Annotated in this window: 55 protein-coding genes and 1 pseudogene (1 of these 56 cut by a window edge); 20 read left to right on the top strand and 36 right to left on the bottom strand. The window is 53.5% G+C overall.

Annotated elements, in window-relative coordinates:
- The 4 genes from ACYVHB_RS25565 to ACYVHB_RS25580 all read left to right on the top strand — a co-directional run.
- Positions 1-707: sensor histidine kinase (locus ACYVHB_RS25565; RefSeq protein ID WP_461054662.1), on the top strand; the 707-nt coding region annotated here is incomplete at its 5' end.
- Positions 704-1867 carry a response regulator gene (locus tag ACYVHB_RS25570; protein ID WP_461054663.1) on the top strand — a complete coding sequence of 388 codons (1164 nt, stop codon included), beginning with the start codon at positions 704-706 and terminating at the stop codon, positions 1865-1867. The genes ACYVHB_RS25565 and ACYVHB_RS25570, both read left to right, overlap by 4 nt.
- 135 nt (positions 1868-2002) lie before the next feature.
- Complete coding sequence (locus ACYVHB_RS25575; protein ID WP_461054664.1) at positions 2003-2278, top strand: hypothetical protein; 276 nt, start codon at positions 2003-2005, stop codon at positions 2276-2278.
- 12 nt (positions 2279-2290) lie between these two features.
- A complete protein-coding gene (locus ACYVHB_RS25580) occupies positions 2291-2467 on the top strand; it encodes a hypothetical protein (RefSeq protein ID WP_461054665.1) in 177 nt (58 codons plus the stop codon).
- A gap of 233 nt (positions 2468-2700) precedes the next feature.
- Here the strand turns inward: ACYVHB_RS25580 and ACYVHB_RS25585 are convergent, their stop codons facing one another.
- The 5 genes from ACYVHB_RS25585 to ACYVHB_RS25605 form a co-directional block, all read right to left on the bottom strand.
- On the bottom strand, positions 2701-2919 hold the full coding sequence (locus ACYVHB_RS25585) for a hypothetical protein (RefSeq protein ID WP_461054666.1): 219 nt from the start codon (positions 2917-2919) through the stop codon (positions 2701-2703).
- A 293-nt stretch (positions 2920-3212) separates the two neighbouring features.
- Positions 3213-3605, bottom strand: a complete 393-nt coding sequence (locus tag ACYVHB_RS25590) for a pyridoxamine 5'-phosphate oxidase family protein (protein WP_461054667.1) — start codon at positions 3603-3605, stop codon at positions 3213-3215.
- 236 nt (positions 3606-3841) lie between these two features.
- On the bottom strand, positions 3842-5068 hold the full coding sequence (locus ACYVHB_RS25595; protein ID WP_461054668.1) for an FAD-dependent monooxygenase: 1227 nt from the start codon (positions 5066-5068) through the stop codon (positions 3842-3844).
- A 107-nt stretch (positions 5069-5175) separates the two neighbouring features.
- Positions 5176-5775 carry a TetR/AcrR family transcriptional regulator gene (locus ACYVHB_RS25600; RefSeq protein WP_461054669.1) on the bottom strand — a complete coding sequence of 200 codons (600 nt, stop codon included), beginning with the start codon at positions 5773-5775 and terminating at the stop codon, positions 5176-5178.
- A gap of 394 nt (positions 5776-6169) precedes the next feature.
- Entirely contained in the window at positions 6170-6793 is a 624-nt protein-coding gene (locus ACYVHB_RS25605; protein WP_461054670.1) for a TetR/AcrR family transcriptional regulator, read from the bottom strand.
- 136 nt (positions 6794-6929) lie between these two features.
- Between ACYVHB_RS25605 and ACYVHB_RS25610 the strand changes: the two genes are divergently transcribed.
- Positions 6930-7937, top strand: coding sequence for a hypothetical protein (locus ACYVHB_RS25610; RefSeq protein ID WP_461054671.1), 1008 nt, complete (start codon positions 6930-6932; stop codon positions 7935-7937).
- Between the two features lie 212 nt (positions 7938-8149).
- Here ACYVHB_RS25610 and ACYVHB_RS25615 read toward each other — a convergent pair whose 3' ends face one another.
- The 4 genes and pseudogenes from ACYVHB_RS25615 to ACYVHB_RS25630 all read right to left on the bottom strand — a co-directional run bounded on the left by ACYVHB_RS25615 (position 8150) and on the right by ACYVHB_RS25630 (position 10217).
- Entirely contained in the window at positions 8150-8452 is a 303-nt protein-coding gene (locus ACYVHB_RS25615) for a Fic family protein (RefSeq protein WP_461054672.1), read from the bottom strand.
- The gene (locus ACYVHB_RS25620) at positions 8449-8622 is read right to left on the bottom strand and encodes a hypothetical protein (protein WP_461054673.1); all 174 of its coding nucleotides are present in this window, start codon (positions 8620-8622) and stop codon (positions 8449-8451) included. The genes ACYVHB_RS25615 and ACYVHB_RS25620 overlap by 4 nt, the downstream gene beginning before the upstream one ends.
- A 63-nt stretch (positions 8623-8685) precedes the next feature.
- Positions 8686-9800, bottom strand: a pseudogene (locus tag ACYVHB_RS25625) (IS3 family transposase).
- Between the two features lie 114 nt (positions 9801-9914).
- Positions 9915-10217 carry a hypothetical protein gene (locus tag ACYVHB_RS25630; protein WP_461054674.1) on the bottom strand — a complete coding sequence of 101 codons (303 nt, stop codon included), beginning with the start codon at positions 10215-10217 and terminating at the stop codon, positions 9915-9917.
- A 283-nt stretch (positions 10218-10500) separates the two neighbouring features.
- On the opposite strand from ACYVHB_RS25630, the gene ACYVHB_RS25635 reads away from it, so the two are divergent.
- A complete protein-coding gene (locus tag ACYVHB_RS25635; RefSeq protein WP_461054675.1) occupies positions 10501-11082 on the top strand; it encodes a DUF305 domain-containing protein in 582 nt (193 codons plus the stop codon).
- 82 nt (positions 11083-11164) lie between these two features.
- On the opposite strand, the gene ACYVHB_RS25640 is transcribed toward ACYVHB_RS25635, so the two are convergent.
- Positions 11165-13459: a heavy metal translocating P-type ATPase gene (locus ACYVHB_RS25640; RefSeq protein ID WP_461054676.1), complete on the bottom strand. Its 2295-nt coding sequence runs from the start codon at positions 13457-13459 to the stop codon at positions 11165-11167.
- Positions 13460-13663: 204 nt separating this feature from the next.
- On the opposite strand from ACYVHB_RS25640, the gene ACYVHB_RS25645 reads away from it, so the two are divergent.
- The 7 genes from ACYVHB_RS25645 (at position 13664) to ACYVHB_RS25675 (ending at position 17602) form a co-directional block, all read left to right on the top strand.
- A complete protein-coding gene (locus tag ACYVHB_RS25645) occupies positions 13664-14227 on the top strand; it encodes a TetR/AcrR family transcriptional regulator (RefSeq protein WP_461054677.1) in 564 nt (187 codons plus the stop codon).
- A gap of 101 nt (positions 14228-14328) precedes the next feature.
- On the top strand, positions 14329-14691 hold the full coding sequence (locus ACYVHB_RS25650) for a DsrE family protein (RefSeq protein ID WP_461054678.1): 363 nt from the start codon (positions 14329-14331) through the stop codon (positions 14689-14691).
- A 74-nt stretch (positions 14692-14765) separates the two neighbouring features.
- Positions 14766-15683, top strand: coding sequence for a pyridoxamine 5'-phosphate oxidase family protein (locus tag ACYVHB_RS25655; RefSeq protein WP_461054679.1), 918 nt, complete (start codon positions 14766-14768; stop codon positions 15681-15683).
- A 4-nt stretch (positions 15684-15687) separates the two neighbouring features.
- Positions 15688-16734, top strand: a complete 1047-nt coding sequence (locus ACYVHB_RS25660; protein WP_461054680.1) for a 2Fe-2S iron-sulfur cluster-binding protein — start codon at positions 15688-15690, stop codon at positions 16732-16734.
- 5 nt (positions 16735-16739) lie between these two features.
- Positions 16740-17144 carry a nucleoside deaminase gene (locus ACYVHB_RS25665; RefSeq protein WP_461054681.1) on the top strand — a complete coding sequence of 135 codons (405 nt, stop codon included), beginning with the start codon at positions 16740-16742 and terminating at the stop codon, positions 17142-17144.
- Positions 17145-17175: 31 nt separating this feature from the next.
- Positions 17176-17505, top strand: a complete 330-nt coding sequence (locus tag ACYVHB_RS25670) for a DUF1348 family protein (RefSeq protein ID WP_461054682.1) — start codon at positions 17176-17178, stop codon at positions 17503-17505.
- 4 nt (positions 17506-17509) lie between these two features.
- Positions 17510-17602, top strand: coding sequence for a DUF1348 family protein (locus ACYVHB_RS25675; RefSeq protein WP_461054683.1), 93 nt, complete (start codon positions 17510-17512; stop codon positions 17600-17602).
- On the opposite strand, the gene ACYVHB_RS25680 is transcribed toward ACYVHB_RS25675, so the two are convergent.
- The gene (locus tag ACYVHB_RS25680; RefSeq protein ID WP_461054684.1) at positions 17594-18211 is read right to left on the bottom strand and encodes a helix-turn-helix domain-containing protein; all 618 of its coding nucleotides are present in this window, start codon (positions 18209-18211) and stop codon (positions 17594-17596) included. The two genes, ACYVHB_RS25675 and ACYVHB_RS25680, sit on opposite strands and share 9 nt — an antisense overlap.
- Before the next feature lie 238 nt (positions 18212-18449).
- On the opposite strand from ACYVHB_RS25680, the gene ACYVHB_RS25685 reads away from it, so the two are divergent.
- The 3 genes from ACYVHB_RS25685 (at position 18450) to ACYVHB_RS25695 (ending at position 23211) form a co-directional block, all read left to right on the top strand.
- Positions 18450-20624, top strand: a complete 2175-nt coding sequence (locus tag ACYVHB_RS25685; protein WP_461054685.1) for a heavy metal translocating P-type ATPase — start codon at positions 18450-18452, stop codon at positions 20622-20624.
- Between the two features lie 259 nt (positions 20625-20883).
- The gene (locus ACYVHB_RS25690) at positions 20884-21081 is read left to right on the top strand and encodes a hypothetical protein (RefSeq protein WP_461054686.1); all 198 of its coding nucleotides are present in this window, start codon (positions 20884-20886) and stop codon (positions 21079-21081) included.
- Positions 21082-21879: 798 nt separating this feature from the next.
- On the top strand, positions 21880-23211 hold the full coding sequence (locus ACYVHB_RS25695) for a glycoside hydrolase family 2 TIM barrel-domain containing protein (protein ID WP_461054687.1): 1332 nt from the start codon (positions 21880-21882) through the stop codon (positions 23209-23211).
- A 13-nt stretch (positions 23212-23224) separates the two neighbouring features.
- Here ACYVHB_RS25695 and ACYVHB_RS25700 read toward each other — a convergent pair whose 3' ends face one another.
- The 12 genes from ACYVHB_RS25700 to ACYVHB_RS25755 form a co-directional block, all read right to left on the bottom strand.
- On the bottom strand, positions 23225-25780 hold the full coding sequence (locus ACYVHB_RS25700; protein ID WP_461054688.1) for a glycosyltransferase family 2 protein: 2556 nt from the start codon (positions 25778-25780) through the stop codon (positions 23225-23227).
- A gap of 186 nt (positions 25781-25966) precedes the next feature.
- The gene (locus ACYVHB_RS25705) at positions 25967-29227 is read right to left on the bottom strand and encodes an efflux RND transporter permease subunit (RefSeq protein WP_461054689.1); all 3261 of its coding nucleotides are present in this window, start codon (positions 29225-29227) and stop codon (positions 25967-25969) included.
- Between the two features lie 57 nt (positions 29228-29284).
- The gene (locus ACYVHB_RS25710; protein ID WP_461054690.1) at positions 29285-30289 is read right to left on the bottom strand and encodes a heavy metal-binding domain-containing protein; all 1005 of its coding nucleotides are present in this window, start codon (positions 30287-30289) and stop codon (positions 29285-29287) included.
- A gap of 26 nt (positions 30290-30315) precedes the next feature.
- Positions 30316-32013 (bottom strand): efflux RND transporter periplasmic adaptor subunit, encoded by a 1698-nt coding sequence (locus tag ACYVHB_RS25715; RefSeq protein ID WP_461054691.1) that lies wholly within the window; start codon positions 32011-32013, stop codon positions 30316-30318.
- Complete coding sequence (locus ACYVHB_RS25720; protein WP_461054692.1) at positions 32010-33194, bottom strand: TolC family protein; 1185 nt, start codon at positions 33192-33194, stop codon at positions 32010-32012. The genes ACYVHB_RS25715 and ACYVHB_RS25720 overlap by 4 nt, the downstream gene beginning before the upstream one ends.
- 77 nt (positions 33195-33271) lie before the next feature.
- On the bottom strand, positions 33272-33499 hold the full coding sequence (locus ACYVHB_RS25725) for a heavy-metal-associated domain-containing protein (RefSeq protein ID WP_461054693.1): 228 nt from the start codon (positions 33497-33499) through the stop codon (positions 33272-33274).
- Between the two features lie 92 nt (positions 33500-33591).
- Positions 33592-34125, bottom strand: coding sequence for a Spy/CpxP family protein refolding chaperone (locus ACYVHB_RS25730; RefSeq protein ID WP_461054694.1), 534 nt, complete (start codon positions 34123-34125; stop codon positions 33592-33594).
- 48 nt (positions 34126-34173) lie between these two features.
- Positions 34174-34740 (bottom strand): helix-turn-helix domain-containing protein, encoded by a 567-nt coding sequence (locus ACYVHB_RS25735; protein WP_461054695.1) that lies wholly within the window; start codon positions 34738-34740, stop codon positions 34174-34176.
- Positions 34741-34809: 69 nt separating this feature from the next.
- Complete coding sequence (locus tag ACYVHB_RS25740) at positions 34810-35346, bottom strand: DUF3347 domain-containing protein (protein WP_461054696.1); 537 nt, start codon at positions 35344-35346, stop codon at positions 34810-34812.
- Positions 35347-35379: 33 nt separating this feature from the next.
- Positions 35380-36174 carry a hypothetical protein gene (locus ACYVHB_RS25745; RefSeq protein ID WP_461054697.1) on the bottom strand — a complete coding sequence of 265 codons (795 nt, stop codon included), beginning with the start codon at positions 36172-36174 and terminating at the stop codon, positions 35380-35382.
- A gap of 19 nt (positions 36175-36193) precedes the next feature.
- Positions 36194-36634, bottom strand: coding sequence for a 5-fold beta-flower protein (locus ACYVHB_RS25750; protein WP_461054698.1), 441 nt, complete (start codon positions 36632-36634; stop codon positions 36194-36196).
- Between the two features lie 279 nt (positions 36635-36913).
- Positions 36914-37360 carry a hypothetical protein gene (locus ACYVHB_RS25755; RefSeq protein WP_461054699.1) on the bottom strand — a complete coding sequence of 149 codons (447 nt, stop codon included), beginning with the start codon at positions 37358-37360 and terminating at the stop codon, positions 36914-36916.
- Positions 37361-37538: 178 nt separating this feature from the next.
- Here ACYVHB_RS25755 and ACYVHB_RS25760 point away from each other — a divergent pair, with 178 nt between their 5' ends.
- The 3 genes from ACYVHB_RS25760 (at position 37539) to ACYVHB_RS25770 (ending at position 39571) form a co-directional block, all read left to right on the top strand.
- Positions 37539-37883 (top strand): four-helix bundle copper-binding protein, encoded by a 345-nt coding sequence (locus ACYVHB_RS25760; protein WP_461054700.1) that lies wholly within the window; start codon positions 37539-37541, stop codon positions 37881-37883.
- 641 nt (positions 37884-38524) lie between these two features.
- Complete coding sequence (locus tag ACYVHB_RS25765; RefSeq protein WP_461054701.1) at positions 38525-39115, top strand: Crp/Fnr family transcriptional regulator; 591 nt, start codon at positions 38525-38527, stop codon at positions 39113-39115.
- A gap of 66 nt (positions 39116-39181) precedes the next feature.
- Entirely contained in the window at positions 39182-39571 is a 390-nt protein-coding gene (locus ACYVHB_RS25770; protein ID WP_461054702.1) for a RidA family protein, read from the top strand.
- 424 nt (positions 39572-39995) lie between these two features.
- On the opposite strand, the gene ACYVHB_RS25775 is transcribed toward ACYVHB_RS25770, so the two are convergent.
- Both ACYVHB_RS25775 and ACYVHB_RS25780 read right to left on the bottom strand, forming a co-directional pair.
- The gene (locus tag ACYVHB_RS25775; RefSeq protein ID WP_461054703.1) at positions 39996-41237 is read right to left on the bottom strand and encodes a PepSY-associated TM helix domain-containing protein; all 1242 of its coding nucleotides are present in this window, start codon (positions 41235-41237) and stop codon (positions 39996-39998) included.
- A 23-nt stretch (positions 41238-41260) separates the two neighbouring features.
- A complete protein-coding gene (locus ACYVHB_RS25780) occupies positions 41261-43600 on the bottom strand; it encodes a TonB-dependent siderophore receptor (RefSeq protein WP_461054704.1) in 2340 nt (779 codons plus the stop codon).
- An 861-nt stretch (positions 43601-44461) separates the two neighbouring features.
- On the opposite strand from ACYVHB_RS25780, the gene ACYVHB_RS25785 reads away from it, so the two are divergent.
- The gene (locus tag ACYVHB_RS25785; protein WP_461054705.1) at positions 44462-45484 is read left to right on the top strand and encodes an alkaline phosphatase D family protein; all 1023 of its coding nucleotides are present in this window, start codon (positions 44462-44464) and stop codon (positions 45482-45484) included.
- A gap of 453 nt (positions 45485-45937) precedes the next feature.
- On the opposite strand, the gene ACYVHB_RS25790 is transcribed toward ACYVHB_RS25785, so the two are convergent.
- The 11 genes from ACYVHB_RS25790 to ACYVHB_RS25840 form a co-directional block, all read right to left on the bottom strand.
- Positions 45938-47092, bottom strand: coding sequence for a chromate transporter (locus ACYVHB_RS25790; RefSeq protein WP_461054706.1), 1155 nt, complete (start codon positions 47090-47092; stop codon positions 45938-45940).
- 87 nt (positions 47093-47179) lie between these two features.
- Positions 47180-47989 (bottom strand): hypothetical protein, encoded by an 810-nt coding sequence (locus ACYVHB_RS25795; protein WP_461054707.1) that lies wholly within the window; start codon positions 47987-47989, stop codon positions 47180-47182.
- 51 nt (positions 47990-48040) lie between these two features.
- Positions 48041-49054 (bottom strand): DUF1259 domain-containing protein, encoded by a 1014-nt coding sequence (locus ACYVHB_RS25800; protein ID WP_461054708.1) that lies wholly within the window; start codon positions 49052-49054, stop codon positions 48041-48043.
- A 106-nt stretch (positions 49055-49160) separates the two neighbouring features.
- Complete coding sequence (locus ACYVHB_RS25805) at positions 49161-50018, bottom strand: chromate resistance protein ChrB domain-containing protein (protein ID WP_461054709.1); 858 nt, start codon at positions 50016-50018, stop codon at positions 49161-49163.
- 1176 nt (positions 50019-51194) lie between these two features.
- Entirely contained in the window at positions 51195-51524 is a 330-nt protein-coding gene (locus ACYVHB_RS25810) for an NAD(P)H-binding protein (RefSeq protein ID WP_461054710.1), read from the bottom strand.
- 148 nt (positions 51525-51672) lie between these two features.
- On the bottom strand, positions 51673-52587 hold the full coding sequence (locus ACYVHB_RS25815; protein ID WP_461054711.1) for a helix-turn-helix domain-containing protein: 915 nt from the start codon (positions 52585-52587) through the stop codon (positions 51673-51675).
- A 24-nt stretch (positions 52588-52611) separates the two neighbouring features.
- A complete protein-coding gene (locus tag ACYVHB_RS25820) occupies positions 52612-52884 on the bottom strand; it encodes an MSMEG_0570 family nitrogen starvation response protein (protein WP_461054712.1) in 273 nt (90 codons plus the stop codon).
- A complete protein-coding gene (locus tag ACYVHB_RS25825; protein ID WP_461054713.1) occupies positions 52877-53842 on the bottom strand; it encodes a sll0787 family AIR synthase-like protein in 966 nt (321 codons plus the stop codon). The genes ACYVHB_RS25820 and ACYVHB_RS25825 overlap by 8 nt, the downstream gene beginning before the upstream one ends.
- Before the next feature lie 3 nt (positions 53843-53845).
- Positions 53846-55111: an MSMEG_0569 family flavin-dependent oxidoreductase gene (locus ACYVHB_RS25830; protein ID WP_461054714.1), complete on the bottom strand. Its 1266-nt coding sequence runs from the start codon at positions 55109-55111 to the stop codon at positions 53846-53848.
- Between the two features lie 41 nt (positions 55112-55152).
- Positions 55153-55737 carry an MSMEG_0567/Sll0786 family nitrogen starvation N-acetyltransferase gene (locus ACYVHB_RS25835; protein WP_461054715.1) on the bottom strand — a complete coding sequence of 195 codons (585 nt, stop codon included), beginning with the start codon at positions 55735-55737 and terminating at the stop codon, positions 55153-55155.
- Between the two features lie 33 nt (positions 55738-55770).
- Positions 55771-56737, bottom strand: the 3' portion of a protein-coding gene (locus ACYVHB_RS25840; RefSeq protein ID WP_461054716.1) for an MSMEG_0568 family radical SAM protein. Its footprint extends 143 nt past the window's final position; the window shows 967 of its 1110 coding nt (coding positions 144-1110); the start codon falls outside the window, past its right edge; its stop codon occupies positions 55771-55773.

Genomic DNA, 56737 nt, shown 5'->3' on the forward strand with positions numbered 1-56737 from the left:
TTCGGGAGCGCGAACTCAACGAACTAAAGTCCAATTTCGTCACGCTGGCCTCCCACGAGTTTCGCACCCCGATGGGCACGATCCTCTCGTCGGCGTCCCTGATCGGGCGGTACGACGGTCCCGACGACGGCGAAAAGCGGGAACGGCACGTGCAGCGCATTAAATCGGCGGTGCAGGGCCTGACGGGGCTGCTGAACGACTTTCTCTCGCTCAGTCAGATGGAAGAGTCCACCCTGCACGGCCGTCCGCAGCCGCTCCATATCATCACCTTCTGCCAGGAAGTCATCGACGACATGCAGGCCGTAATCAAGCCCCATCAGCGGGTGGTCTATACCCATCGGTCGGGGGAACCGGCTATTTCGCTCGACGGACAGATGCTTAAAAACATCCTGATCAATCTGCTGGTCAACGCCAGTAAATACTCGGCCGATGGCAAAGAAATCGAACTCACGACGCGTGTTGACGGCGATCAACTCTGGCTGACCGTCCGGGACGAGGGGATCGGCATCCCTGACGCGGACAAAGACAAGCTGTTTATCAATTTTTTCCGTGCCCGAAACGTCAATCACGTTTCGGGCACGGGCCTGGGCCTGTATGTGGTCAAGCGCTACGTGGATCTGCTGGGCGGAATGGTTACCTTTACCAGTCAGCTTGATTCGGGCACGGTCTTCACCGTTCAGCTCCCGGTATCCCCACCTATACCATGAAAACCATTCTGGTCATCGAAGACACCCCGGCCATGCGGGAGAACATCGCCGAAATCCTCGAGCTGGCCCCTTACGAAGTTGTGCAGGTGGCCAACGGCAAAGAGGGAATCGAACGGGCCCGCCACCACCGCCCGGATCTGATTCTGTGCGACATCACGATGCCTGAACTCGATGGCTTCGGCGTCTTACATATCCTTCGGAAAGACCCCGCCTTATCGGATGTGCCGTTTATTTTTCTGACGGCGAAAGCGGACCCGACTGATTTCCGGGCTGGGATGAACTTAGGCGCGGACGACTACCTGACCAAGCCCTTCGACGACCTCACCCTGCTGGGTGCGGTAGAGCTACGGCTCAAAAAAGGCGCGGACCGACCGACCGACCCAACCGCGACCACCACCAGCTTAGACAAACTGACGCTGGCCATGCTGGATGAGACCGACGCCCGCCAGTCGCTGTGCGATTTTTATCCAACGACGCAGTATAACCGAAAACACCGGCTATTTACGGCGGGAAGCTGGCCGACAGCCTTGTATTTTATCAACAGTGGCAAAGCCAAACTTTCCAAAATAGACGCTGCGGGCAACGAGTATATCACGGGCCTGATTGGACCCGGCGACTTTGTGGGGTACCTGGCATTGCTGGAAGAAGAGCGCTACGGTGAAACCGCCGAACTGCTGGACGATGCGCTGGTCTGCACCATTCCTAAAGCCGACTTTATGGCCCTGATCTATCACCATCAGGAAGCGGCTAACCAATTTATCCGGATGCTGGCCGGCGACGTCGCCGAACTCCAGGAACGGCTGCTGAAGCTGGCTTATCAGTCGGTACGCAAACGGGTTGCCGAAGCGTTGCTGATGTATCAGCGAAAATTCTATCCGTTACTGCCGGATTCTAAATACTCCGCCGTTACCGTACCGGGGGAAGCCGACGCTTCGAGGTCGGAAGGCCGTACCTCGGATAGCCGCACCTCCGGCGATCCGGCACTTAACACCTCACTAGCGATGACCCTGTCGCGCGAAAACTGGTCGCACTTAGTGGGGGCCTCCACCGAAACGGTCATTCGTATTCTGGGCGATTTACGGGCCGAAGAGCTGATTGAAATCAATGCCAGCCAGATTACCCTGCTCGATATCGACAAACTTACCCGCCTGAAGCGCTGACAGGCTGATGTTGAGCAGGTTCGAACCTGATAAAGATCAGGCCAGCAACTGACGTTTGTCATTCTCTGTTGTAGAAACTGTCATTGTTGAAACGAGCGGGTTGGGTGACCTTTACGGTAACTTCTCAACGTACCAATGATCGCTGACTCCACCAAACCGACCATCAACGATCTTCAGGGCTTTACGTCATTTTATGATCAGTATGCGCCTAAACTGTGGGGTCTTATTCTATCGGCTGATTTAGGGGCATCGGCGTCTAAAACCATTCTGGTCAGGACCTTTATGAACGCCTGGCATCACCCCCACCGGCAAGTTATTGGTGAGCATCAGCTACTCACCTTCCTGTTGAGTTTGGCTTATACGGAAGGTCTGCCCCCCGGAACGCTGAAATCTGTTTTTGGCCGATCATGAAATCCGCTATTTATGGCTTTCTTCTTTGTCAACATCCCTTTTCGGAGTTGGTTAGCCGATAGCGGCTTTGGGAAGATCGGCAAAGGCCTCGGCTTTTTCGCTCAGGGTAAGCAGGATGGCGTATGCTTCGAACAAACGGTCAACGGATTTCAGGACTGGTCACCACCGATTTTGTCCAATGAAAGGTAAACTATTGACGTTTATTGAACTTGTAACTCACTGTCAATGAGTGATTTGTACCAAGATCAACCGTCGATAAAAATCGTCCAGGAAACCCTCCCATTTAGGCCGGAGCTGGCTATGATTGTATCGTCCTAAAATAAGTTGACCGTTGTCTTATCCTGATTTAGGTTGTCAATTTTCACCCAAAGTTGACAACCTAAATCAGGATAAGACAGAGCGTCTATTTATTTATGGATTTGTTAGTCCAAAGGGTCACAGTTCAGGCCAGCCTGCCTCACTAAGCGGACAACTTCTGCTTCGGTGACCCTATCCGTTTCGATCCGTAACACGCAGTCACAATCTTCCATATCGACGTTCCAGCCAGAAACACTGTGCCGTAAATGACCCATTAGACAGGCCGTCCGGTAGAGCCGGTCAAGAGAGTTGATGTTGGTTCGGAAAACAAGAACTTTAGTCATGAGATGTACAGCTGTGTTGTTGGTCAAACATTTTTAATTGAAGAGCACCGCCATTAGTACGTCCTTTTATTGTACAGTCCCGTTTGACCCTGATACTAAGTTGGCTGACGGTATACGACACAATGAGTACCGGTAGGCGGCTCAACTCGGCAAGGACTGATCGGGTGAGCCGTAAAACGAGCGAGTGCCTGCTTATCGGGTAGTTTTGCCTAACCGTAGGGCACCGGTTGGCCGAACATAATGATTGGTTTTCTGTTGTAAGCATTGCTAAAAGCCCTACCCTTTACGCCAAGTTACCGGGGTTCATCGCCTATTTTCTCGCTGCGGCCCGATGTGTCCGGCTGACCGGTAATTACACCTCTCGCTACTATAAACAGCAGCAGCAGTTTGCCACCGGGACGATCCCAGTATTCGTCGGCGTGGGCCTTTACGTTGATAAGGCAGATGCGCGGGTCATCTTTGCCGTTGGGGAACCAGGTTTTCAGCGTGTCGTCCCACAGTTCGTTAATCTTAGCTTTGTCCTTGGTAACTTCGCCACGGCCCGACAGCGAGACGTACGTTTGAGAACTGGGGTTCGAGAAGCCGTGAGCTACGCGGTTATCCTGCCCAATTTCACGCACTTTATTTGAATCATCGTAAGCCGGGAACCACCTGGTACCGTCGGGGGCTATCTCGAGTGTACCCATGAGCCGGATATGCTAATTATCATCCGGCTCATGCGTGGTCATCATGGTGACTTTGATATCCTTGATTTTGTCTTAGAGTTTGTCAATTTCCAACGCGTTCAGCGAGTTGTGTTGATTTTGCATGGAGCAATTGTTTTAGTTGATAAGATTTCACTGCACCATTAACGCGGCACCGAATCGATGTTCATAAAAGCATCTACAATAAGATCATGTACAGCCATGACAAGTCGGGTAGTTCACAAACCAGCTGGTGGGGTACTAAACTCATACTGGGGAAGCTCAATGTCCTCAGGATCACGCATCCCAATCTTCAGGAACAAATCGCGGATGCCAGGCTTTGACAGCACGCTCAGGGCTGCGTGCTGAAGCGCAATACCGAATTTGCTGTGCGGGTACGTCCATAGCTGGTTGAACTTACCCACGCTTTGCCCCTCCTCGACAAACGGTCGCATGATGCGCTCGTAGTTTTGAAACGCTTGCCCGTAATCATCGGTCTTCGCCAGCTCACCGGCTAATACGTAGGCACCAACCACCGCCAGCGTGGTGCCGATGCCGCTGACCGGGGTTGCACACCAGGCTGCATCGCCCGTCAACGCGACGCGACCGTCGGACCAGCGATCCATTTTCACCTGGCGCAACACCTGGAAATAAAGGTCATCGGCTTGCTCAAGACCGGCCAGCACGCGGGGCGCTTCCCAGCCCGCGTCGGCAAACGTCTCCTTGAGCCATGCCTTGGCCTCTTCGTCCGACTTGTTTTCCGACCTGCGGGCTTCGCTTTGGAGGGTCAGGACGGCCCGTGTTGTACCGTGCGAGTCGGGGCGCAGGAAGATGCAGCGACCACCCACCGCGTTGTACCAGCGTGCGTCCGTACCATCACTTTTTCCCCTGGGAATTGTGAAGAACCCCAGCGTCATGTCCATCCAGCGCGGATGGTTCTCCCCCTCGAACACCAGTTCGCGCGTCGACGACCCAACGCCTTCGGCGACCAGCACAAGGTCATAATCTTCTTCTTTGCCGCTTTCTAAGCAAACATGGACCCCATCCGCTTTATTATCCAGTTCTGCGATAGCGTCACCGAAGCGGTAGTCCACGCGGTCGCGCACATGCTCGTACATGATACGCGCCAGATCGCCCCGTAGAATTTCGAATTTGGCAGTTGGGCCTTCCCCCCCAACATCCTCCAGTCTGAACGCAGCGACTAGTTCGCCGTTCTGGTCAACGTAGGTCCAGCCGGTTTCGCCCGTACCGTTCTGATCAACCTCTTTGGCGATACCCATCCGGTCGATGACGGTGCGGGCAATGCCGCGGACGTCGATGCTCTGCCCACCTTCGCGGAACTCCGAGGCCTTTTCAATGACGGTGACGGTAAAGCCTGCTTCGACAAGCCACCACGCGAGCGTATTAGCAGCGATGCTGCCACCGGTAACCAGAACGCGTTTAAGTGGGTTGTGTTGAGTTTTCATAGTACGTTTGCTTTGGGTTTTTAGTAGAAACTTATTTTCTGACATAATGTTAGTCAAATGATTAAGTCGTTTGACTAATTAATCAATAAAAAAATATAAACCGCTGGTTAACTGATAAATAAGTAGCTTATAATCATATCGCTTATTATTTTTTCGTGCTCCAACACGAAGGCATCAAACTCCGCGTCTGTTTGTTTCCACACTTTCACATGCACACTCTTGTTTAGGAAAACGAACTGTGTATTCGCCGATATGATGTTCATTAGGTGAGCCGCGGTGACGGGTCGGGTTAGTCCGGCTTGGTGGGCTTCCTCAAGCTGCTCTTGAAACTGCACCATCGACCGCGCTATACTGGGCACGAATCCGTTGGGGTTACGATGCATCTCGCCCAGTACAAAAAAGCCCAGATCCGGGCTTTGCCGTAACATGCTGAAATCGTAGTCGATCAGGGCCGTGATTTTGTCCTTGAGTGGAATAGATTGGCTGAGAATAGTTGTAATACCCTCGAAGAATAGCTGAAACATGTCTTTAAAAACCAAATCGAACAGCTTTTGCTTGTTGCGAAAGTAGTAGTTGAGTAAGGCTAAGTTGATGCCGGCTTCGGCGGCAATGTCGCGCGTTGTTGTCCCATCAAAACCCTTCTCCAGAAAAACCTTGGTGGCTGCCTGCCTGATTCTCTCCTCCGTTGTCAGTGTGCTCTCCATCATGCTTCATAAAACAATTTCAAAGATAACGGTATAGCATAATTAGTCAAATGATTAAATTATTCGACTAATTGATGCTGTTCAGCAGGGCGTATCTACGAAAGGGGTACGCAGCCGCGTACGGGAAGTAGCTGCACATCGTTATCCTATGCAACCTACGGGTCACACCGAACGGAAGTGTCAAAATCAAGTGGTTGTCGGCCTACAGCATTGCTCCTTTTCCTTCGGGCATAAAATAGAGGCAGTTCGTAAAAGCAGGCGTATGGGTCAATATAAGGTTGGAGCGCTAGCCTGTACGGCCAAATAGGCAGGTAAGCGAACCCATGGGGAATACAACATGCCTACTGGATTTTATCCCCTTGCGTATTCGTTAAGGCATGTTTTCTACCGTATCGTGTTACAGCAGTGGTAACGGCTCGCCAAGTCCGCCTCGGATCAGCGCGGAAAAGGATTCCGCCGCCTCCTGCTCGCTGCACTGACCACCGATCATCAGGATCGAGAGCGCTTCGCCCGCCCCGACCAGCCCCACGCAGCGCCGGTGTAGTACCTCGGCCGGCAGCGTGCTGTGCTGCGCGAGCGCCGATGCGAATAACTGCACATACCCCTCCAGCAGTTCTCGGTGCACCGCGCCCATTTCCTCGCTGCCCGATAGCGCCGCCCCCACGGCATGCCATTCCCCACTCGTATCGGCGGAACAGTGGACATAAGCGCTGGCGAGCACGTGGGCCGTATCCGTCAAGTTGTGGTGGCCACGGCTCAAGGCTTCTCGCAGCGCAGTTGCCTGTTGCTGGTCGAGCGACTTGTAGAGTTCGGACAACAGCCCCGGGCGGGTGCCGAAGTGTTCGTAGGTGATGGGCTTGGAAACGCCAGCACGCGCAGCCAGGTGTCCCAAGGTCAGCCGATCAGCCCCTTCCTCACGGACAATGACCAGGGCTATGTCGAGCAACTGGCGCCGTCGCTCCGCCTTTGAGAGCCGGCCAGAAGCCGTTTTTTGTGATTGTGGTACTGAAGAGTACTTCATAATTCAGCAATCCTTCTTGTAATGCAGGCCATCGATAAACGTTACTCTACGAACTTACCATTCGTAACTTACTTTTGGTAAGTTACGAATGGTAAGTTAATTTTGCCAAAAGTAACCCAAAACAAAAGGTTTCGAAATGTCATTCGCTCCCATTCTTTTGATTGGCGGTTCCGGTATGATCGGTCGCTCGACGGCACGATTTCTGCACGCCACCCATCCCAACGTGCCGCTACTAATCGGCGGCCGCGATCTGGCCAAGGCCGAAGATGTCGCAGCCGAATTCAGCGGTGCGCAGAGCGTGGTGCTGGACCTGTCCGCTGCTGACCTTGGCCTTGGCTCGCGCCCGGTCAGCGCCGTCGCCGTCTTTCCCAAAGACGATAGGATTGCCGGACTCCGTTTCGCCCAGGTACGCGGGGTGCCGCACATCAGCATCTCTGGAGGCATCACCGAGATCGGCCCCGAAGTGGCAGCCTACATCCACAAGCCGACCGCTGCGCCGGTCGTCCTCGGCGCCGAATGGCTTGTGGGCGCCACAACGATCCCCACGCTTGAGTTCGCCAAGGCGTTTCGCCGGGTTGAGAAAATCACCATCGGCGCTTTGCTCGATGAGCAAGATACCGGCGGCCCGGCGACAACCGCCGACCTTGAGCGCTTGACAAAGACCATGTCTGCGGCGCTGACCCTGCGCGATGGTGCTTATATCTGGCGCGAGGGCGACGATGCCAAGGCCACCTTCCGCGCTGTTGACGGCACCGAGATGGAAGCCTCGGCCTTCGCCGCCTATGATATTGTCGGCTTGGCGAGCGCGACTAACGCGCCGAACGTTGAGTTCAATCTCGCCGTTGGCGTCACCTCCACCCGCCGTCGGGGCGAACCGATGTCAACCGAAATCATCATCGAACTGGCGGGCCAGGATCATGGGGGCCGACCGTTCCGCACTCGTCATGCTGTTGTTCATCCGCAGGGGCAAACGCTGCTGACGAGCCTGGGTGTCGCCATGATTCTCGAACAGCTTATCGGACTTGATGGCAATCGGGCGACTCCCGCCGGGCTCTACTTTCCCTATCAACTGCTCGAACCTACCGCCTATTTTGCTCGCCTGAAGCAGATTGGCGGAATCGTCTTAGAGTTGGCAGTGCTGTAATGGGGGAGTAACACCTTCAACTTATCAGCCGACCGTATGCCCTAGAATGGTGTTGACAGCTATTAAACCGATCACGATCAGCTATACCCCTCCCCTACTCAAAACCGTTCAGTTAAACCTCCGATTCCGACCGAGACTGGCCAGGATGTGAATGGGGAGTGAAATTGGCTTTTTATTCCCTGGCTTCGGCCATCCGATTCCAAATTGATTGCTCAATCTGATATATGCTCATAAGGTGGCTGGTCAACGCCTTCGGTTAACAACCGCAGCAACTGACAATGCATAAAACCCACGATGGGAATCGTCGTTTTCTGCTGCCAACTGCTTTCCAGTCTGCCGAGGTAGGCCGGTCGGTTATCGACATAGACTAAACTAAGCGGCAACTGGTGGTAGTGCTGAATGTAGCTCATCAGCAGCCGGGCCAACCGACCATTACCCACCCCGAAAGGATGCAAGGTTAAGAGTTGAAAGTGAGCTGTGAAAGACAGGTCATAAAGTTGCCGAGGTGTTTTCAATTGGGTGATGCGGGTGTTGCCTCTTTGAGCAACTCCGTTAAGGCAGCGGGTAGTTTGTGAGCCGCCACTAACATCCGCCTGCCAGCCCCGGCACTATCAATGCGTAGTTCACCTTTACGGGTATCATAACTACTCAGCAGCGAGTGGATAAGCCCACCTGTCTGGTGCATCAACGTGGCGGCTACCTGTTGAAGTGTCCTTACCCCGTTCGGTGAGCCAGTTGTGACTGGAATTTAAGCCGCCTGTCGGTATTCAACCGGCGTCATAAACTTCAAGGCTTGATGAGGCCGTTCTGTGTTGTATTCCAACAGCCACTCATCTACCACTCGCCGTACCTGCCTGATACTCGTGAAAATGTGAGCATCTAAAACCTCGCGACGAAAGGTCCCATTGAACGGTTCGATGTAGGCATTCTGAGTCGGTTTGCCCGGTTCGATCCAATGTAAGCCGATTTCCCTGTCCGAGCACCAATCCTGCAGTGCTTGACTGATAAACTCAGGCCCATTGTCACTACGTAACCGTTCTGGCTTACCATACTGCTCGACCAGCCGATCTAATAATCGGGTAACCCGCTGAGCTGGCAGTGAATAATCCACCGCACGGGCGGCCCCGTTCGATGCCCAAAGCTTCTCGGTTATAATCGTCAACTACATTCAAGCCGGGCCGCCGGAGCGGTGCGAAACTTACGACCACCGGTTAAGCTATCCGAGGTAAAATCCAGCGACCAGCATTGATTACAAGCCATCGCTTTTGGCAGCGGACGACGCACAGCCTCCGGTAGCCTTTTCTTCGTCTTTCGCCGTAAGCTTAAACCTAAACTTCTATACAAACGTCTGATTCGCTTGTGGTTAACTAACTCTCCCTGCTTGCGCAACCGACGGTAGATCTTCAGTACGCCCCATTGTTTGTGCCGCCGGGCCAATTGCTCGATCCGGCTTGCCAGTACTTTGTCCTTGTCTTTAATGGCTACTGGCTCAGCCATTGCATTGCGGCTAAGGCCCACCCGGACGCGGGACCGCCAACGACAGGCTTTGCGTTGACTAATCTGTTTCTGATTAACCATCCACTTGACCACTATTCGACGCTCGGCGGGCCTCACCACTTTTTTGCCAGGGCTTCCTTGATTATTTCGTTTTGTAAACTTAGCTCAGCATACATCCGCTCGGGCGGCCCCGTTTTTGAGTCGGCGGTTCTCGTCTTCCAACTCTTTAAGGCGCTTCACTTCGGAAACCTGCATGCCGCCGTATTTGGCTCGCCAATTATAAAAAGTAGCCTCGCTAATGCCATGCTCGCGGGTGATGTGGGCGACGGTTTGACCGCTGTCCTGTTGTTTAAGAATCGCCACGATCTGCGATTCTGAGAATCGTCCGCACCGGCGGCCCGGCTGCTTTCATTTCCCTTTCCAATTACCAGTGAAAATTAAGTTTTTTACTCTATTTCTCACTGGCTCACCTTCAAGGGTTCAGGACAGAAGGGCGATCAAGTTGATGGGTTCATGCTGACTGGCCAGTGAGAGTATCTGCTGGAGGGCTTGATGATGGTCGATCATCGCCCATTGATAGGTTAGTGGCTTACCTGGAATCTGAATGCGATTTTGAAGTAGGGCCTGCGTTTGGGGTAGGGTCAGGGAATAACCATCGATTGCCATCGAGTGGTAGGTATGCAGGGTTAAGTCATTAAGCGTGCCCATTTCGATACAGGCCGATACGGTTCGATAGTGGTTGATCAGTTGGGGCAGCGTGGCGTTAGTGGGGATAGCTCTCATCGGCTCAGAAAAAAGCACTTTCTTTCTGTAAGTGTACCAAAAAAATCAGGTAAATGAAAAGCCGCGTTCAGCAGAACTGTACGCGGCTTTTTGATTTGGTTTAGTGTACATACGAAATCACCTAATTGATTGGTCATCAGCCCACCCCTGAAGGGACTTCTAAGTTGTAGCTCCTTTGTCATAATGATGCCCATAAATTCTATAAGTCCAAGTGAAAATCTTGTAAAAACCCTACTCAAGTGCGCCGGGTTTTACCTGTGAATAAAACTGTTTACTCGACATCATGAAAAGCAACGTATTTGTCAATACTGCACTAAGTGCCGTTCTTTTTTTTACTCAATCCTCGCTGGCTCAAGAGTCAGCCAGCAACGCCATGATGAAATCCATGCAGTCGGCGATGACTCAAATGATGAATATGAAAATGAGTGGCGACCCCGATCATAATTTTGCTTCAATGATGAAGCTGCACCATCAGGGTGCTGTGTATATGGCCGATCTGGAAATCAAACAGGGTGCAAACGCCAAAACGAAGGCATTAGCTTCGACCATTAAGGCGACAAATCAGAAGGAGATTAAGGCACTCGATCAATTTTTAAGCAGCCACAAACCGATGTCGACTTCGGCGAAGATGGACCCGGAGGCCATGAAAGCTATGCACGCGGGCAGCCACTCGATGAACGGAAAAACTGACCATGACTTTGCCAGCATGATGGCGCAGCATCATCAGCAAGCCGTGGAGATGTCGCGGGCTTTTTTGAAGAAAGGCAAGACCCAACCGATGAAAACGATGGCCAGCGCTATCATCAAACAGCAAACCAAGGAAATCGCCGAATTGAAGAGACTCGAAGCCAGCTTGAAAGGGTAATTAAACGAGCACAACCGCCCGTTCACGATCAATCGTGAACGGGCGGTTGTGCTCGTTTGGGGTTGTTAAACTGCCTTAACCCCTAAGACAACGTAGCCGCCCGCAGCCGCAGACTATTCATTACGACCGACACCGAGCTAAGAGCCATCGCTGCCCCGGCAATCATTGGGTTCAGCATGAAACCGTTAATTGGATACAGCAATCCGGCTGCAATCGGAATGCCGATGAGGTTATAGATGAATGCCCAGAACAAATTCTGACGGATGGTCTGTACCGTCTTTTTCGAGAGTTGCAGGGCCTTTGGAACGCTGTTGAGGTCGGAAGTGATGAGCGTCATCTTGGCTACGTCCATCGCAATGTCGGAGCCGCGCCCCATGGCAATGCTCACGTCGGCTTGCGCCAGCGCCTGTGAGTCGTTGATACCATCGCCGATCATGGCCACCACCTTGCCTTGTGTCTGAAGCTCCTTGACAAATTCGGCTTTGTCGGCGGGCAGGGCCTCGGCCCGGAAGTCACTTAGGCCAACAGCTTTGGCAACGGCCCCCGCCGTTTGTATGTTATCGCCGGTCATCATATACACGGCAATCCCACGTTTTCTCAGTGTATGAATGGCTTCGCGGGAAGTCTCTTTCACCGGGTCGGCGATGGCCAGCACCGCCAGAATACGGGTCTGATCGGCGAAATAGACCACTGTTTTGGCTTCCTCTTGCCAGGCTGTTGCCAACTTCTGAATGGCAGGGTCAGCCGTGAGTGTGCCGTTCAGAAGTTGCGGTTCGGCCAGTAGCCGGGCGTTGCCCACAATATAAGTCTCGCCATGATAGCGACCCGAAACGCCCCGCCCCGTCAGGCTCTCGAACCCGTCAATCGCCACTCCGCTGATGCCATCGGTTCTCAGCCGCTCGATCACTGCGTCGGCCAGCGGGTGTTCAGACTGTGCTTCCAGCGCGTACAGCACCGGCGATAGATTGGCTATCTCATCTGCGCTTACCTGCCAGGCCACGTCCGTGACGGTTGGTTTACCTTCGGTAATGGTGCCGGTTTTGTCCAGCACAACCGCATTGACCTTGTACCCCAATTCTAAACTTTCAGCATCTTTGATAAGGATGTTGTTATCGGCTCCCTTACCGATGCCGACCATAATGGCGGTGGGTGTGGCCAGCCCTAATGCACAGGGGCAGGCAATTACCAGCACGGTAACGGAGGTCAGCAGGGCGTGAGTAAGGGCGTTCTCCCCACCGAATAACATCCAGACCCCGAACGTCAGCAGGGCGATGCCGATGACGACTGGCACGAAAATTCCAGCGATTTTGTCCACTAATTTCTGCACCGGGGCTTTGCTGCCCTGGGCTTCCTGTACCATGCGGATGATCTGCGCCAGCACAGTTTCCCCGCCTACCTTTTGTGCCGTGAAACGGAACGCTCCTTTCTGATTGATTGTGCCCGCAAAGACTGATCCGCCCGTTCGTTTGGCAACCGGAATAGCTTCGCCCGAAATCATGCTTTCGTCCACGAACGATTCACCCGACTCAACTTCGCCATCCACCGGAATCTTCTCACCCGGCCGCACGACGATGACCTGACCCACCCGTACCTGAGCAATGGGGAATTCACGTTCGACACCATCCTCGACGATACGTACCGTCTTCGGTTGCAGCCCCATCAACTTTTTGAGGGCCGACGAAGTGTTCGATTTAGCCCGTTCTTCGAGGAGTTTGCCCAGCGAAATAAAGGCGATCACGACCGCTGCCGCTTCAAAATATACGTGCGCGTGTAGTCCCCGGCTGTGCCAAAACTGAGGATAAAATGTATTGAAGGCACTGAATAGGAAGGCGATGCCCGTAGACAGAGCCACCAGCGTGTCCATGTTGGCCTTACCATGACGAGCCTGTTTCCAGGCGTTTATGAAGTACGACCGGCCCAGCCAGAACACCACCGGAGCCGACAAAGCCATCATTAGGTAATTAGCCCCGATCATATCCATGAAGAACATTCCAATCACGACCACTGGAATGGATAGGACACCCGCCCAGAGAGTCCGTATTTTCAATGACTCATAGTGACGCTGCTGCGCTTCCTGTTGCACCTGCTGCGGATCGTCAACATCGACCACTAAGTCGTAGCCAACCGATTGCAGGGCCTGTTGCATCCCGGCCGGGGTAATAGTTTTAGGGTCGTACTCGACGGTAGCCGACTGGTTGGCGTAGTTCACAACCGCTTTGGCAACACCGGGTGTGTTGTTTAACATCGACTCGACACTAACGGCGCAGGCCGCACAGGTCATTTCTAAAACCGGAAAGGATTGGCGGGTCAGCTTCGTACCAGGCCGGGCACTAACCGTGGGTTCCCTGGTTTGGTCAGTTTTATCAGTTGTAATCATCGTTCTGCGGATTTATACCACGAAGGTCGAAAGTCAGAACGACCGTTTCGTTACACAAAAGCAGACCCGGCTTGCAAGATTACCAATCGAATCCTAACGGAAATCGCGCCTACTTTTCATCACTCATCAGGCTAATCGCTTAGAAAATTAAATACGGACAAACTTTTTTACCGAACGTTCGGTTTAAAAATAAAGTGCTTAAAAATGGCTTTGGTAAAAGTTACGGATGATGTGGTGATTGACCAGTTGCTGACGGTGTTCCGGTCAGTGGGTTACGATGGGGCTACGATGACCGAGCTGGCGCAGGCAACGGGCTTGCAGAAGGCCAGTCTGTACCACCGTTTTCCCGATGGCAAACAGGCGATGGCCCAGGCCGTGCTAAATTACATCGACCAGTCGAGTCAGACCGATATTGTCGCCGTACTGCTCCAAACGGCTTTGCCCCCTGCCGAGCGACTCAGAAAGGCGCTGGCTTTCATTAACACACTGTATGATGGCGGGCAGTTGAGTTGTGTGTTGCGGGCGTTGTCGCTGGGGTCAGCGGCTGAAACGTTCCGGGAGCAGATTGCCGGGGTTTTCAATGGCTGGATCGAAGGCTTTACCAAACTCGCGCTCGACTTCGGCAAGACCGAAATAGAGGCTGGGCAACTTGCCCGGAGCGTCATCATCCGGGTGCAGGGCGTACTGATTCTGTCCCGGACGTTGCAACAACCCAATCTGTTTGGCCAAACGCTGGCCGAGATCGAAACCGATTTCTTATCTCAATAATTAGCCGACTCTTCAGTTCTGCCTTTCTTGTTGTCAAAATATTTACCGAACGTTCGGTAAAATTAAGTAAATCAAGTTTCACCAAATTAATGTTTACTGCCATGAAAACGGCCCTTGTTATTCTCTCCGATCCCAAAGCGGGAACCGACGATTCAAACGGCAAACTCTTCAACGCCCTGGCTGCCGCCTACGATTTCAAACAGGCCGGTCAAGAAGTATCCATCCTCTTTCAGGGGGCCGGTACGCGCTGGCCCGAAGCCCTCAAAAATCCCGATAACCCCTTCCACGCGCTATTCAACGCCGTTGAGGACAAGGTTCAGGGCGTTTCCTGCGGTTGCGCCGATGCATTTGGGGCCAATCCGTCGGGCTACGATCTGGTAACGACCAACGCCGTGCCAGGCACGACGGGCCTGCCCAGTTTCGTCAAACTGCAACAGGACGGCTACCACATTATCACGTTCTGATGAGCAGTCAGCCGGGTAAGCAATAGCATTGCCCGGCTGACTGCTCATCACTTCACCCTGAAACACCCATAGTTATGAACACCGCTACGCCCTTCCATGCCGGTGAATTGGCCGTGCAAGCCCAGGTCGGCGAAGAACCCATTGCCCGGCGAAACGGGCAGGTGATTACCGACCGGATTCCCAACGGTGCCCTCAAATTCGTGGACAAACAGCCAATGGTTATTGCCAGTAGCCTTGATGCTGACCAGCACGTTTGGACTTCCTTGTTGGCCGGTACGCCGGGCTTTGCCATCGCCGAAACGCCTTCAGTAGTCAATCTCGACACCACTCGTCTGGTCTCAGCCCGCGACGATATTTTTTGGCACAATGTTACGGGCCAACCGGCAGTGGGTCTGTTGTTCATCGAACTCAGTTCTCGCCGACGATTGCGGGTCAACGGGCCAATCGTGGCCGATGGAACCGGGTTTCGGCTGACGGTGGGCGAAGCTTTCCCACTTTGCCCCCGTTACATCCAGCGACGCGAAATTGAGGTGACTGCCCCCGTTGGTTTACCCGACGCGCCCACGTTTACCGGAACCACCCTGCCCCCCGACTTAATGGACTGGATTAGCCGGGCCGATACGTTTTTTGTTGGTTCAGCCCACGATGCCGACCACGTGGATGCGTCGCACCGGGGCGGCAAGCCGGGGTTTGTGCAGGTTGAGAACGCCCAAACGTTGCTCATTCCTGACTACAATGGCAATAGTATGTTCAATACGCTGGGTAATCTGGCCGTAAATCCGGCTGCCGGATTACTTTTCGTGGACTTCGACGCGGGCGAAACCCTGCAACTTACGGGACGCGCCGATTTGCTGTTTGGTGAGCCAGGGCAGACTGACGATACCGGTGGCACGGGTCGTCACTGGCGGTTTCACCTGCATGGCTGGCGACGGCAGGCCAGTCTCCGCAGCGTCGAATGGACGTTCGTGGAGTACTCACCTTTTAACGTCTAACGCCATGCTCAGGCCGTTTCGCGTCACGAAAAAGGTTCAGGAGAGCCAAACCATTCGCTCATTTTATCTGGAACCCGCCGACGGGCAAGCCATCGACGACTATCAGCCCGGTCAGTATATCACGTTGCGGCTGACGTTGCCGGGCCGGGTCGAACCCGTTCTTCGATCCTACACGTTATCGGCGGCTCCAGGCCAGTCGTTTTATCGCATTACCATCAAGCGTGAAGGGTCGGTAACGGAGCCGGGTTTGGTATCGGGCTTTTTGCACGACCAGGTTGAGGTTGGCGACATCCTGTCGGTAGCGGCTCCGAAGGGTAATTTCATTCTGTCAGCCGTGTCGCGCCGTCCCGTTGTGCTATTGAGCGGGGGCGTAGGCATTACGCCTATGTTGAGCATGATAGAGACTATTGCTCAGGAGCCAAACCCCCGCTTTGTCTGGTTTCTGCACAGTAGTTTGAATGAACAGGTGCAGCCAATGGGCCAGCGATTACGGAAGCTGGCTCTTGTCCATCCCCACATTCGGATGCATATCCATCACAGCCAACCTACTCCCTGGGAAACGCCGGGACAGGAATACGATGCTATCGGGCAGCTCGATCTTGCTTTTCTACGAAGTTATCTTCTCGATCATGATGCTGATTTTTACCTCTGTGGTCCGGCTGGGTTTATGGAAGCCCTCTACGATGGATTGCGAACATGGGGCGTTCCCGATGAACACATTTTTTACGAATATTTTGGTGAGGGGAAGTCGCTGAGTCCATCACCCAGAGCCGATTTTTCCAACTCATTAGCGACTACGTTTCGCGTAGAGCTGGCGAGGTCGGGGCAGGTGTTGCGTTGGCAAAACAGTACAGATAGTTTACTCGATTTGCTGGAGGCCAACGCCATCTATCTGCCCAACAATTGTCGGCAGGGAACGTGTATGACGTGTAGCACGGGTTTGGTATCAGGGCAGGTTCGTTACAAGCCGGAGCCGTTGGCCGAGCCTTTCGAGGGGGACATTTTGGTGTGTTGCGCCCGTCCCGAATCCGATTTGGTGTTAGACCTGTAAACCCAATGAAAGTACATGAACCATTCATGCAGCGTTGCCACGAATTAGCTGAACAGGCTGCCCAAACAAGTAATACACCGGTTGGCTCGGTCGTGGTACGTGAGGGCCTAATCATAGGGGAAGGGCAGGAAGCCACCCGACCCCGAAACGACATTACCTGCCACGCCGAGGTAGAAGCCATTCGGGATGCCGTGCATCGAACGGGTAGCGTCGATTTATCGGGTTGCCACCTTTACAGTACGCACGAGCCGTGCATATTGTGTTCGTATGTGATTCGGCATTATCGGATTGCGTTGGTCCTGTTCGAGGTGGCTGTACCGACGGTGGGCGGGGTCCATTCGCCGTATCCTGTATTAACCGCAACGGACATTCCGGTTTGGGGACCACCACCCACCATTATAAATCTCTAAAAAACGACCTGTAAAATTGAACCTGATTACTATGAATGCAATTATTGCCCCTCCCTTTACCCTCGAAACGGCTCGTGCAAAAGTGCAGATGGCCGAAGATGCGTGGAACACTGAAGACCCCGACCGGGTATCGCTGGCTTACACGCCTGACACGGAATGGCGCAACCGCACTAAGTTTCTGAACGGGCGTGACGAGGTACGGGCGTTTCTGACGCGCAAGTGGCAGAAAGAACTGGATTACCGACTCAAAAAGGAATTGTGGGCTTTTGTGGATAACCACATTGGGGTTCGTTTCGAGTACGACCGGGTCGCCGGAGCGATGGCACAACCAGAGCGGGCAGTGGTTTCGGAGTTATGGTAACGAAATGTGGGAATTTGCACTCAATGGTTTGATGAAGAAGCGATTCGCCAGCATCAATGATCTACCTATTAACGAATCAGAACGGAAGCTACGGTGATTGAATAGGTTGATTTGCTCCCTGCTGCACCGCCTGTTTCTGCTGACGTACCTGACGGAAGTACGAAGGAGTTAGGCCGGTTTGCTGGCGGAACTGGTTGGAGAGATGTTGCACGCTACTGTAGCCGGTACGGTGAGCGATTTCCGTAAGCGTTTCGTCCGAGTACACCAACCGTTCTTTTACTTTATCAATGCGCCTGGCAATGACGTATTTTTCCAGCGTAACGCCTTCGGCTTTAGCAAACTGCCCGCTGATGGTATCATAATCCATCCCCAATTCCTGCTGAAGCCTGGCCGATAAGCGGGCTTTAGGCTCGCTTAGATCGTTCGAGTCGAAAAATGCATCGAGAAACGTTTTGACACGTTGGTGAACAGTCGTTTTCTGATCCTGAATCAGACCGAACCCCTGCCCGGCTAACGCCTGGTTGATCCGCTCCAGGTCGCTGTCTTGTATTAGGCCTGCCAGCGTGACCTGTCCCAATTGACTGTCCAAGATATTGAAACCGAACTGATTGAGTTCGGTTCGTACTACGTCGATGCATCGGGCGCAGACCATCCCCCGTACCCGTAATGTAGTCTCATCAGTTGTCCGTATCGCCGTAGTCGTCATCTTGCTCAGTTCTCTAACAAATGTCCCTCAAATTCATTGCGGCAACCGCACCGACGGTTTGTACAATCAACACGGTAACAAACAAAGCTACGTTCGCGACTGACTACCCGGCTTGCAAAATTCAGGCAGGAACTTGCAGAATTTATGCCGAATGCTCCTTTTTGTCAACTTGCCAGTTATGAAGGCAGGGTATCAGCCTGAACGCTACTTCCATGTTCTCTTAAAACGAATCAAGTTTATGGCCCATCAGCATCAAGACCATCCGCCAAAGGGCGAGTCACCCGCCGAGCAGCAGGCCCTACAACACATTGGGCACGACGGACACAGCGGCCCGGATAGCGCGGAAGGGCATCAAGGCGGAACAGGCATGAACCATGCTGCGATGGATCACGGCCCGATGAACCACAAAGCTGAACACGGTGGACACGGCGGTCATTCAGCAACCGGACATGACCACGCAGTAATAATTACCGATTTTCTACGCCGGTTCTGGGTCTGTGTGCTCTTGTCGGTGCCGGTGGTGGCGCTGTCGATGATGTTTCAGGAATTGGTGGGTTACCAGTTAGATTTTCCGTACCGCGAACCGCTTGTTGTCTTGCTCGCGTCGGTCATCTACGTTTATGGTGGATGGCCGTTCCTGACCGGTATCGTGGGAGAACTGCGTAACCGACAGCCCGGCATGATGACCTTGGTCGCGGTGGCCATCACGGCCGCTTACGTCTACAGTGTCGCCGTGTCATTCGGGTGGCTCACGGGCATGGACTTCTTTTGGGAACTGGCGACGCTGATCGACATCATGCTGTTAGGGCATTATTTAGAGATGAAATCTGTCGCCGGGGCCTCGCGTTCGCTCGAACTGATTGTCCAGATGTTGCCCTCGGACGCGCACAAGGTAGAGTCGGACCGCCGAAACGGGGATAAAATTACGGATGTCAAGGTCAGTACGCTGACGATTGGCGATGTCGTACTGGTACGATCCGGCGAACGTATTCCGACCGATGGGGAAGTGGTGGAGGGCGACAGTGCCGTCAACGAAAGTATGCTGACGGGGGAAAGCGTACCCGTGCAGAAGAGTCAGCAGGATACCGTTATCGCTGGGGCGGTCAATGGCGAAGGGTCGTTAAAAATTAAAGTGACCCACCGGGGCGAAGACAGTTACCTCAACAAGATGGTCAAGATGGTGGAGGAGGCCCAGAATGCCAAGTCCCAAACCCAGACACTGGCTGACCGTGCCGCTGGCTGGCTGACCCTCATTTCGTTGTCGGTAGGACTCATTACGCTTGTAACCTGGCTGTGGGCGGGTAAGGATGTGGCCTTTGCCGTGGAGCGGATGGTGACGGTGATGGTCACGGCCTGCCCCCACGCATTGGGTGTAGCCATTCCGCTGGTGGTCGCTATCTCTACCGCAATTTCAGCCCAGAAAGGCTTGTTGATCCGCAACCGCACCGCTTTTGAAGAAGCTCGTAAAATCACGGCGATGGTCTTCGACAAAACCGGTACGCTGACCGAGGGCGAATTCGGCGTAACCCGCATCAAGGTACTGGTCAAAGACACGGACGAGACCACGTTACTGAGCATAACCGCAGCGCTGGAGCAACAGTCGCAACACCCGATTGCTCAGGGCGTTGTGCGCGAAGCCAAAAAACGGCAACTGGAGTTTGCTACCATCAGCGATTTTCAATCCATTACGGGTAAGGGCGTTTCCGCAACAGTCGACGGGAAACGGGTCGTGGTGGTCAGTCCCGGTTATCTAAAGGAGAAAGGGATCGAGCAACCCCAAGATGCGTTCAGCAGTGGCGCTGAAACGGTCGTGTTCATCGTCATCAACGATCAGTTGGTGGGGTTCATAGCCTTAGCGGACCGCATTCGGGCTGACTCCAAAGAGGCCGTCCGACGATTGCAGGAATCGGGCATCAAGGTCTATATGGCTACTGGCGATAACCAGAAAGTAGCCGACGCGGTCGCTAACGAACTTGGCTTAGACGGGGTTTTCGCCGAGGTATTACCCGACCAGAAAGTGACCATTGTGAAGGACTTGCAGGAAAAGGGGCAATTCGTGGCCATGACCGGCGATGGGGTGAACGACGCACCCGCACTAGCTCAGGCCAACGTAGGCATCGCCGTTGGTTCCGGCACCGATGTAGCCGCCGAAACCGCCGACATTATTTTAGTCAACAGCAAACCGACCGACATCACCAATCTGGTCGAGTTTGGCAAGGCTACCTACCGAAAGATGATTCAGAACCTATTCTGGGCGACGGGTTACAACGTCATTGCCATCCCGCTGGCGGCCGGGGTGCTGTACCCCAATTTTGTGCTCAGTCCGGCCATTGGTGCGGTGCTGATGAGTGCCAGTACGGTGATCGTGGCTCTGAATGCGCAGTTACTGAAGCGAAGTTTGAGTAGCCATTAAGAGGCCACAGCCCGTTTCAAGCCAACGGAGCGGCTTTGGTTCGCTTGGAACGGGGAAAACCGAAACTACGGAGGAATGCCGCTTAAGGGCGAACCCATTGACGAGCCTTGTTGAAAAGCCCGCAAATAACGTTCCTTTACAAGATTTCGCTGCTCCCTTACAGAATTACTGGGTTTGGGTGACAAAGGGCAGGGGAACCGGTCAACACGGCATTATCACTGCTTTTTTCGTGCCATTTTATAACCCAATCGCTAAAATCATGAAACAGGACAATCAGGCAAATGACGTACCTATCCTTAGTGATGTAGACCGGTTTTACATTTTGATGGAACCGCTTCACGGATTGGTTGAGACCCAAAACTCAATTGAGTTGGACCAATGCAACGCGCCCGACGAACTACCTCAGGCTATCATTGACCGGGCTGTTAAGGTTAAAGCGATACTAAGAAGGAGTTAACATAAATGAAACTGTTGCCAAAGCAACGGTGAGTGCTCAATTACAGTGAGCTCAGTTAGGTCATAAACCATCTCAACTTACGGATGAACACGTTTTTGTGATTCGCCATAGCCCTGTTATTCCTTTCTTACCAATCCGCGTTTTGTAAAAAGGTCAAGTCGATTCGGCCAGAAGCGAAATCAGACACCGTTCAAGATCGGCAATGGACACGTGGATATCTTCGGCAATCGCGTCAATATCTAATTTGACCTTTTCTCCAGAGCAATAAGCTGAGTAGCGAAGCCCCATTACTTGAGCCAACTAAAGGAAATAGTTGGTACGTAATTAGCTGAAATAGCTCGAAAAGGTGCTTACCTGACTCACACCAGAAGGTGTTAGCAAACGATGGGCCGTGTGGGTGGCCCCAGTATGAGAAGCGATTTTACATGTAGAAGCTGTTCATACCATGTATATCAATTTTCCATGATCGACAAATCTTTTAATGGTCATAGTTGCTAATTAGGTTTACCACGTATATCTATTACTTAAGTTTTATTACTTACGGTAAACCTAATTAGCAATTAATAGACAAAATTGTCAATATCACGGATATTGTGTAAAACGCATTTTTCGGGTAGCTCGTCTTGTAGGTAGTACTATCAGCATCAGTCATCCATTCAGCCGTCTTGTCCATTGCCTAAAATAACTTATAAGCCGGTACTGGTAGCTAATCGACGGCACTTACAGGTTTTAGCCCATTTATTGTAAAATTCTCTGTAACAAGTGGCCAAAAATAGTTTACGTAGTCACTACTGCACAATGACAACATACTCCAATCAATGTCAATTAGTAGCTTGGTCGCTTTGCTCGCTGTTAGGGCTGTTCGGCGGGTGTCAGGAAACCAACCGAACCCAACCAACGACGGTGAATGCAGCGGCTCCAACGACTGTTCGTTTCAACGGCACATCATACGAATTGCTCCGGCATGGCAAGCCTTACTTCATAAAAGGGGGGGGCGGGGTTAGTCACTTTGAGGAGTTAAAAGCTTGCGGTGGCAATTCAATTCGGGTTTGGGACGACATCGATGCAGGCCAGATTCTGGACGAAGCCCAGACACTGGGTCTGACGGTCATGTTCGGTTTATGGGTAGAGCGCGAGATGGAAGGCTTCGATTACGATAATCAGGCCGCTGTTGAGCAGCAATATGAGCGAATTAGAAAAACGGTACTCCGGTATCGTAACCACCCGGCCCTGCTCCTGTGGTCCGTGGGCAATGAGTGGGCACTGGAAGCCAACAATTTCAAGGTTTACGACGAGGTAAATCGACTGTCGAAATTAGTCCACGGACTTGACCCTAATCATCCGGTCAGTACGGCTATTTCACCCGACAGTAAACGGGCTATCCGGTTGGTTAGCCAGCGGTGTTCCAACGTGGACATACTGGCGGTTAATTCGTACTCAATGACTAAGCAGCTCAACGAGTTTTTTCAGGAAGGGGGCTGGACCAAGCCTTATCTCATTTCGGAATACGGCGCACCAGGATATTGGGAGGTACCTTTAGCTCCCTGGGGTGCCCCTGATGAACCAGATAGTCAGCGAAAACTAACGGCCGTCCGGCAGTTTTATCAGCAACATGTTCGCGCCCATCCCCCTAATTGCTTTGGGGCTTATTTATTCTACTGGGGCCATAAACAGGAAGAAACGCATACTTGGCTCAGCGCCTTCGACGAGCAGGGTCGCCAAACGCCTTTGGTGGGCCTGATGCAGGAGCTTTGGTCGGGTAAACGGCCTGCTAATCTGGCCCCGGTTATGGAGCGCTTGCTAATTGACCGGCAGGCCATAGCCCACCGCTCGTTTAATGCATCAACCGCCCTGCACCAGGCTGAAATACGAGTGACTGATCCCGATGGTGATTCGTTGACGTATAACTGGGAGCTTAAACCCCGTGCGCAGCAGGGTACTGATTACGTTGGCGTTCCCCGCTTAGCCATGCAGGGCCTGTTGCTGTGCACGGACAAGCCAACCATTACGTTTCGGCTTCCCCCCAAGCCAGGCCCCTATCGCTTGTTCGTCAATGTGTACGACACGCACCGGCACGTGGCAACCGCCAATTTTTCGTTCGAGGTAAGCCAGACCAAGCAGCCTGATTAAGGCCGGGTTGTCGTTACCGTTTGGCCTGTATGACCATTTGTGCGGGACGGTGGCGTTCTAACGCGGCCTCGTCGGCAAAGACAATGCCCCGAATTTGCGGATACCGCTCCTGTATCAGTTCAGTAGCTTCGGTAGTCCACCGGCGGCCAGCCGAACCACCCGCAACCGATCCTAGCCGGGTAATCAGGATCGGTTTCTGCCGGATGCTGTAGTCCACGTGCGAGCGCACGGCCACGTAGGAAAGCTGAAAAAGAGCCGCGAACGAATGTTGTCTATTGTCGGGTGCCTTATCCGGGTCATTGACCACCGTAAACCCCAGCCAGTCAACGAAGTCTCCTCCCGGATAATACGCAACCAGCGACGCAGGCAACCCGGGACACCACACCCAGGCAATGGTATTGGCCTGCCGTTCCCGGCAGAACCTCACAACGTACTGCCAGGCCCGTTGGCAGAGTACCAGATTACACTCCTGAACTAAGCCCCATGGCTGGGCAGAGTTATCAAATTCGGGCATGAAACTGGCCAGTACCGGTCGGTTATAGGTTCGCACGTCACGGACGAACCGGTCCAGGGCCGCGTCGCGTTCGCCGTTCAGAATGCTCATCAGGAATGCCCGCATGTCGGTTTCCAAACCACCCCGCAGCCCGGTCGGCTCCAGGTACAGCAGCGGTAGCTGATTAGTAAGGTTTGAACGTACGGGAATTTCAATCGTTGAGCCGGACGTAACCGGCCAACGGAGGTGATGCACCCGAATGGGTTTTTCCGACGACTGGATACGGACCAACGGAACGGATGAAGGGGAAGCCAGCCCCGTGTAAAAAGCCTGGGTGTTGGCGAAGCGGAGGTTAATGGGAGCATCGGCCATTTTGCTCTGGTAAGTCAACCAGGCCACACTAATAGTCAGCAGCACGACGCCACTTAAGAGGAGAACGGCCGCCCGGCGGAGCCAGTCATATAAACCATAGCGTAAATTCCAGACGATTATCCGGATGCTCCAAAGCTTTTTTCGTCGGTCCGACATCCGGGCCAGCCAGTTGGTCACGTGTAACAGCGTTAATTCCTGACCAGCTACCACGTTGAGCATCAGAATCAGCCCATTCAGCAGACCGAATCCAATCATCAACTGGAAATAAATATTGTTGAGGGTAAACCGGCCGTACCAATAGATGCTATACCCAATGGCACCGAGTGTCAGCAGACCCATGAGTAGGTTGGGCAGCACCAGCAGAAAATGGTTCCGGGGCTGGTCGTCTTTGGGCGTAGGAATGTACGGCACTTTTACCCGGAACAGCGTATAGACCAGTCCCAGCACGTACACCCACCAAGTGCCACTGGCTACAATGCCCCCCACTAAGTGAAACCCGGCTTCGTGTTTCTCAATGAGCCATCGCTGTGCGTACTGCCGAATCAGAAAGCCCGTCAGCAACAGGGGAATATAGACAGTACCAAACAGAAGCAAATCGACTTGCAGGGGCAGGCGCATGGCCACTAAGGAAAGAATGGGAATCAGCAAATCGAGGAGTTGTACGGTGCCCAGGAGGCAATACAGCGGCATTGTTCCGTAGTGTAATCGCTGCCGCCCCGATAGCCTACTGAACACGGCTGGGTAGGTGGTTACGAGCAGTTCAAACGTGCCCCGTGCCCACTTGAGCTGCTGTTTGTAATACGCCGACAGAGTAGCCGGTACCAGGCCATAGGATAGCGGCAGAGGAACATATACCGACTGCCAGCCCCCGGCATGGAGCCGCATGGCCGTGTGCATGTCTTCTGATAACCCGTTCGCATGACCACCGATGGAATCCAAAGCCGCCCGGCGAAAGGTGCAATTAGCTCCGATAGCCTGAGCAGTGCCATAGTTGCTCATGCTGGTCATCATGGGTCCGTAGAAGCTGTAGGTCTGCTCGGTCGCCCCAAAAGCCACCACGCTTTCTTTACGGTTGTAGTAGCCTTGTGCGCACTGCACAAAACCCACGGATGGGTTATCGAAATAGGGCAGCACGTGGTCTAAAAAGTCGGGCACCGGCACATGATCTGGGTCAATAATTAGACAAATCTCCCCGGTGGCCTGCCGCATGGCGTTGTTAATGTTCCCCGCCTTCGCATCCGTTCTGTCTGTGCGCGTGACGTGAATAACACCCAAATCGGCGCATAGCTGTCGCAGGTACGGATCGTTGGCTTCATCGCACAGGTACGCCGTGTGGGGGTAGGTTATGCACTGAATAGCCTGCAAAGTGTTGACGACCATTTCGCGTGGCTCACCAGTGCAGTAGGTAGTCAGCACATCCACGGACCAGGTCCGCGTCGGCGTCGGCGGGGTGGTGGGCCGCACCTCCCAGTAATGATACCACTCGTGTAGCAGCCGGAGTAGCTTAAAAACTGCCGATACCGTCAGCATTCCAAACAGCCACGAGTATCCCCGGTTTTCAGGTTGAAAATAGACCCACAAAAAGGCCACCATGAACAGCAGACCAATGACAATCAGCACCCGCAGGGGCTGGTTGTCACCTGGTTTAAACGAGAAGCTGTATTGGTCGTTGGGAGAGGGATCAGTAAACGTGGGCCATTTCATGGACAGGCTAGGTAAGTTGCTATGGCCTTTAGACGCTACGCGCCAGGAACGGTCAACGAATTTTGGCGGTTTCCCATTGACTTTGTCACATCTACCTATTTCGGCCAGATCAAAGTCGCTGTGATATGGCCCGACCCGCTGTACAACTGCACCCGGTTCATCGACGTTTACGATTTGTTCCCTCTCCTACCGACGTTCCGTCAGTTCAGGTTCAGCCGGGCTGTCGCGCCGGCGCACCGGTTTGGCAAATGGGACCGTGTTTACCAGCGTATCGTCGGTATTAAAATTACCCTGATTCCGGTTCCTGAAATACGTCGCCAACGCCCGCTTGCCGAACTGATGAAACACAACCGGCGTGACGATAATATCCAGCAGCGTACTCGACAACAGACCGCCCAGAATGACCGTCGCCACTGGATACAGAATCTCCTTACCAGCCGCCGAGGCATCCAGCGTGAGCGGGATCAGGGCCAGCGCGGCCACCAACGCCGTCATCAGCACGGGTACCAGCCGTTCCAGCGAACCCCGGATAATCATTTGGTCCGAAAACGTTTCGCCTTCCTGCTCGATGAGGTGGATGTAGTGCGAAATCATCATGATGCCGTTGCGCGAGGCAATGCCTGTCAGGGTAATGAAGCCCACCAGCGTGGCCACCGAAAACGTACCACCCGTCAGCATCACCGCCACCACGCTGCCAATCAGGGCCAGGGGCACGTTGAGCATAATCTGCAACACGATCCGCGACGACTTAAAGTGGCTGTAGAGCACTAAGAAAATGCCCAGGATCGAAAAGATGCTGAGCAGACCGATCAAGTTGGTGGCTTGTTGCTGACTCTCGAATTGCCCCCCGTACTGCACGAAATAGCCCGTTGGCAGTTTCACCTCCTGTGTCACTTTCGACTGTAGCTCGGTCACGGTACTGCCCAGATCCCGCCCCTGTACGTTCGCCGAAATCACGATTCGGCGGAGGGTGTTTTCGTGGGCGATGGAGTTGATGGCCGTCGTGTAGGCAATGTCGGCGACCTGCTCCAGCGGAATGGCGTTACCCTGAGCATCGCTGATCTCGGCCCGTTTGATCTTCTCGATGTCGATGCGTTCGTCGTTCTGCACCCGAAGCAGAATGTCGAACGTCTTGGGGCCGTCGAGTACCTGCCCGGTCACTTTGCCGTTGTAAAACACTTCCAGATTTTCGGCCACGCGGCCCGCCTGAATGCCGTAGCGTTGCAGGGCATCGCGTTTGAGTCTGACCATTAACTGCGGCACCATCACCTGCTTTTCGATCTGCACATCCACCACGCCCGGCACGGTGCCGATGGTTTGCCGAATCCGGTCGGCATTGGTGCGTAACTCGTTGAGGTCATTGCCAAAGAGCTTGATGGCCACCTGCGCCCGAACGCCCGACAGCAAATGGTCGAGTCGGTGCGAAATGGGTTGGCCGATGTTGACGGTCACGCCTTTGAGCTGATCCATTTTCTGCCGAATATCGGCCAGCACCTCGTCCCGGCTTCGGTCGGAGGGTTTCAAATCCACTTCGATTTCCGAGTTGGCGGGTGGTTCGGCATGTTCGTCCAACTCCGCCCGCCCCGTCCGGCGACTGACGTACTGCACCTCCGGCACTTGCATCAGTAGCTTTTCACCCACTACGCCGATCCGGTTCGACTCTTCGAGCGATGTACCCGCCGGGGTCGAGAAATTAATGGTGAACGAGCCTTCGTTGAAGGGCGGCAAAAACTCCGTCCCGAAAAAGGGTACCAAACCCGTTGCGGCCACAATCAAGGCGACGGCCACGCCCATAACGAGCCGGGGCCGCCCTAACCCCCAGTGCAGCAGGCGGGTATCGTTTCGTTTCAGCCAGCGCACCAAACCGCTTTCTTGCTCGTGGTCATTCGTGGGTTGGGAAACCGGAACGCCGGACCGCCGTTTTTTCCAGAACCGCCAGTTAATTGGTCGGCTGGGGTTGACCAACAAATAGCTACACAGCGCGGGCGTGACGGTGAGCGACACGATCAGCGACGCGACAATAGAGGTGATGTAGGCGATACCGAGCGGAGCAAATATCCGGCCCTCGATGCCCTGCATATAAAACAGGGGAATAAACACCAGCACCACGATGATGGTGGCGTAAACAATTGAGTTACGCACTTCGGCACTGGCCCGGTAAATGACTTCCAGTGTAGGTCTTGGTTGGGCCAACTGCCGGTTTTCGCGCAAGCGTCGGAACACGTTTTCCACGTCCACGATGGCATCGTCCACCAGTTCACCGATAGCGATGGCTAAACCGCCCAGCGTGAGTGTATTGATGGAAATATCGAAGGCTTTAAAAATAATGGCCGACACGACCAGCGACAGCGGAATGGCCGTCAGGGTAATAATCGTGGTGCGGAAATTCAGCAGAAACAGAAACAGCACGATGACGACAAGGATAAATCCGTCGCGGAGGGCCTCTTCCACATTCTGGAGTGAAGTTTCGATGAAATGCCGTTGCTGAAACAGGTTCGGGTTGATCTTGACGTCGCCGGGCAGGGTTTTCTGGAGTTCGGCTAAAGCGACCTCGACCTTTTTGGTTAGCTCGACAGTGCTGGTGCCGGGTTGTTTTTCAACGGTCAGAATCACGGCGGGTTTGCCATTCACGCTGGCATCCCCCCGCTTGATAGCTCCGCCGAATTTGACCTCGGCGATCTGCGACAGCAGCACCGGCAGCCCGTTCCGGTTCGCCACGACCGTGGCTGACAAATCGGCCAGCGTCTGCACCCGGCCCACGTTACGAATCAGCACCTCGGAGCCGTAGCGGTCGAAAAAACCGCCCGTCGTGTTCTGATTCGTTCCCTGTACGGCCTGGTCGACGTCGTCAATGGTCAGCCCGAATTGGCGAAGTTTGGCCGTACTGATGAGTACCTGGAATTGCCGCCGTTCGCCCCCGATGGGGATTACCTGGGCTACGCCCCCGATGCTCATGAGTCGTCGGCGGATGGTAAAATCGGCCAGAGTACGTAAATCAGCCGCGCTGGTCGTGTCGGATGTCAGACCCACGAGCATAATCTGGCCCATCACCGAACTGATCGGCCCCATCACGGGCGTTATCCCGCCCGGCAACTGAACGGTTTGTAGTTTTTCCGCCGTCAGTTGGCGGGCGCGGTAAATGTCGGTCTCCCAGCCAAACTCCACGAAAACCAGCCCTAAACCCGGCGAGGCCACCGACCGTACAATCTCCACCCCCGGCGACCCATTCAGCGCGGTTTCGACGGGCAGAATCACCTGCGTTTCGATTTCTTCGGGAGCCAGGCCGTTGGCTTCCAGAAAAACCGTTACGCGGGGCCGGTTTAGGTCGGGCAGCACATCAACGGGCAGGTTGACGACCGTGTATACCCCGTACACCAATACCAGAGCCGCGAACGCCACGACGAACAGGCGGTTGGCCAGCGAAAAATGAATGAGTCGATTGAGCATAGTTGGTAACTCCCCTCAACGGCGAGGGATCGGGACGGCCGGCCGCAGCCGGGGGGTTTATTTCACAACGATCACGTAATCCGTGGTGCGGACTTTGCCATCAGCCTGGAACTGAACCCAGCCCCGATAAACCCCGGCTTTCTCGAAGGTGGTGTGCAGGTCAAACTTGCCGTCTTTTACTTCGGGGTGAACGTGCAGGTAGTTTTTGTCGTCGACACCTACCACGACCATGTGGGCTTTGGCCCCTAAGTAATTTTCGAGCGCAGCAGCATCCATTTCCTGGCCGCCTTTTTTCAGTACGCCCTGAATGTGCGCCAGTTTACCCACCTCGAATTGACCACCTTCCGGCACCAGATCGAGCGTATATCCGTCGGCGGTTCCACTGAGTTTGGGAGCTGAATACGTCACCGGCGTGTAAGGTGTTCCACCAACGGCCAGCTCTATTTTCTCCAACTGGGCATTGCCGCCGGTCGGCATATAATCGGCAAACAGCAGGTAATCTCCGCCTTTGGGAAAGCGAGTTTCGTTTTTGCCCGGCCCTTCCGTGAAGGCTTTGCTGGTCGGCAACAGGGCAATGTCGTAACTGCCCGATGCCTGGTAGTCCGGATGAATGTGCTCGAAGTACGACAGGTCTTTGCTGACGACGATGAGGTGAATTTTTCGCTCGTGGTGCAGGTCCAAGGGCACCAATTCACCTTCGCTGCCCTTCACGCCCGGCGTAAACGACAACAGGGCCGCTTTGCCCGCTTCGACCTGACCCGGATTGGCCTTGAAATTCATCACGTAGGTCTTCCCGTTGCTTTTGCCCGCGTTGTCGTTGTGTTCGAGTTTCATGCCGCACTTGGGACACATATCACCTTCCTTACCCGTCACTTCGGGGTGCATCGGGCAAGCGTACGTATGCTCACCACTGTGTTCATCGGCATCCGTAGTACCGGTGGCATTCACGGCGGTGGTTTCGGTAGTCGTTTCAGCTTTATCCGCATTGTTGCAGGAACTAACAAAAGCACTGGTGCTAAGAGTTATCAGCACGATGGCCGTGATGTTGAATTGATTACGCATTGAATGAATTGGTTTGTTGAAAAAACTTATTGGTTTAAATAAATCATTTTGGCCTGGTAGGTGCCGTTTACGACCACCCGCTCGTCGGCTTCCACGCCGGTCAGAATCTGGGTGGACGAGCCGTTATCGGCTCCCGTCGTGACGTAAGCCAGGCTGACGACTTCGGGCGAATCTTTGATGAAAACCACCGGCTTGCCGTTCATTTCGCTGATGGCGGAGTTTGGCACCGATAGCCCCCGCGTTCCCTTCGCCGACTGCACCCGGACGGTGACGAACTCGCCGATTTTAAAGGCCCCGCCCGCGTTGTCCATCTCGAACAGCAACCGCTGCGACTGATTCGATGCGTTGATCGTCTGGGCCTGCGACAACAGCCGGGCCACGCCCGACTTGCCCGCGTCGTTTACCCCCGTCACTCCGAATGATTTAGCGGAACGAACCACCGCTAAATCTTTGTCGAATACCTGGGCTTCGATGTAGACTTTCCCCAGATTGGTGATGGTAAACAGAGTCTCACCAACGTTGACCGTCGAGCCAATGGCCGACGTAAATGGTCCGACGATACCACTAACGGGGGCTTTCAAGCGGACAGACCGGGCATTCCCCCGACCACCCTGCGCGATGCCATTGAAAACCTTGAGATTGGCCTGCGCCCGGTTCAGGCGGGCTTCGGCTGCGGTCACGTCCCGCTTGGCAGCAATATCTTCGATGCTTTTCAGCCGGTCGAAGTCTTTGCGGGCTACCTCCAGCTCCGACAGTAAGTTGTTGCGTTCAGCCTGTAGGTTGATCTGGGTAGCCGCGTCAATGGTTTGCTCGACAATGGCCAGTGTTTGCCCTTTGCTAACGGTTTGCCCCACCCGAACCAAGAGGGAGGTTAAGCGGCCCACCTGCGGTGATTGCACCACCGCCTGCCCGGTCGAGGAAGGTAAAACAGTACCGGCCACCGTCGTCGTCTGGGCCTGCTCCCCGGCTGCGAGCCGCTGGGTGAGGATGCCGAATAAGAACTGCGTTTGTTTCGGGATGGCAAACGTCCTCGACGTACCCCCGCCCCCGGTTGCCCCCCCGCCGTGGTCTTCGTCGCCATGCGCGTTGGCCCGCTGATAGGTGGCCGTTGGCAGCATACCCAGCAGAACGGCAATACTGACGGCTACCCGACGGTTCCGTATCCGCATCAACCCGAACATCAGGACCATCCCCAGCAACAGCCCACCGCTCAGCAGCACAAACGGGTTTTCATACCAGTGTGCGTGGGGTTGTTCGGTGCTGGTTGCGGTGGCTATCGGCAGGTCCTTACCCACTTCGATTTTTGGTAATAGCAGCAGGTCAGCCCCCGGTCCGGCGTTCAGCCGAACTGCCAACGAGTACGTTTTTTGGGCGGGAAACGTCCCGCTTAGTTCGTAAATACCCTTCCCGGTTGTTTTTACGGCGATGGTGAGCTTATTGTCTTCGGGGCTGCTCAGTTGCAGCGCTGCCCCTTCGACGGGTCGGTTCGTGTTGAACTCATTGATGTACAGCCGTAGGGTACCCGTTTCTCCCGCTACCAATGGTTCGTAGTGCAGCACCAGTTCGTATTTATCCGAAATGGCCTGACTGGTAAAGTACGTCAGGGCAGTACCGCCAGGAGATTTTGCCGCGCCGTGGTCGTCGCCATCATGGGCCGAAGCGATCTGGCGGGACAGCGCGAAGAAAATGCCGAACAGGACCGTGAGTTGCGTTAGCTTGCTCATAGATTTCCGGTTAAATAGTTGATAGTCAACAGGGACTGGTTATAACTACGCAGGACCTCCAGATAGCGCAGGCGAATGGCGTAGGCATCGTTGATGGTTCGCAGATAACTGACGTAATCGTTCTGCCCGCTCTGAAACAACCGCCGAGCGGTATTGATGAGGTCGTTGGATTGCCGAAGGGCAGTGGTTTCGTAGTAATCGAGTGAGGTTCGGTATTTGGCAAAGTCTCCCTGCGCCTGTTGCAGATCCACCGACAGCGATTGCACCTGGGCTGATGTACGCTGGCGAGCCAGTTGCAAGCCGGTCTGAGCGGCCACCGTGCGGCTGCGGTACTGGCCAAACCAGACCGGCAGCGTTAGGCCAAACCGAAACCGGAGTTGGGTCGGCGTTTCGCGCGACGACTGATTGTAATACCCGACCATAATACCCGGTAGTGATCGGGCGCGTTCCAGCCCGATTTGCCCCGCACTGATGGCTTCCGTCTGACGGAAAAGCGCCAGTGACGGGTTCTGCCCGAACGCGGCTGAATCAGACTCCGCCGGGGCAAAACCCGGCCCATTTCGGGCCAGGGCCACTACCTGGATGGACTCCGAACGTCCCGACAGCCGTCCTAACTGCCGGGTTATGGTTTGTACATCGGCACTGGCCTGATTCAGTTGATTCCGCACCTCACCCGCCTGCGATTCGGCGAAGGTTTTGGCGAGGTAGTCGATTTGCCCGGCGGCAAACTGCCGTCCGGCAATTAGTTGAAGCTGATGATAGACACTGTCCTGAAACTGATACTGTTGGCTTAGTGCCTGGGCGTACTGGAGGGCCAGATACAGATTCCGCACCCGAAACCGAATGTCGTTTTGGGTGATACGTTTTTCGATTTGGGCCAGGTCAATCTGCCCTTTTTGAAGCGCATACTGCCGCTTATATACGGTCGGCAACTGAAACGACTGATTGATGCCGATGGTATAAAACGCACCGCTGGGGCTGTCGGTAAAAACATCCAGATTGGGAATGGAATACGCTGCTTTAAGCAGTTGGCCGGTCTGTCGGATGCTCAGATCAGCCGCCCGAACTGCCGGGCTGTTGGCCACCACCAAGTCAACGACCTCCGTTTCAGAGAGCGTTGTCTGAGCATTGGCGGGAATGGCCCATATCCAGCCGACCAGCAAACAAATCAATCGATTCATTCAATAAATGGTTAAACGGCATTGCGTAAAAAAAGCCGCCTGATGGGGCGGCTTTTCAGGAGCGGAGGAGATACCAGTTAGGGTAACACCTCGGCCTTAAAGCCCGCCTGTTGAACGGCTGTTCGGACGGCTTCGGCCGTTACGCCGAAACCTTGGACCGCTGCCGCCTGTACAGTCAGAATCTTATCGGGGTTCTGCGTGTCCACTTGCCAGTTGCCTTCGCCAACCGATTGGTTCAGAAAAGGCGTTACCGTGGCAATGCAGCCCCCACATTTGATATTAGTCTTCAAGGTGATCGTTTCCATGTTCTTTGTGCTTTTACCGTTTTTAGGTAGTACAAAGATCGTCTGGAAGTGACGCCCGGCTGTTATACAATTCCCGCCCGGTCTTGCAATTTTTAGTTTGTATAGCCCCGAAGCTGGCTGTACTGGTTGACCTGCTGAGTTGTTAGAATCTGCTTGGCTTTCAGGTGCGCGTCAAGGTGCGTGAGCCGGAGTCGACCCTGTAGTATCGCCAGCGAATCAACCGCAGTCTGCACCGCTTCGGGAGTTGCTTTGCCCAACGCAAATAACTTATCGAGCGATGTTTCCTGCTCGACAATCTGTTTGCCCAACCCGACAGCCCGGTTGTGCATAGCGTCGTAAGCTGCCTTCATTTGCTCTTTCTGACTGGCTGTCAGGGCCAGTTCCTTTTCTGCTTCGAGCACGTGCATCGGTCCCGGATACCCATTTAGTTCGGCAGCTTTGGCTAAACCCATACCCCGCCCGTTGAGATAACCACTCACGTCCTGAGCGGATAGAGCCTTAATGGTGCGGTTGGTGTCGGCTTGATACGGTGAGGGGTGACCGGCATGTTGCGCCCACACACGGGGAGAAATCAGCAGGATCGCTATGAAAACGCTCAGTCGGATGAACATGGTTATGATGGACATGGTTATGATGGCTAAAATTGGTTGTTATCGTTCTTTATTCGTTCGTTATCAAATCCAGTCCAGCGGATTGCGGTCCGGGGTCTGTTGCCCCCGGTAGGCGGCTGGCGTCAGACCCGTGATCTGCTTAAACTGGTTGGTCAGGTACGCGACACTGCTGTACCCCAACTGCCGGGCAATCTCGCTAATCGACACTTCGTCGTAACTAAGCAGTTCTTTGGCTCGTTCGACGCGCTGCAAAATCCAAAACTTCTCGATGGTCAGGTTCTCCGTCGTTGAAAACAGGTGGCTCAGGTGCGCGTAGTCTAGCCCAACCTGCTCGGCCAGATAGTCCGACAACGTCGTTTTCAGTTCGGCGATACGCCCGCTCTGGATCAACTCGATGATGAGCGATTTGACCTGATTGACGACCCGCGTTGTGCGGTCGGTGAGCAGGGCAAAGCCGTGACCTTCCAACACCGGGCCGATGGTGGCCAGATCGGCCAGCGGCTCGGTGACGATAGCCCGCCCCAGTTCGACCCGCGCGACCGAATAGCCCAACCGTTCCAGTTCGTCGCGCACGATCCGGATGCAGCGGTCGCACACCATGTTTTTGATATGGAGTTCCTGTAGCGCCATTGTAGGGTAAATTAGCCCGGAAAGAGCCGAACGCCGAAGCGTCGGGTTCTTATTTCCGGGACGGTTCGCTTAGATCTCTTCTTTCACCGAGCCACATTTGAGCATCTTATCCCCGTAGTAGGGGTTGCGCACTTCTTTCTTGTCACTGAGCCAGGAAGCGCCCTTGCCGCCAGCCGCCATCGGGCAATACTGCACGTAGGTTGGGGCCGGTACGCCGGAGCGGGCCTCCCGCTTGGCGGGTTTAGTGGCTTTGGTCAGGGTAATCATGCTGGTCGAGAGCATCTCGAAGTGCTCGCGCTGGTTATTTGCGTCACCGGTTTTGCTAATCGCTGTCGCATGGATTTTTGCCATCGCGAGGGCTTTCTTGTCGGTAGCCGACAGGTTGGCGGCATCCACTTTGCTCAAAGCTGACGATAAGGTCGTTGCCCCGGTTTTCGCTTTAGCCGCGTCGGTGGCTACCAGCGCGTCTTTCACGGCGAGGTAAGCGGTCAGCGCGGGAGCGGTTGACTGGGCCCAAGCAGCTAGTGAGAGCAGAGACAGGCCAAGCGTGGCCACGGCTAATCTTGTGGTTGAGAATCCTGAGATTGGAGAAAAAATGGGTTTCATGGATTTACAGAATTGGATTGGATATAACATGATTTAAGCGTTTGTTGGTAATCGTCGTCCCCGCTTCGGCTTTCGCCTGAGTTGGGGCGACGAGATAAAATAGAGTACAAAGCCCGATGAGATAGTCAATAGCCCCAGCACCGAGAATGTCCGGAGAATGCTGTTGTTAATGTCGTCGCGGCCTTCGTAGTCCATTGTGTGCAGCATCCACAGCACATCGAAAATGCGCCAGGGGTCGGTTCGCACACTCTGCACGGTGCCAAGCTGAGCCGCTACGTAGACCGTCGCGTGGGCGGGCTGCTGAAACGTAACAGCATAAGCAGGGAGCGGTTTTTCCCGGTACTCGTGGTGGCCATTGGTGCTGGTCAGGTACTCGACCTGCTCGATAACCGACGAACCGGCAAAATGCCTCTGGGCCAGGGCCGTAGCTTCGGCTTTAGTGAGTTCGCCCCGCAGTTTGCCGGTTCGGGCATCGGCCAACTGCGTGTGAGTCATGGCATGACCACCCCTGCGTACCATTCGGTAGTTAATTTGATAGACCGGTTGCCTCAGCACCTCGATAAGCTGCACACTCGTAATCGAATTGGTCGCATCGGCGACCCGACCGGGTTGCTGACTCATCGTCAGTATGGACGCCGAGGGTGACACCAGCGACAAACTGAGCGGCAGGGCCGTAGCCGGGCGTTTAAGGTGGTCGCCGTGTATATCATCGAGGTTCGACCAACTGAAATACAACCCGCCCACTGTCCAGAGCAAAAACTGAATGCCGATAAACAGCCCCAAATAGCGGTGGGTTTTGCGAATGCGAAGGTGCCAGATACGATTCATCGGTCAGGGTCTTGCCGGTTTAATTCATGTGGGTGTGCCCAGCCTGAAAGCAGTGCAGCGCACAGGCCGACCCTTTGAAACTATCGTGCACGTTGCCAATCTTCTGGCCTTTCGCATCGAAGATGTCACAGGTTTCGTCAGGGTTACCCTTAATGGTGAACATCAGATCACCGTTCGCATTCATGTACGTTTTACCGTCCTTTCCCATCTTGCCCATTTTTTTGCCGGTTTTTGCATCAATTAAGTTTCCCTGTCCATCGACAAAGGCGATTTTCTGACCCTTCGCATCCTGAATCATTCGGTCTTTGGTAACCAACCCGACGGCCGCGCCTTTGCCGTCTTTGATTTGACCAGCCGCATTAATCGTCATGGGCTGTTTGTAGTTAGCCGACTGGCCAAACAGGAAAGCGGGGCTGAACAGCAGCGCGAAGGCGAGCATTAATTTTTGTACGTGTATCATGGCAGTAGTGATTAGAAGACGACACTGATTTGAGCGCATGACCTAATGCGAGCGTGCTAAAAAGCGGGTTGACCTGTCTGGTATGAGTAATCGCAAGAAAACCCCTATCTTAATAAACTGGCAATTAGTTAATCAATAGGAGAGGGCGATGCCGTTGGCCTTCTGCCCCTCAGAGTTGTTCTATGGTGAAGGGTTGAAGAAACGGACAAAACGCCGTATGCCCGCCGACCAGGATGCCAGAAGGCATCCGTCAACGAGTGGCGAAGCAGGAAAGCAGGTTTAAATCAGCCAGGTACAGCCGACAGTAAGCCGGTAACGCCCGGTTCGGTGAAGCGGGGCGTCTGCGATGGATGGCACCGACGACAGCGCATCAGTCGGCAAAAGGGACGCTAATAACAGTCGGAACTGTGGATTGGGAATAAAGTCAGCAGGCTGAGGAGTGGCCAGGTTGTGTTGATCGGCGACAAAACGGCTGACATCGAGATGCTCGTAGGAAACCGTCGTTTTACAGCAGGGCAGCTTTTTGACGACCGGCCCTTTGGATATGGGTACTGGTTGTTCATCGGCTTGGCAAGGTTTGGCGCACCCTTTCTGATCCAGCAATAGCGATTTGGTATGCCCCCGCATCTGGCACCAGTGTTCGACCATACCAAAGCCCGTACTGCTGAACAGTACCACGAGGGCCAGCCAGCAGCAAATCAGGCGAGTATGAATCGATGGTTTCATTGGATGCATTTTATCGCTACAAATTTACGCGCTTTCTACACAGTGGTAATTACAGGATTCACCCAGACCCTTACAAAATTTGTGGAAGTAGAATAGAACATGAGCCAATGGGATACATGCACATAACCTATTCTCTGGTTAAAGGTTAAGTGATTGATAATCAAAATCAAACATAGTTATGTCAACTCCCTTAGCACCCCAGCAGTACCAGGATTGTATCGATGCCTGCCAGGATTGCGCTGTAAGCTGCGATGCCTGCGCTGACGCCTGTCTGGGTGAACAGGATGTAATGATGATGGTGGATTGTATCCGGCTCGACCGGGACTGTGCCAAGATATGTTACACGGCCGTTTCATTCATGGCCAGCGGTAGCGCCCACGCGGCCGACGTGTGTCAACTCTGCGCTCACATCTGCGAAGCCTGCGCGGCCGAGTGTGAAAAACATGCGACCCACATGGATCACTGTCGGCAATGTGCCGAAGCCTGCCGCCGTTGCGCAGAGGCTTGCCGTAAGATGATTTAGGGCACTCACAGCAGGGCGGCTTAGTACTGAATCTTAAGTCGAAATTCCGCAAACGAATAGTATCTACGGAATTTCGACTATGAGTCAGTTGGTGGATAAACTTGGACGGCAACCAACTGCTCAAGGCAGGCTCGGCCATTCCTTCCTCGAGCAGTTGAGCGAGGTATAACGTTATTTCCATCCCGATGTGATTGGCGCGAATCCAATGTGCACGATACTTCCACAGAGGAATAGTCACTGTCTATCGTTGTCTGTCCATCAGCTTCTTACGCGCACACCGTGATCGGAAATGAGCACTGTTTTTATGACGAATAAAAGATTAAAAATAAGTGATTATCGGCTTACAGTAATGCTCCGTTTCCTTTAGGCGAAAAATAGCTCGATTATCCCCCGTCAGGCCTCTGGTACAGGTTACGTCGCGTTTTCTTTACGCAACTTACCTGTTTATATCCCTACAGACTCCCCTCCTACTCGACCGGCCGTTTCGGCCAATAAATGGGTAACGAATGTCATTTAATGAACTTGTTAATTTGCTATTAATGAATGAGTTGCGTTAATATCACTTACCGCTAAAATCGTTCAAGAAACCCTCCAAAAAAATTAGTCTGGAGAAAGCAAGGGTTCCATAGCCATCTAACCCCATGCAGGAAAAAATAAGGGAACACATCGAAGTAATAGTACCGCTTACGGATGATGAATTTGCCTTTGTGTGCGCTCATCTTACTTTTAAGCGTCATAAAAAACGTGAGCTTCTGATTGAAAAAGGCAAAAGCGTACCGCATTGTTATTTCGTAGTATCGGGGCTTTTGAAGTTAGCTTACAATGATGAATCGGCAAAGGAACACATTGTTGCCTTTGCGATGGAAGACTGGTGGGAAAGTGATTTCTTGGCTTATTACACCCGCACCAAAGCGACCATGTCGTTGCAATGCCTGGAAGACACTGAGGTGTTGTGCCTGTCGCTGGAAGACTATCACAAGTTGTGTTCCGGCCTCCAGAAGATGGAACGTTTCTTTCTGGTCAAAGCGAATGGCGGTCTCATTGGATTACAAAGCCGCATCCTGTCTTTCCTTACGTCCAATGCCAAGGAGCGTTACGAACAGCTCCTGAAACGGTATCCCGCCCTATTCCAAAGAGTGCCCAAATCCCTCATAGCCTCTTATTTAGGAGTTTCGCGCGAAACTCTCAGTCGGCTTTTGTCACAGACTCATCCGCACTTACCCGAGTTGTGACTTTTGTCACGCAACATAATCATGTACAGTTCTCAGCTTTGCCGTCCACAAACAAAAAACAAAAGCATGGAAAAAAGAATCATTAATCCCTGGCAGTGGCAGGATGAGAAAAGTTATGTACAGGCCGTTGAGGTAAAAGGAGTATCAAGCACGCTCTATGTTTCAGGACAAGCGGCAGTGCTCGCGGACGGACAATCAAGCGATGCGGACATGAAAACGCAGGTGCTACTGGCCATCCAAAACCTGGAAAGCGTGCTCGGCCAGGCGGGGTACGAACCCCACAACATTGTGCGGTTGAATATTTATACAACTTCGACCGCCGAATTCTGGCCGCACTTTCCGATTTTTCAGGAGTGGATTGCCCAGCATGGCATCAGGCAGGCCACCTCTCTTTTCGAAGTAAAGGGCCTTACTGAAACCTTGAAATTTGAATTGGAAGCGACGGCTGTAAAATAAACAAGAGAAGGAATGGCAGCGCAAAGGCGCAGTAGTATTAATGCCAAATCTTAACGGCTCCGGTGCCCTCAAAAAATTCCACTGATTCCGGCTGGGGTTGGCCAGGATTACATGTGAGTGAAGCCGATTTTTTGTTCCCTCGCTTCGGCCTAGCAGTGGCCGGTCCGCCAGTGCGGCCCCACTCCGATTCCAACCGACTGTACCGAAATAACCATGCTACCAAAAAGCCGCGTCAGCAGAATCTGAGCGCCGCTTTTTGGTGGCATTTAGTGTACCGGTGTAATCACCTTTCCAACCCAATCGGTAACAGACGTTAAGCTGCAACACAATATTGTGGCAGGTTTTATGCCCCGATCGCTCTTACAGCACAACCGCCAACTGGCTGAGTGGGAAAGGATTTGACAGTAACAACAGTTACGCATGGTCAGGAATGAGTTGAGTGAGCGGGTAAAGACCGGGGAGTAGGAAAGGGCTGTTCACGGATAGCAGGCCTGGCTTTCTTCGCTTTTTTTCGTCTACCCCACCAGATCAGAAAACCCGTGACGGGCAGGCTAGCCAAAAATAAGGCTGCCCCTGAGGACAGCACCTTCGTCGGCCAGCCGTAGATGCTGCCGACATGAATGGCGTAATTGGAGTTGCGCCAGGCTGCCCCTGTGGACTTATCTTCCTGCCGAACGCGGTGTAGCAAGGCGCCCGTCTGGGCGTGGTAAAAAAGCTGGTCACTGTTGTCCCAGCCTGGTGCGCTGAACCGCAGAAACGCCGATAACTCTTCACCACCGCCCCCCTTTTTAGGTTTCACTGCGCCCAGATTGGCTTCCGTCCAGGTCGGTCGCTGGCCTTTCATATGCCGCAGGGCAGTTTCTTTTGGCCACTGACCGGCCCCGGCGAGTCGGTCGGGTTCGGGGTGTTGGTTGGCGGCAAACACGGTTTTTGGGTCGTTGCCCAGCAGCCGGTAAATGCTGTTGGTCCACCATTTGAACGTCCAGACCAGCCCTGTTGCAGCAAAGAGCAGAATGAACAGGTGGGTGTAGAAGCCGCCTATGTTATGCACGTCGTAGTTCACTCTGCGCCATTTGGCGTTCCATTTTACCGAAAACCGCTGTTTCAGCGCGGCCTTGTTCTTCGGCCACCACAGTACCAGCCCCGTCAGGGACAGTATGATGACGAACAACGTGGCGAAGCCCACAATGTAATGCCCGATGTCGTGGCGCAGCAGCAGGTTCTGGTGCAGACGGCGCGTCAGGTCGATTGGGTTGAGGAGCATGTCCACCACGCCCAGCACCCGGCCCGTGTAGGGGTCCACGTAAACGCACTCCCAGTACTCGTAATCGTCCCAGTGGGTCCAGCCCGGCGCGGTGTCGGGCCGGTTCTGGTAGGTGCCGAAGACGTAAGCCCGGCGCGGGTCGGCCCAGACCTGTACGCCCTCGATGGGGTGACCTGGCACGGCCCGCTGGGCGTTCTGCCAGAGCCGATCGAGGGGCAGGGGGGCCGTAGTTTGTGGCGTTACAAACACATAGTCACCGTAGTACCCCTCAGTCAGTTCGTGGTCCCAGGCAAACACGGCCGCAGCCGTCATACTCACCAGTACCACCAGGCCACAGGCCAGTCCCAGCCAGAGGTGGAGTTTTCCGACGATTCGGTTTGCCGTAAGTTTCTTAAACGTCATGGCTACTGGCAGTTAAGCGTGAATCAGAACGTATAGGCGATGCTCGTCAGATAATTACGCGGTGCGCCAGGGAAGTTGCGTTCGAAGTTGTAGCCACCCGTAAAGTGCGCTTTGTTGGTTAGGTTGTTGGCATTGACCGATAGCCGCACCTGCTGAATCTGGTAGTAGGCCATGGCGTTGAACACTACGTAACCCGGCAGGATGACCGATACCAGTTGTGCGTCGCGAAAGCCATTGCGCACCGAGTTGTGGCTGTGGCCGAGGGCGAAACCCAGTCCGTTGAGCTTGCCCGTCAGCGTGTACTTAATCCACGACGTGCTGGCGTGGCGAGGGGCGTTTTCTTTGGTCAGGCCTACCAGCCGCTCGTTGTTGTCGCGGCTGATGATGGCCTCGTTGTAGGCGTAGCCGAGCAGGACACTCAAGTTGGGCAGGAGGTTACCCACGACCTCAAATTCGGCACCACGGGCGCGTTCCTGTCCGCGCTGCGTGACCTGGTCGGGGCGGGCGGGGTTGTTGGCGTTGACCACCACGTTGTCCTGCTCCAGGTTGTAGAGCGACAGGGTGGTCAGCAGCCGCTTGTCGAACCACTCCGATTTAGCGCCCACCTCCAGCAGGCGGCTGGTGATGGGTTTGGGCGGGTTCGCATCCAGGAAGGCCGCGCTGCCTGGTGCAATGACCTGAAAGCCCTGATTGTACGTGGCGTAGAAGTTAGTGCTGGGGGTAAGAGCATACACCAGCCCAAAGCGCGGCAGCAGCGCTGTGGTCTGAATGTCGCGGCCAAAACTGCGGGCCACGGCCGCCGTAGTCGGCACGGTAAACTGCTCCCGGCGCAGGCTCAGCAGCAACTGCCAGCGGTTCCACTTTATTTGGTCCTGCACGTACACGCCGTGCGAACTATAGGCCTGCCGGTTGTCGGCCAGTGAGCGGAACGAATAGACGTACTTAGCCACGTCGCGGGGCTGAAAGGTAGGCTGATTCAGGTTTATGTTGAAGGCCGAGTTGGCAAACTTTTCGCTGAAGTTGTAGTCGTAGCCCGCATAGTCGTAGCCACCCAGCAGCAGGTGTTCTACCCCGCTGGTGCGCGTTTGCCAGGTCAGGTAAATATTGGCATTGTCGTTGACGTAGTTGACGATGCGGTCGGTGTAACTGAGCTGAATCGAGTCGCGGGTGATGTAGCGCTGGAAGCGGTGTTCGGTCAGGGTCTGGTCTTCGCGGAAGCGCATGTACGCTACGTTCAGGTTCAGGCCCCGCGACAGGTTCTGGCTCCACGATAGAGCCGCCGAAAATATCTTCGGGTTCAGCCGGTCGCCGGGTTGGGTGAGATTGAAATTGATGGGTGTGGCCAGCAGGTTCTGTTCGCCCCGGAAGACGGTCCGGCCCCGGTCGAGCACGGTGTTGATGTCCTGTACGGTCAGATCGAAGTTGATGCGGGTTTTAGCGTTGGGCACGAACGAGATGGACGGGGCTACGACCAGCGTTTTAAAATCCACATAGTCGCGAAACGAGCCGGAGTTTTCGTAGCCCAGGTTCAGCCGGTAAAGCAGCGTCTTCTGCTCGTTGAGCGGACCGGTGAAGTCGGCCGTAGCGCGGGTGGTCTTGAAGCTGCCCAGACTCAACTGCACATTCGCCCGCGTTTCGTCGAGGGGTTTTTTGGTGACCATGTTGATGGTGCCGCCGGGATTGGCGTTGCCGAACATGGCCGAAGCCGGACCTTTAATAAACTCAACGCGCTCGATGTTGACCAGCAGCGGGCTGGTCCAGAAATTACCCGCCCAGCGCAGACCGTTGAGCAGCCGGTTGTCCGACGACCGAAACCCCCGAATCGTGATGTCGTCATAAACCGAAAACTGATTCACGCCCGCTACGCTCTTGGTTACGTCCTGCAACCGGTACGACTGCTGGTCAAGAATCAGTTCCTTTGTCACAGTCGAAATCGCCTGCGGAATGTCTTTAACCGGCACCTGCGTTTTTAGGGCAAACGAATAATCGTTTTTATACGTCGTTTCCTTACGGCCCGTTACTTCCACAGTCTGTAACTGCTTCACCGCCGTAGCGATGCGGTAACTAACCTGGGTGACCTGCTCACCCACCACAGTGATATTCTCGCGCAGGGTTTCAAACCCAACGCCTGATGCCTGGAGCGTGTACGAACCGGGCTTTATGTCTTTAAGGAAAAATTTGCCTTCCCCGTCAGTGGTAGTTCCGATACGACTCCCTTTCAGCGTAATCGATACAAAAGGGGCTGGTTGGCCGTCGGTGGTTAGAATATTCCCTTGAATATTGGTACGGGCTGACGAGTCGATTTGGGCATGACTGACACCCGACATCAGTAGAAGAATGAGCAGGTACAAGACTCGTTTCATACTCGTTGTGTAATGAGCTGGTTTGTTTATAGCGAACGGGCTAGCGGCTTACAGCGATAGATGCCACTAATCGCACAGGTGGTTTCCTCCGATTGCAGAGCAAATTTGAAGCTTATTCAGAAAGATTCAAAATAAACGGGGCAATTATTTGGAATCTTTCTGAATAAGCCACTTTTGCGCTTTGCTTAAAGCGCACAGTTTTCACGACGCGGATTTTTGGTGATTTCACTTTTTAAAGCGCCTGGCCGTTTCGATGAGCACAGAAAGGGTATAAGCTTAAAGCCTTCAACGCCCATGTTCGCCCGTACTGGAGCATTGAGAATGGGCTACATTAATGGTTGAATGTAGTGTTTGGCGAAGACCAGCAGCGGGTACGCCTAGGGCAGGCGGCTGACAACATGGCTACCACCCGCAAGTTAGCTTTGCAGCTAAAGAATCGAGTGGACGACAAAGAAAGTATCAAAAATCGACGCAAGCGAGCCGGATGGGATGATAACTATCTTAGGCTCATCGTCAACTAAGTTAAGTGCGTTTAACCTGATTACCCTTTCCTATCCTGGCTAGCTGTTAATTTTTATGCTTATTGTCGTCCGCGATACCCGTTAGGAGCCAACAGCACCACTTGAGGTAGCTAGGGGGAAATGTACGGAACAACAGTAGCTGGCCGGATAATTCGTCGGAGATCGAACTCCCGGCCAAAAATAGCCAGGCATCGTCTCTGGATTCTTTTTTTCCTTCGGTAAAGACTCCCAGTAAATCCATTTGGCCAACGGTAAAGGCTTTGTTAACAAATCTTGATGTTTGATTTGTTTAGGACTCTCTGCTCTACTTTTGCCCCATCATCGATTCTGTCTTGTATACATGAAAATTTTTGTTGCCCTTAGTATGTTAGGCTTTGTCATGCTGGCTAGATGCCAGACAACCAGTCCCAAAGGGGCAACGGCCCAACGTCATCAGCCCATTACCACCATTGCCTTCGGCTCGTGCAGCGATCAGAAACGACCCCAACCCTTATGGGACGATATTTTGGCCCAAAAACCTGACGTATGGATTTGGCTTGGGGATAACGTCTACGGGGACACTGAAAGCATGGATACATTAAGAGCCAAGTACGACCGGCAAAAAGCAAATCCCGTCTACCAGCAGTTACGGCAGTCGGCATCGGTGATTGGGGTGTGGGATGACCATGACTACGGCGTAAATGACGGGGGCAAGGAGTATCCACGTCGAGCCGAAAGCCAGCAGTTGATGCTGAACTTCCTGGATGTACCCACTGACAGTCCGCTTCGTAAACAAGAGGGTGCGTATTCAGCCCACACGTATGGCCCCAAAGGGCAACGGGTAAAAGTCATTCTACTGGATGGTCGTTATTTTCGGGATTCACTAAAGAAGAATGGCCGGGATAATGTTCCCGATGCGTCGGGCGATATGCTGGGCGAAGCGCAGTGGCAATGGTTAACGCAGCAACTGACGGACTCCGATGCTGAGGTTCACCTGGTTGGCTGCGGCATTCAGTTTCTGCCCGAAGAGCATCCTTACGAGAAATGGGCTAATTTTCCCGCGTCGCGCCAGCGGTTGTTGGATTTACTGAGCAAAACGAAGCCTAAAGGGGTGGTACTGATGAGTGGTGACCGGCACATTGCCGAAATCTCCAGAATAAGTGTTCCAGGATTGGATTATGACCTTTATGATATTACCAGCAGCGGGTTAACACACGTTTCCAAACCCCACGAAGAACCAAATCGCCACCGCGTTGGCGAGATGGTAGCCAAATTGAATTATGGTTTAGTCACCATCAACTGGAACAGCAAGCCACTAACCGCTACCATTCGGATTAACGGTGACGATCAGTCAACGTACCTGACTCAGCAAATCCGCTTTTGACAAGACTCACCGGTCATAAGCAAAAATGGAGTAATTTTCGACGGACAGTACTGGTCAGCTTCATAAAGGTAAGAAGTAGCTCAAAACACCCTCATAAAGCTTCTGGTGGATGTTGCGTACCACCTTCCTTATGTGACACCAATGGTTATTCCGTACACGCTTCCCTTCTACTCCAACCGGCTGATTTCGGCCAATAAAAGGGTAACTAATGCTATTTATCGGACTATGTAAACAACTGTCGGCTACTGATTTGTCTCAAAATAAACCGTCAATAAAATCGTTCAGGAAACCCTCCGAAAAATTTCAGTACAAGAGAGGGGAATGAAATAGATTTTTATTCCCTTTCCAATCGACTATACCGAAAGAAACAATTTGTCAAAAAGCGCTGCCAGTCGAACCTAAGCGCGGCTTTTTAGGGTCAACTACTATTGGGCTAAAATCACCGCTTTGAACTCATAAAAACCGCCGCAATACCAACCCAATCAACGCTGCCCCGCCAATGACGGCCAGTTCCGGTAATTTTTTGAAGCGGTACAGCAACCCAACCGTCAGCAGAGCCAGTGTAATGGCTGGTAGATCGGTCAGTTGCCGACGGGCCAGTACGACCACCGCACCGGCAATGGCCCCTATAGCGGCTGCGGTTACGCCGTCCACGAACGCCTTAACGCCCGGATGCTTACCCCACCGCTTGAAGTAAGGCGCGGGCAAAACCGTCAGTACGTAGCAAGGCAGGAACGTGGCTAATGCCGCTACGCAGGCACCGGGGAGTCCGGCGACAAGGTAGCCAATAAACGCCACGGTGATTACAACCGGACCAGGGGTAATCATAGCCACCGCCACCGCATCCAAAAACTGCTGCTCGGTGAGCCAGCCGTATTCCTTCACTACCCCGCCGTAGAGAAACGGCACGATGGCCAACCCACTGCCGAACACGAACGCTCCTGCTTTAGCGAAGAAAATGGCTATTTTCCACAGTAGCGAGTCGGACGGTAAAGCCAGTACTTGAGGTAGCAGCGGGGCCAGACTACTACCCACACTGGGCCGAATAAACGAAGGAGGGGCTTTTACCAGCCAATAGACAACACCGGAGAGCAAAACCAACCATAAAAGTTCTGATTCGGTGATGGCTGTGGCTAAGGCCGAAGCACCGAACAGCACCCACGCCAGCGAATCGTTCCCGACCGTCTTAGTGGTTAACTTATACGTACCAACGGCAATGATACCGATCACGGCCGCTCCAATGCCGTAGAAAATCGCCTGCATCCAAGGCAGTCCGCCAAACTCTACGTAGGCCCAACCGATCGCCAGTACCATTACGAACGAAGGCAGCACGAACGACACGCCCGTTACCGTTGCTCCCCAAATGCCGTAATGCACGTAGCCGAGGTAAATGGCTAATTGAGCCGCCAGCGGACCGGGAGCGAGTTGCGCCAGCGCCAGCCCTTCGCGGTAGTCGGCCTCCGCGATCCAGCCCCGGTTAGCCACCAGGTCGCGGTGCATGGCACTCACCAGCGCGGGCGGGCCACCAAAGCCGGTTGTACCCAGCCCGAGGAAATAGCCTGTCAGTTGCCGGAGCGAATAAGCGGGAGTGATCAAGTCGGAATTCATGGGAATAATGAATTAGCTCAGAGATTCAGCCACTATATCAGCTTGATGACCAACGCCCGGTTTTTGAGTTGCCAGGCCGACAGGAGCCTAAAAACTGGTAGCCAGCATCAGGCCGTACTGGAAGCCCGGTCCCCGTTTAGCTACGCCCAGGATTTTTCCGTCGTACCAGTAGGCCCCCACTTCGGGTAGCAGGGCAACAGTGGGTCGGATATCTTTTTTGAACCCAAGCGATATTCCTCCAATATTGACAAAATTAGCTTTTGCCCCCTCGGTAGCGGTCGGGATGCCGAGGTGAACGTAGCGGCCCATGATCGTCAGCACCGTCGAGCCGCCCAGATGGTACGAGTTCAGCAGGGCTACGTTTGGGCTGTAAGCCAGTCGATTGCGGTCTTCGATCAGCACGTGCGCTCCGCCTAATCCCAGCACCAACCCCCAATCGACCTTGCTGGTGGGTTGGGTAAAGCAGAATTTGGCGTCTAAATTGACGCCGAAACCTGGTCCAACCGTGGCGAAAGGCAACGGAATGGGAGCCAGCCGAAGGCCCGCATCTAATCCCTTCGCCAACCCCAGCCGAAAACCCGCGTGCGGAATGGTGAAAAACGCACTGGTTTTTTGTGGATCGCCCAAGAATACAACCTGCCCACCCATACCGGCCGCAAAGCCAATCTTTTTAGGCGGTAGCGTCCGGGCCGTACCAAAATTAACAACCCAGAACTGAGGTTTTTTGGGGCGCTGCGGAGCCATTGCCATTGGCCGTGTCGGAGTAGCCGCCACGTGGGGTGGGGTTTCTGGTAATAAATTGGACCAGGTAAAAGCCGTGGCGGTGGAGAACCCGGTCGAAACAAACAGCAGAATAAGGAAGGCGTAAGCGGCAGAACAGTTTGGCGAAAAAAGCATAGCGAGTAGAATGGATTGGATTCCGTTAAATTTGGTTGCGTGGGTAACCGCTTAATGTTTCATGCCATCGCTACTGATCCCCTTCGCCCCCCGCCCCAACTGATCGAGGGCGGCCCGAAAACCTTTGGCTAAGTCCGTGGCCGGGCCGCGTCCGTAATAGTGGAGAAAGACCGTGCGCGGCTGTTCGCCCAGCATGTGGTGATGCAGGGCCACGACTTCGAGTTTGTTTTGCCGCAACACCTTCACCACGTCGTTGACTTCGTGTTCGAGCATGGCGATGTCGCCCGCTACGTGGGCGTCGGCCTGTTTGCCAGCGAATGAGGCCCACGAGTTCATCCCGATAGCGGCCGTCATCGCGGCCCCCATCGCCACAATCGATACGTCGACGCGCCCAACGGTATATTTGTAGGTGGGTCCGTTGACTACGCCTTTGTACTTAACCAGTTCGTCCAGAGCGGGCAGGTTAAAGAGTTCCTGGCCCGTCGGGGCCGCGTTGGTCGGGGTGGCATTGTTTCCTGCGGCAGGAGCGCCTGTTGGCGCCGTACCCGGCTGGTTGGCTGGGAATAACTTCGTGTTCCGAATGGCCTGCGCGTACTTTCCGGCTAATTCGCCCGTGTCGCCCATGCCGTGCAGGTGCATATAAAAGATGCGCGGCTGCTCGTAAAAAAAGTGATTGTGAATGGCTCCCACTTCCAGCCCGGCCGCGTGCGTGGTATCAATCAGCGGATTGACCTCAGCTTCCAGCAGGACTGTATCGCTCATCATGACCGTCTGTTTGCCGTCGAGCGTTTTCTTGAAGGCCACCCAGCCCCCGAAGCCAAACGAAATCGGGACTGCTTCGCCCTTTACGGTTACCTTCAGGTCGTTGCGGGGTAATGGTACGGAATAGGTGGCCTGCGCTTGATTGTAAGTGCCTTTTTTGCCGAGCGTAGCGGCAATGGCTTCCTGCTCCGGTGGCGTTAGGTCGGGCGTTTTAAGGGCGATCCCTGATGGGTTTACCGGCGCACCGCAGATTGGAAGGGTGCTGGCTACGGCTGCGGTTTGTAGAAAATGACGTCGTTTCATGAAAACTTGTTAAGGTCAGTCTGACGTTAAGTTAATCTGGCAGAAGATACTGCCCAGTTTTTTGCGGCAAGGATACGCCCGTTATCAACCCTAAAATAGAACCGATTTAACCTTTTGTATGGGCTTTACCTTTTCGTTTACTTTTCCGGTATTCAGAAGGGTTCTGGCCGGTCTGCTTTTTGAAGATCCGGGTGAAATGGCTCTGATCAGAAAAGCCCGTCAGGTAGGCGATTTGGGTGAGTGTGTAGGTCGTTGTATCCAGCAGGTGCAGGGCTTTTTCGATGCGTAGCTTGCGGATGTATTCGCCGAACGAGAGGTCATCAAAATAGCGGGCGAAAGCACGGGAAACATAGGCGGGGTTGACGGTCAGACTTTCGGATAGTTCAGTCAGGCTCAGGGTTAAGTTGGTATCAATCTGGTCCTGAATGGCTTCTTTTAGTTCGCCCACCCAAGCCGGGATCTTTCGTTTATCCGATGGCGCTAAGTGGCGGTGCAACACGGCCAGCAACAGTTGTTCGGTGGGGCTTTGCGTGTGCCGGACCGACTGCAGGTGTTTGGCCCAACTGTAGAGTGCATCGTAGATCACCAGCCCCTGCGCCAGTAGCTGGTGATCATCCCCGATGTTGAAGGCCAGCCCCGCCGAGATTGCCCATAACCCCGCCGACTGGGCCGCCAGGCTATGCTCGTCGGTGTCGGCTCCCCGCACGATGGGCGCAATTAAGTGCAGGGCGGGGTCGGTCAGGGCGTGTTTTTGCAGAAAATAATCGAACGTGCAACGGTCTGCGTAATGGGTGTATTCGATGCCCGGCACGTCAAACGGGATAGCTCCCAAAACTTCGGCTCGCCTTAAAACGTCGGCTTCTTCAACGAAGTGAATCGTTGCCGATGGGTCAATAAAGCGGAGAATGAGCCAGGGGCATGCCAGTCGGTCAATCTTAGGTCGTTCGCGCGTGATCCACTGCATTCGTCAGGTGGGTTTAATGAATCCCTTCGCAAAGGTACACCCGTCAACAGTCCCGCCGTGAACAGCAGCGTTTCTCCACCGGGGACAATCAGGCCGAGCAGAAGCCCGTCTCGATAAACACCAGAGCGGCAATAAGGGTGGTACCACCCCACTCCAACCAGGCCGTGTTTAACAATAAAATACGTAGGGGATAATTTTTCATACCGTTGTTTAAGGGCAGCTGCACCCGTTGATTCGGGCAAAACAAGGACAAGAATCTGAAGCATTCCTGAAGTTGGGCCGGTATGGCGTTCCACTGATGGTTTACTGTATTTGGTTCTTCAGAATAGCGTCAGAATCAGCCCGTAGGTTTGCATCGGTTATCGTATCAACTCACCACTATAACGCGTGGAAATAGTCTGTTTGCAAGCCCCTTTGGTTGGTCCTTCGTGGCGCTTACGCCCGCCCTGACCACAGCAATCACCCCACCGGTTACTGTAAGTACTCCGGATTGGGCTACGATTAAATACTTCAGTAGTAACACGTATTTAGATAAAGTAGTGATTATTGGCGTACAGTACCGCTCCGTTTCCCCCAAGTAAAAATAGCTCGATAACCTCTCATAAGCCTTCTGGTAAAAGTTATGTCGCGTTTTCTTTACGCCACTTACCTGTTTATATCCGTACAGGCTCCCCTCCTACTCTACCGGTCGTTTTCGGTCAATAGATGGGTAGCTGGCGCCATTTAATGAACTCGTTATTTTGCTATCAATGAATGGGTTGTGTTACGATCAGCTACTGTTAAAAATCGTTCAGGAGACCCTCCGATTCCGGCCGGGACTGGCCAGGATGTGAAAGGGGGATTAAGCGGATTTTTTATTCCCTTTCCAACTAACTGTACCGAAAGAATCATCCCGCTGAAAAGCCGCGCCAGCAGAAGCTGGACTCGGCTTTTTGATTCAGTTTAGTGTGCCGACGAAAGTACCTGAAACAGCGTCAAAAGAAGTGCTTACCGAACTGTGTCAGCGGGGCTAATCGGAGCGATGGGGCTTGATGCGTGCTGCTTCGGGCCGGTTCCCAAACAACCGAACCAACTCAAAGCAGCACACACGGAGCCGTCAAGCAGCTTGAGCAACAGTCATCGGCACAGTAGACTCGACCTTCAACAGAGTCCAATATGCCATTGATTTTGAGCAGTTTACCTGGCCTTCTTTGACAATAGGGGTGCTTTGTGGACAAAATCGTTCGTCGATAAGCAATCGACCATAAACATCGCCAGTCGCTTGCGGCTAATGCTGAACGGAGATGGGGTCTTGCCGTAGGAAATCTGTAGTTCTTTTGTCTCTTCCTTGTTGTTGAGCGCCACCGGTCTGGCAATGACCCAGTCCAGACCGGACTCCATCGACAGGGACTCTTGCGCGTCGTGGTCGGCGAAGGTAATTTTAAAGTTGGTCAGCTTGATCATCAGGCGCATGAACCAGGGTGTGAGGGGCCGCGAATCGCCCGCGCCGGCAAAGGAAAGCGTCACAATTCGTTTATGGAAAAATCAAAAAAACCGGCTGTTATGGCCGACTGCCCGATCCGAAACGGATTGACCCGGGTTGATAACAAGTGGTCGATCCTGGCCAATCCGTTTCTTACCGTTTGACATCCTCCCCGTTGGACGAATTACCCCGTCAGCTGATCGACCCAAGCCTACTACTGGCTCGTTTTACCCGTCTGATTTCTGCTCCACGAAATTCTCTCGGCGTCACGCCAGCCTGCTTTTTGAAGAATTTGGTGAAGTAGGATGTGTCTTCAAAATTGAGGTTGTAGGCGATTTCGGCAACGGTTAAGTCCAGATTTACCAATTGCCGTTTGGCTTCCATGACGATCCGGTTTCGAATGACTTCGCCGGATGAAATACCTATGAGTTGACGGCAGATCGTATTAAGGTAATTAGGCGTTAAGAAAAGCTTTTCTGCATACTCTTTCGGCAGTCGCAACGTGTTATAATTGATCTCAATGAGCCTCTGAAAATTCTTGAGAATGGTATAATTATGAAGGGACGTTTTTTCACTTTTTTCGCCATCACTAAGCCGACTTATCGTGATGAATAATTGGATCAATAAGGCCCGAACCATGTCCAGTCCGAACGTCGCATCCGTCTCGCATTCCTGTAAAAGCGCTTCGAAATAGTGCCTTACGTTTGGTTGGACGTTCTCAGGGATGTCGACAACCGATTCGTCGACAATACCATTAAAAAACGGGAACTGAGGCAGGAAATCGCCACGGGCAATAAACAAATGGAAGAAAGAAGGGGAGAAATTGACAACATAGCCATCGACGTGGCCTTCAAAACTCCAGCTGTGAACTTGACCTGGAATCATGAAGTAAATCTGGTACGGGCGAACCGGAAACGTGTGAAAGTCAATGTCGTGTGTACCACTACCCTCCAGAAACAGAATCAGATGGTAAAAGTCATGCTTATGGGCTAAATGTAAGTTTTTATGGACAGCCAGATACGGAGCAAATCGACTGATCTGGATATCCTTTTGTTTGAAAAGGGATAACGTTTCGATGCTGTATACAGGTATATCCTTCTTTATCATCTATGGCTTCTTGTTAGACAGGAGTTACAGAACGCTTATCCGTTGATCTTTATCATTGATAGCCTCGATTCGCGCTTTTAACCGGGCTAACTCGCCCATCGCCGATGTGCACTCAAAGCCATAGCGTTCGTAAACGCGCTGACTGGCTAGTTGTAAGGCTTCCGAGACCCGCTCGTCAAAATCCTGAACTGACAAAGAATCTCCCGATTTTATATACTGGAGCAGCACCGTGGAGGGTGAATAAATGCTATCCCGCTGTTTGTCCGGCCATTCAATGGGTACGTTAACTTCAGGCATAGTTTGGCTCGCTTATGTTAATTACTGATTTTTCCCCATCCATACAGACCACAATCTCTTGATTATCAATGATATGACCGATTGCATTGCATTGAATATCATGGGATGCAAACAGCCCAATACAAGCATCTTCAGTTCCTGGCTGACAGGTGAACAAATAGCCGAAGCTTGGAAAGCTAATCAGCCATTTTTCCCACTCCACACCATCGGGTCTGGGAATCTGATCCAGGGTCAATTCTGCCCCAATCCCAGCCGCTTTCACAAACATGGCTAGGGTGCCAATGATCCCACCCATGCTGATATCTTTGGCTGCCGCCGAAAGGCCTCGGTTAGCCAGTTCGTACATGAGGTATAAGTTAGCCCGCAGGTGCGCCGGATCAGCCGTCGTCGACGCATTCCAGAAGGGGTAATGCTGGTAATAACTCCCATTCATATCTACGGCCATAAGCAGGGTCTCGGATTGTCGGGCCGCCTTGCTTTCCAACAGTTTCCTCGCCTTACCCAGTATGGAAACCGCCAGGTGCCGACTTTCGGTGTGGTAACACGTATGACCGCCCACGATAGGTACGTTATACGCTTCCGAAGCGGCCATCATACCTTCCCAGATTTGCCTGCCCTGCTCCTGATCTTTCAGCCAAAGTACATCCGTTACAGCCATAGGTAGGCCACCCATCGAGCAGATATCGCTGATATTGACCATAATGGACGAGTATCCCGCGAACCAGGGATCTGCCTCCAGAAAACTCGTAATGATGCCTTCGGACGCAAACAGCAGATGGTCGCCGTGCCCATCGGGAATCACCGCACAATCGTCGCCAAGGAAAATTTGGTGTGACTGCTGATTAAACGGGTCCTGGTAACTGACGTAATCACCCAGGGCTGAATAGGTCTGAGCAATCGTAAGTTTATCGCTTACAGAACGGTTAGCAAGTACCTGATCTACTATACCTTGCAACATAGATTACGCTTCCTTTAAGGCTGGTACTGAGACGGAAGACAGCAGGCTTTTATCGATCGTTTCCAGTAAATGTTCGGCGTCTTTGCCTACCCCCGAGAATCGCGCCGAGCCCCAGGTATTTTGCCAGGTAAGGCCCAAAAAATAGAGGCCGTCTACGTCTGTAACTCCTCGTTGGTGAACCGGCAATCCCCGTTCGTTCAGAACAGGTAGCTTAAGCCACGAATAATCCATCCCAAAGCCGATGCACCAGACTACAGACGTGATGTTGGCATTCTGGAGTGAGAGCGAGGTCACTTCGCTGGCAGGCTCCCAAACCGGTAGGTACGTCGGTTCGGCAGGAGCGTCGAGCTGGTTATCGAGAATGTACTGGTCGATGCGTTTTTTGATGTTTTCCGACACCTTATCGGCGTAGTCCAGGTGCTCTTTCAGATTGGATTCAAAACCCAGTTCCGAACCGGCCACCTCGTTGAGCACGCCATACAGTTTCATGCCTTCGAGGGCGAACTTCCGCAGGTCAATTTCACGGCCTCCATCGCGACCGGTTACGTAGTGATTCGTTTTTTCGCGGACGCTCTCGCCTTCCGGATGTTTGTCGACCGGGATGTCGTAGTACTTCATCTTATCCAGCCATTCCACGACGTCTTTTCCCCGATAGAGCCGTGCACAACGCGGTGCTTTGCCGACGCACAGGTGTACGGTTCGGCCCGCCAGATGAAGATCTTCAGCGATTTGTGCGCCCGACTGCCCGGTGCCTACCACCAGCACGTCGCCTTCGGGCAAGCTTTCGGGATTTTTGTAATGCGCTGAATGAACCTGGGTAATAGACGACGGAAATCTTTCGGCCAGTTTTGGCAAGGGAGCCGAGTGAAAATTACCAATGCAGACCACGACCTGACTCGCGGTGTACATGCCTTCATTGGTCAGGACCGTAAACGATTCCGACAAGGGCTCTTTGGAGACGGCCAATACCTCAACGCCTTCTTTTAAAGGTGGATTAAAGCTGGCGGCATAGCCGTCCAGATACGCCACAATGTCATCCTTAACCATAAAGCCGTAGGGATTATTGCCGGGGTAGGGGTAACCGGGCAGGTTGCACTGCCAGTTGGGCGTGACCAGACAGAAGGTGTCCCAGCGGTAGCTGCTCCAGGAATCGGCGATTCGTTTTTTCTCGAACACGACATGGTCAATCCCTTTCCGTTTCAGCAGATAGCTCATGGAAAGGCCAGCCTGTCCCGCGCCAATAACGATTACTTCATATTGGGTTTTCATACTACTCGGTAAAATTCAGGTGATTCGAAGCGTGAGGAATCTCAGGACAACTGTAACTGGTACAATGACTTCTGCGAAGGGGAATAGCACTCGAGATTGCATTTCATGTGATAATGCCGTTTCCCGAAAAGGTGTAGCGGTTCACCGGTTTGCCAGTGCATCCGGTTAAAGAAGGTGACGTTCTGCTCCTGCACGTACGCATAAAACTCCCGGCAGCCCAGCGCAAGGGCCGTCGATACTGCCTTGAAAATTAACGCTCCGCCAATAGTTTGGGTAAACGGGCCAATAGGATGCTGATCGTTGAATAGACCGGAGGTCTGAAAGTGGGCCAGCTTTCGATACGTTCGGTCAACCCCCAGGCGGCCTCCCCACCATACGCCCGGGCTTCGTTCGTCGATGCGGACAATACCAACGACCTGATCCAACTGGCCGGTGTAACTACTTTCGGCGATGATGGGCAGGGCTTTCTCGTCGATCAAATCACGGTCAGATTCATCAAAAATCTGCTGCTCCTCACAAAAAATCTGTCGGCGCAAGTCCCAATATTGGTTGATTTGCCAGGCCTCTTTCGCAAAAGCAAACGTAAGGTGACTTGCTCTATACGCGGTTGGTTTTTCAATAATCATGGGACAGGCAAGGTTGAAGTTGAGCGTTTATGCTTACGCCAGGGCCATCGTTTTGGCCATTTTCTCAAACGATTTCAGGGTTGAACAGGCACCGCATTTCGCGCAACCCGCTTTCATTTTGTTCGAGGTTATCCCCCCTTCGGCAATGAGGCTGCCCACTTCGGAGAGGACGCGTTGCATAAAGTCCTTATCTGGAGTTGGGTGGTTTTCCAACGGCGTACCCCCTACCGGAACAAACGGCACCACAAACGGATACACCCCGATAGTCACCAGTTCACGGCTGATAGCGATAAGCGCTTCTTCAGAATCGCCCAGCCCGGCCAGCAGGTACGTCGAAACCTGCCCCCTTCCGAACACGGCTACCGCTGCTTTGAAGGCTTCCATGTAGTAACTGACCGAAATTTCGGCCTTGCCCGGCATAATCTTTTTGCGAACGTGATCCTCCACCGCTTCCAGGTGCATACCCAGGGCATCGGCACCGGCTTCTTTCAGTCGGTCAAACCAGCTAAAATCGGCGGGTGGTTCGCATTGAACCTGAATCGGTATATCGACGGCCGCCTTGATGGCTCTGACGCTTTCGCACAGCACCTTCGCCCCGCGGTCGGGCGTCGAAGGTGTGCCGGTCGTCAGGACAAACTGCTCGATACCATCGAACTCGACGGCCGCTTTGGCTACTTCGGCCAGCTGAAACGGGCGCTTATACGAAATGGTCCTTTTCTGCTTTAACGACTCACCAATAGCGCAAAACTGACAGGACGTTTCTTTGTCGCCGTAGCGCACGCAATTTTGCAGAACCGTAGTTGCCAGTACATTATGACTGTGGAGCTGCGCTATTTTCCAAAACGGAACACCATCAGACGTGGTGTACGAGTAGAAGTTGGGCTGTTTAGGGAAAACGATCGTCCCGACAAACGCTTCGTTTTTGAATAGCTTCGAAACGCCCAGCAGGTTCGGCTCTTCGGCTGAATAGGGCGACCGCAGCGAGGCTGTATTATGGACG

It is taken from the genome of Spirosoma arcticum (genome assembly GCF_054779955.1).

Excerpts from the sequence above, each read along its gene's own strand:
- ACYVHB_RS25750 (WP_461054698.1), bottom strand. The coding sequence starts at position 36,634 with ATGATACACGTACAAAAATTAATGCTCGCCTTCGCGCTGCTGTTCAGC.
- ACYVHB_RS25700 (WP_461054688.1), bottom strand. The coding sequence starts at position 25,780 with ATGAAATGGCCCACGTTTACTGATCCCTCTCCCAACGACCAATACAGC.
- ACYVHB_RS25665 (WP_461054681.1), top strand. The coding sequence starts at position 16,740 with ATGAAAGTACATGAACCATTCATGCAGCGTTGCCACGAATTAGCTGAA.
- ACYVHB_RS25780 (WP_461054704.1), bottom strand. The coding sequence starts at position 43,600 with ATGAAACGAGTCTTGTACCTGCTCATTCTTCTACTGATGTCGGGTGTC.
- ACYVHB_RS25705 (WP_461054689.1), bottom strand. The coding sequence starts at position 29,227 with ATGCTCAATCGACTCATTCATTTTTCGCTGGCCAACCGCCTGTTCGTC.
- ACYVHB_RS25590 (WP_461054667.1), bottom strand. The coding sequence starts at position 3,605 with ATGGGTACACTCGAGATAGCCCCCGACGGTACCAGGTGGTTCCCGGCT.
- ACYVHB_RS25735 (WP_461054695.1), bottom strand. The coding sequence starts at position 34,740 with ATGGCGCTACAGGAACTCCATATCAAAAACATGGTGTGCGACCGCTGC.
- ACYVHB_RS25635 (WP_461054675.1), top strand. The coding sequence starts at position 10,501 with ATGAAAAGCAACGTATTTGTCAATACTGCACTAAGTGCCGTTCTTTTT.
- ACYVHB_RS25800 (WP_461054708.1), bottom strand. The coding sequence starts at position 49,054 with ATGAAACGACGTCATTTTCTACAAACCGCAGCCGTAGCCAGCACCCTT.
- ACYVHB_RS25795 (WP_461054707.1), bottom strand. The coding sequence starts at position 47,989 with ATGCTTTTTTCGCCAAACTGTTCTGCCGCTTACGCCTTCCTTATTCTG.
- ACYVHB_RS25580 (WP_461054665.1), top strand. The coding sequence starts at position 2,291 with ATGGCTTTCTTCTTTGTCAACATCCCTTTTCGGAGTTGGTTAGCCGAT.
- ACYVHB_RS25760 (WP_461054700.1), top strand. The coding sequence starts at position 37,539 with ATGTCAACTCCCTTAGCACCCCAGCAGTACCAGGATTGTATCGATGCC.
- ACYVHB_RS25825 (WP_461054713.1), bottom strand. The coding sequence starts at position 53,842 with ATGTTGCAAGGTATAGTAGATCAGGTACTTGCTAACCGTTCTGTAAGC.
- ACYVHB_RS25805 (WP_461054709.1), bottom strand. The coding sequence starts at position 50,018 with ATGCAGTGGATCACGCGCGAACGACCTAAGATTGACCGACTGGCATGC.
- ACYVHB_RS25670 (WP_461054682.1), top strand. The coding sequence starts at position 17,176 with ATGAATGCAATTATTGCCCCTCCCTTTACCCTCGAAACGGCTCGTGCA.
- ACYVHB_RS25680 (WP_461054684.1), bottom strand. The coding sequence starts at position 18,211 with ATGACGACTACGGCGATACGGACAACTGATGAGACTACATTACGGGTA.
- ACYVHB_RS25710 (WP_461054690.1), bottom strand. The coding sequence starts at position 30,289 with ATGCGTAATCAATTCAACATCACGGCCATCGTGCTGATAACTCTTAGC.
- ACYVHB_RS25685 (WP_461054685.1), top strand. The coding sequence starts at position 18,450 with ATGGCCCATCAGCATCAAGACCATCCGCCAAAGGGCGAGTCACCCGCC.
- ACYVHB_RS25820 (WP_461054712.1), bottom strand. The coding sequence starts at position 52,884 with ATGCCTGAAGTTAACGTACCCATTGAATGGCCGGACAAACAGCGGGAT.
- ACYVHB_RS25655 (WP_461054679.1), top strand. The coding sequence starts at position 14,766 with ATGAACACCGCTACGCCCTTCCATGCCGGTGAATTGGCCGTGCAAGCC.
- ACYVHB_RS25575 (WP_461054664.1), top strand. The coding sequence starts at position 2,003 with ATGATCGCTGACTCCACCAAACCGACCATCAACGATCTTCAGGGCTTT.
- ACYVHB_RS25720 (WP_461054692.1), bottom strand. The coding sequence starts at position 33,194 with ATGAATCGATTGATTTGTTTGCTGGTCGGCTGGATATGGGCCATTCCC.
- ACYVHB_RS25650 (WP_461054678.1), top strand. The coding sequence starts at position 14,329 with ATGAAAACGGCCCTTGTTATTCTCTCCGATCCCAAAGCGGGAACCGAC.
- ACYVHB_RS25725 (WP_461054693.1), bottom strand. The coding sequence starts at position 33,499 with ATGGAAACGATCACCTTGAAGACTAATATCAAATGTGGGGGCTGCATT.
- ACYVHB_RS25745 (WP_461054697.1), bottom strand. The coding sequence starts at position 36,174 with ATGAATCGTATCTGGCACCTTCGCATTCGCAAAACCCACCGCTATTTG.
- ACYVHB_RS25645 (WP_461054677.1), top strand. The coding sequence starts at position 13,664 with ATGGCTTTGGTAAAAGTTACGGATGATGTGGTGATTGACCAGTTGCTG.
- ACYVHB_RS25715 (WP_461054691.1), bottom strand. The coding sequence starts at position 32,013 with ATGAGCAAGCTAACGCAACTCACGGTCCTGTTCGGCATTTTCTTCGCG.
- ACYVHB_RS25630 (WP_461054674.1), bottom strand. The coding sequence starts at position 10,217 with ATGAGAGCTATCCCCACTAACGCCACGCTGCCCCAACTGATCAACCAC.
- ACYVHB_RS25815 (WP_461054711.1), bottom strand. The coding sequence starts at position 52,587 with ATGATAAAGAAGGATATACCTGTATACAGCATCGAAACGTTATCCCTT.
- ACYVHB_RS25770 (WP_461054702.1), top strand. The coding sequence starts at position 39,182 with ATGGAAAAAAGAATCATTAATCCCTGGCAGTGGCAGGATGAGAAAAGT.
- ACYVHB_RS25600 (WP_461054669.1), bottom strand. The coding sequence starts at position 5,775 with ATGATGGAGAGCACACTGACAACGGAGGAGAGAATCAGGCAGGCAGCC.
- ACYVHB_RS25595 (WP_461054668.1), bottom strand. The coding sequence starts at position 5,068 with ATGAAAACTCAACACAACCCACTTAAACGCGTTCTGGTTACCGGTGGC.
- ACYVHB_RS25585 (WP_461054666.1), bottom strand. The coding sequence starts at position 2,919 with ATGACTAAAGTTCTTGTTTTCCGAACCAACATCAACTCTCTTGACCGG.
- ACYVHB_RS25785 (WP_461054705.1), top strand. The coding sequence starts at position 44,462 with ATGAAAATTTTTGTTGCCCTTAGTATGTTAGGCTTTGTCATGCTGGCT.
- ACYVHB_RS25830 (WP_461054714.1), bottom strand. The coding sequence starts at position 55,111 with ATGAAAACCCAATATGAAGTAATCGTTATTGGCGCGGGACAGGCTGGC.
- ACYVHB_RS25660 (WP_461054680.1), top strand. The coding sequence starts at position 15,688 with ATGCTCAGGCCGTTTCGCGTCACGAAAAAGGTTCAGGAGAGCCAAACC.
- ACYVHB_RS25695 (WP_461054687.1), top strand. The coding sequence starts at position 21,880 with ATGACAACATACTCCAATCAATGTCAATTAGTAGCTTGGTCGCTTTGC.
- ACYVHB_RS25730 (WP_461054694.1), bottom strand. The coding sequence starts at position 34,125 with ATGTCCATCATAACCATGTTCATCCGACTGAGCGTTTTCATAGCGATC.
- ACYVHB_RS25755 (WP_461054699.1), bottom strand. The coding sequence starts at position 37,360 with ATGAAACCATCGATTCATACTCGCCTGATTTGCTGCTGGCTGGCCCTC.
- ACYVHB_RS25605 (WP_461054670.1), bottom strand. The coding sequence starts at position 6,793 with ATGAAGTACTCTTCAGTACCACAATCACAAAAAACGGCTTCTGGCCGG.
- ACYVHB_RS25775 (WP_461054703.1), bottom strand. The coding sequence starts at position 41,237 with ATGACGTTTAAGAAACTTACGGCAAACCGAATCGTCGGAAAACTCCAC.
- ACYVHB_RS25790 (WP_461054706.1), bottom strand. The coding sequence starts at position 47,092 with ATGAATTCCGACTTGATCACTCCCGCTTATTCGCTCCGGCAACTGACA.
- ACYVHB_RS25690 (WP_461054686.1), top strand. The coding sequence starts at position 20,884 with ATGAAACAGGACAATCAGGCAAATGACGTACCTATCCTTAGTGATGTA.
- ACYVHB_RS25640 (WP_461054676.1), bottom strand. The coding sequence starts at position 13,459 with ATGATTACAACTGATAAAACTGACCAAACCAGGGAACCCACGGTTAGT.
- ACYVHB_RS25570 (WP_461054663.1), top strand. The coding sequence starts at position 704 with ATGAAAACCATTCTGGTCATCGAAGACACCCCGGCCATGCGGGAGAAC.
- ACYVHB_RS25610 (WP_461054671.1), top strand. The coding sequence starts at position 6,930 with ATGTCATTCGCTCCCATTCTTTTGATTGGCGGTTCCGGTATGATCGGT.
- ACYVHB_RS25765 (WP_461054701.1), top strand. The coding sequence starts at position 38,525 with ATGCAGGAAAAAATAAGGGAACACATCGAAGTAATAGTACCGCTTACG.
- ACYVHB_RS25740 (WP_461054696.1), bottom strand. The coding sequence starts at position 35,346 with ATGAAACCCATTTTTTCTCCAATCTCAGGATTCTCAACCACAAGATTA.
- ACYVHB_RS25675 (WP_461054683.1), top strand. The coding sequence starts at position 17,510 with ATGTGGGAATTTGCACTCAATGGTTTGATGAAGAAGCGATTCGCCAGC.
- ACYVHB_RS25620 (WP_461054673.1), bottom strand. The coding sequence starts at position 8,622 with ATGCACCAGACAGGTGGGCTTATCCACTCGCTGCTGAGTAGTTATGAT.
- ACYVHB_RS25835 (WP_461054715.1), bottom strand. The coding sequence starts at position 55,737 with ATGATTATTGAAAAACCAACCGCGTATAGAGCAAGTCACCTTACGTTT.